The organism is Pseudoalteromonas shioyasakiensis, assembly GCF_001550135.1.
GTDB lineage: Bacteria > Pseudomonadota > Gammaproteobacteria > Enterobacterales > Alteromonadaceae > Pseudoalteromonas > Pseudoalteromonas shioyasakiensis.
This window is the reverse complement of the sequence record NZ_LRUE01000014.1, coordinates 1-57,671: the sequence shown is the minus strand read 5'-3', so window position 1 is coordinate 57,671 and position 57,671 is coordinate 1. Positions and strand designations below refer to the sequence as shown.

General features: G+C 41.5%; 54 protein-coding genes and 1 rRNA gene (1 of these 55 running past the window's edge). 21 read left to right on the top strand and 34 right to left on the bottom strand.

Annotated elements, in window-relative coordinates; translation table 11 throughout:
- Positions 1–1,434 carry the 5' portion of a bifunctional isocitrate dehydrogenase kinase/phosphatase gene (gene aceK, locus PASHI_RS07520; RefSeq protein ID WP_062565138.1) on the bottom strand. Its footprint begins 396 nt before the window's first position, so 1,434 of the gene's 1,830 nt are visible here — the first part of the coding sequence; its start codon is at positions 1,432–1,434; its stop codon lies off the left edge, out of view.
- A 105-nt stretch (positions 1,435–1,539) separates the two neighbouring features.
- Between aceK and PASHI_RS07515 the strand changes: the two genes are divergently transcribed.
- Both PASHI_RS07515 and PASHI_RS07510 read left to right on the top strand, forming a co-directional pair.
- Entirely contained in the window at positions 1,540–2,487 is a 948-nt protein-coding gene (locus PASHI_RS07515) for a LysR family transcriptional regulator (RefSeq protein WP_054561245.1), read from the top strand.
- Positions 2,488–2,598: 111 nt separating this feature from the next.
- On the top strand, positions 2,599–3,042 hold the full coding sequence (locus tag PASHI_RS07510; protein WP_054561244.1) for a hypothetical protein: 444 nt from the start codon (positions 2,599–2,601) through the stop codon (positions 3,040–3,042).
- Here PASHI_RS07510 and icd read toward each other — a convergent pair.
- The 6 genes from icd to PASHI_RS07480 form a co-directional block, all read right to left on the bottom strand.
- The gene (icd, locus tag PASHI_RS07505; protein WP_062565137.1) at positions 3,039–4,313 is read right to left on the bottom strand and encodes an NADP-dependent isocitrate dehydrogenase; all 1,275 of its coding nucleotides are present in this window, start codon (positions 4,311–4,313) and stop codon (positions 3,039–3,041) included. The genes PASHI_RS07510 and icd overlap by 4 nt on opposite strands.
- Positions 4,314–4,405: 92 nt before the next feature.
- Positions 4,406–7,087 (bottom strand): 7TM diverse intracellular signaling domain-containing protein, encoded by a 2,682-nt coding sequence (locus PASHI_RS07500; RefSeq protein ID WP_062565136.1) that lies wholly within the window; start codon positions 7,085–7,087, stop codon positions 4,406–4,408.
- A gap of 37 nt (positions 7,088–7,124) precedes the next feature.
- Positions 7,125–9,389 carry a TonB-dependent receptor gene (locus tag PASHI_RS07495; protein ID WP_244269379.1) on the bottom strand — a complete coding sequence of 755 codons (2,265 nt, stop codon included), beginning with the start codon at positions 9,387–9,389 and terminating at the stop codon, positions 7,125–7,127.
- A 142-nt stretch (positions 9,390–9,531) separates the two neighbouring features.
- Complete coding sequence (locus tag PASHI_RS07490) at positions 9,532–11,763, bottom strand: NAD(P)-binding protein (protein ID WP_062565135.1); 2,232 nt, start codon at positions 11,761–11,763, stop codon at positions 9,532–9,534.
- 2 nt (positions 11,764–11,765) lie between these two features.
- On the bottom strand, positions 11,766–12,713 hold the full coding sequence (locus PASHI_RS07485) for an acetoacetate decarboxylase (protein ID WP_332393174.1): 948 nt from the start codon (positions 12,711–12,713) through the stop codon (positions 11,766–11,768).
- A 46-nt stretch (positions 12,714–12,759) separates the two neighbouring features.
- A complete protein-coding gene (locus tag PASHI_RS07480) occupies positions 12,760–13,335 on the bottom strand; it encodes a dienelactone hydrolase family protein (RefSeq protein ID WP_062565133.1) in 576 nt (191 codons plus the stop codon).
- 362 nt (positions 13,336–13,697) lie between these two features.
- On the opposite strand from PASHI_RS07480, the gene PASHI_RS22070 reads away from it, so the two are divergent.
- Positions 13,698–13,865 carry a hypothetical protein gene (locus PASHI_RS22070; protein ID WP_165381452.1) on the top strand — a complete coding sequence of 56 codons (168 nt, stop codon included), beginning with the start codon at positions 13,698–13,700 and terminating at the stop codon, positions 13,863–13,865.
- 113 nt (positions 13,866–13,978) lie between these two features.
- Entirely contained in the window at positions 13,979–14,842 is an 864-nt protein-coding gene (locus PASHI_RS07470) for a TIGR02285 family protein (protein ID WP_062565131.1), read from the top strand.
- 61 nt (positions 14,843–14,903) lie between these two features.
- Here PASHI_RS07470 and PASHI_RS07465 read toward each other — a convergent pair whose 3' ends face one another.
- The 8 genes from PASHI_RS07465 to rnm all read right to left on the bottom strand — a co-directional run bounded on the left by PASHI_RS07465 (position 14,904) and on the right by rnm (position 20,603).
- Positions 14,904–15,482 (bottom strand): YceI family protein, encoded by a 579-nt coding sequence (locus tag PASHI_RS07465; protein WP_054552925.1) that lies wholly within the window; start codon positions 15,480–15,482, stop codon positions 14,904–14,906.
- A gap of 1 nt (position 15,483) precedes the next feature.
- On the bottom strand, positions 15,484–16,038 hold the full coding sequence (locus PASHI_RS07460; RefSeq protein ID WP_062565130.1) for a cytochrome b: 555 nt from the start codon (positions 16,036–16,038) through the stop codon (positions 15,484–15,486).
- Positions 16,039–16,309: 271 nt separating this feature from the next.
- Entirely contained in the window at positions 16,310–17,161 is an 852-nt protein-coding gene (locus PASHI_RS07455; protein ID WP_062565129.1) for a GNAT family N-acetyltransferase, read from the bottom strand.
- Between the two features lie 167 nt (positions 17,162–17,328).
- Entirely contained in the window at positions 17,329–17,691 is a 363-nt protein-coding gene (locus tag PASHI_RS07450) for a hypothetical protein (protein WP_062565128.1), read from the bottom strand.
- Between the two features lie 134 nt (positions 17,692–17,825).
- A complete protein-coding gene (locus PASHI_RS07445; RefSeq protein ID WP_062565127.1) occupies positions 17,826–18,119 on the bottom strand; it encodes a putative quinol monooxygenase in 294 nt (97 codons plus the stop codon).
- Between the two features lie 169 nt (positions 18,120–18,288).
- On the bottom strand, positions 18,289–19,125 hold the full coding sequence (locus PASHI_RS07440; RefSeq protein ID WP_062565126.1) for a segregation and condensation protein A: 837 nt from the start codon (positions 19,123–19,125) through the stop codon (positions 18,289–18,291).
- A gap of 8 nt (positions 19,126–19,133) precedes the next feature.
- Entirely contained in the window at positions 19,134–19,754 is a 621-nt protein-coding gene (locus PASHI_RS07435) for an L-threonylcarbamoyladenylate synthase (protein ID WP_055021149.1), read from the bottom strand.
- A 9-nt stretch (positions 19,755–19,763) separates the two neighbouring features.
- Entirely contained in the window at positions 19,764–20,603 is an 840-nt protein-coding gene (rnm, locus tag PASHI_RS07430; RefSeq protein WP_062565125.1) for an RNase RNM, read from the bottom strand.
- A gap of 524 nt (positions 20,604–21,127) precedes the next feature.
- Between rnm and PASHI_RS07425 the strand changes: the two genes are divergently transcribed.
- The 6 genes from PASHI_RS07425 to trpA are packed head-to-tail and all read left to right on the top strand — an operon-like array spanning position 21,128 to position 27,688.
- Entirely contained in the window at positions 21,128–22,696 is a 1,569-nt protein-coding gene (locus tag PASHI_RS07425) for an anthranilate synthase component 1 (protein WP_062565124.1), read from the top strand.
- The gene (locus PASHI_RS07420; RefSeq protein ID WP_062565123.1) at positions 22,696–23,301 is read left to right on the top strand and encodes an aminodeoxychorismate/anthranilate synthase component II; all 606 of its coding nucleotides are present in this window, start codon (positions 22,696–22,698) and stop codon (positions 23,299–23,301) included. Before PASHI_RS07425 ends, PASHI_RS07420 begins: the two co-directional genes overlap by 1 nt.
- Positions 23,302–23,310: 9 nt before the next feature.
- On the top strand, positions 23,311–24,330 hold the full coding sequence (gene trpD, locus PASHI_RS07415) for an anthranilate phosphoribosyltransferase (RefSeq protein ID WP_062565122.1): 1,020 nt from the start codon (positions 23,311–23,313) through the stop codon (positions 24,328–24,330).
- Entirely contained in the window at positions 24,323–25,687 is a 1,365-nt protein-coding gene (gene trpCF, locus PASHI_RS07410) for a bifunctional indole-3-glycerol-phosphate synthase TrpC/phosphoribosylanthranilate isomerase TrpF (RefSeq protein ID WP_062565121.1), read from the top strand. The genes trpD and trpCF overlap by 8 nt, the downstream gene beginning before the upstream one ends.
- A 7-nt stretch (positions 25,688–25,694) precedes the next feature.
- Complete coding sequence (gene trpB, locus PASHI_RS07405) at positions 25,695–26,879, top strand: tryptophan synthase subunit beta (protein ID WP_062565365.1); 1,185 nt, start codon at positions 25,695–25,697, stop codon at positions 26,877–26,879.
- Positions 26,876–27,688, top strand: coding sequence for a tryptophan synthase subunit alpha (gene trpA / locus PASHI_RS07400; protein ID WP_062565120.1), 813 nt, complete (start codon positions 26,876–26,878; stop codon positions 27,686–27,688). The genes trpB and trpA overlap by 4 nt, the downstream gene beginning before the upstream one ends.
- Positions 27,689–27,911: 223 nt before the next feature.
- Here the strand turns inward: trpA and PASHI_RS07395 are convergent, their stop codons facing one another.
- Complete coding sequence (locus PASHI_RS07395) at positions 27,912–28,475, bottom strand: type 1 glutamine amidotransferase domain-containing protein (RefSeq protein WP_062565119.1); 564 nt, start codon at positions 28,473–28,475, stop codon at positions 27,912–27,914.
- Between the two features lie 137 nt (positions 28,476–28,612).
- The gene (locus PASHI_RS07390; RefSeq protein ID WP_054561225.1) at positions 28,613–28,882 is read right to left on the bottom strand and encodes an HU family DNA-binding protein; all 270 of its coding nucleotides are present in this window, start codon (positions 28,880–28,882) and stop codon (positions 28,613–28,615) included.
- A 194-nt stretch (positions 28,883–29,076) separates the two neighbouring features.
- Between PASHI_RS07390 and PASHI_RS07385 the strand changes: the two genes are divergently transcribed.
- Together PASHI_RS07385 and PASHI_RS07380 are read left to right on the top strand one after the other, a co-directional pair.
- Entirely contained in the window at positions 29,077–29,664 is a 588-nt protein-coding gene (locus PASHI_RS07385) for an inner membrane-spanning protein YciB (RefSeq protein WP_054561224.1), read from the top strand.
- 58 nt (positions 29,665–29,722) lie between these two features.
- Entirely contained in the window at positions 29,723–30,361 is a 639-nt protein-coding gene (locus PASHI_RS07380) for a CPBP family glutamic-type intramembrane protease (RefSeq protein WP_054552911.1), read from the top strand.
- 60 nt (positions 30,362–30,421) lie between these two features.
- Here PASHI_RS07380 and PASHI_RS07375 read toward each other — a convergent pair whose 3' ends face one another.
- Positions 30,422–31,846 (bottom strand): sodium-dependent transporter, encoded by a 1,425-nt coding sequence (locus tag PASHI_RS07375; protein WP_062565118.1) that lies wholly within the window; start codon positions 31,844–31,846, stop codon positions 30,422–30,424.
- A gap of 176 nt (positions 31,847–32,022) precedes the next feature.
- Between PASHI_RS07375 and PASHI_RS07370 the strand changes: the two genes are divergently transcribed.
- The 5 genes from PASHI_RS07370 to PASHI_RS07350 all read left to right on the top strand — a co-directional run bounded on the left by PASHI_RS07370 (position 32,023) and on the right by PASHI_RS07350 (position 35,136).
- On the top strand, positions 32,023–32,322 hold the full coding sequence (locus tag PASHI_RS07370) for a YciI family protein (RefSeq protein WP_062565117.1): 300 nt from the start codon (positions 32,023–32,025) through the stop codon (positions 32,320–32,322).
- A 151-nt stretch (positions 32,323–32,473) separates the two neighbouring features.
- Positions 32,474–32,725, top strand: coding sequence for a PepSY domain-containing protein (locus PASHI_RS07365; RefSeq protein ID WP_054552908.1), 252 nt, complete (start codon positions 32,474–32,476; stop codon positions 32,723–32,725).
- 2 nt (positions 32,726–32,727) lie between these two features.
- Positions 32,728–33,402: a response regulator transcription factor gene (locus PASHI_RS07360; RefSeq protein WP_054552907.1), complete on the top strand. Its 675-nt coding sequence runs from the start codon at positions 32,728–32,730 to the stop codon at positions 33,400–33,402.
- Entirely contained in the window at positions 33,396–34,733 is a 1,338-nt protein-coding gene (locus tag PASHI_RS07355; RefSeq protein WP_058584761.1) for an ATP-binding protein, read from the top strand. The genes PASHI_RS07360 and PASHI_RS07355 overlap by 7 nt, the downstream gene beginning before the upstream one ends.
- Positions 34,720–35,136: a hypothetical protein gene (locus tag PASHI_RS07350; protein ID WP_062565116.1), complete on the top strand. Its 417-nt coding sequence runs from the start codon at positions 34,720–34,722 to the stop codon at positions 35,134–35,136. The genes PASHI_RS07355 and PASHI_RS07350 overlap by 14 nt, the downstream gene beginning before the upstream one ends.
- 63 nt (positions 35,137–35,199) lie before the next feature.
- Here the strand turns inward: PASHI_RS07350 and PASHI_RS07345 are convergent, their stop codons facing one another.
- The gene (locus tag PASHI_RS07345) at positions 35,200–36,237 is read right to left on the bottom strand and encodes an AI-2E family transporter (RefSeq protein WP_058584824.1); all 1,038 of its coding nucleotides are present in this window, start codon (positions 36,235–36,237) and stop codon (positions 35,200–35,202) included.
- Between the two features lie 152 nt (positions 36,238–36,389).
- On the opposite strand from PASHI_RS07345, the gene PASHI_RS07340 reads away from it, so the two are divergent.
- From PASHI_RS07340 to PASHI_RS07330, 3 genes are all read left to right on the top strand, one after another.
- Positions 36,390–36,980 carry a hypothetical protein gene (locus PASHI_RS07340; protein ID WP_062565115.1) on the top strand — a complete coding sequence of 197 codons (591 nt, stop codon included), beginning with the start codon at positions 36,390–36,392 and terminating at the stop codon, positions 36,978–36,980.
- Positions 36,981–37,043: 63 nt separating this feature from the next.
- Positions 37,044–37,949, top strand: coding sequence for a M14 family metallopeptidase (locus PASHI_RS07335; RefSeq protein WP_062565364.1), 906 nt, complete (start codon positions 37,044–37,046; stop codon positions 37,947–37,949).
- A gap of 185 nt (positions 37,950–38,134) precedes the next feature.
- Positions 38,135–38,551, top strand: a complete 417-nt coding sequence (locus PASHI_RS07330) for a hypothetical protein (RefSeq protein WP_062565114.1) — start codon at positions 38,135–38,137, stop codon at positions 38,549–38,551.
- A 36-nt stretch (positions 38,552–38,587) separates the two neighbouring features.
- Here the strand turns inward: PASHI_RS07330 and ccoG are convergent, their stop codons facing one another.
- From ccoG to PASHI_RS07285, 9 genes are all read right to left on the bottom strand, one after another.
- On the bottom strand, positions 38,588–39,970 hold the full coding sequence (ccoG, locus tag PASHI_RS07325) for a cytochrome c oxidase accessory protein CcoG (protein ID WP_062565113.1): 1,383 nt from the start codon (positions 39,968–39,970) through the stop codon (positions 38,588–38,590).
- Positions 39,971–40,121: 151 nt separating this feature from the next.
- Positions 40,122–41,528 (bottom strand): sigma-54 interaction domain-containing protein, encoded by a 1,407-nt coding sequence (locus tag PASHI_RS07320; RefSeq protein WP_062565112.1) that lies wholly within the window; start codon positions 41,526–41,528, stop codon positions 40,122–40,124.
- A 112-nt stretch (positions 41,529–41,640) separates the two neighbouring features.
- Complete coding sequence (locus PASHI_RS07315) at positions 41,641–42,198, bottom strand: YceB family lipoprotein (protein ID WP_054561215.1); 558 nt, start codon at positions 42,196–42,198, stop codon at positions 41,641–41,643.
- A gap of 54 nt (positions 42,199–42,252) precedes the next feature.
- Positions 42,253–44,934, bottom strand: coding sequence for a DUF349 domain-containing protein (locus tag PASHI_RS07310; RefSeq protein ID WP_062565111.1), 2,682 nt, complete (start codon positions 44,932–44,934; stop codon positions 42,253–42,255).
- Positions 44,924–45,205, bottom strand: a complete 282-nt coding sequence (locus PASHI_RS07305; RefSeq protein ID WP_054561213.1) for a YeaC family protein — start codon at positions 45,203–45,205, stop codon at positions 44,924–44,926. The genes PASHI_RS07310 and PASHI_RS07305 overlap by 11 nt, the downstream gene beginning before the upstream one ends.
- Position 45,206: 1 nt before the next feature.
- A complete protein-coding gene (locus PASHI_RS07300) occupies positions 45,207–45,533 on the bottom strand; it encodes a hypothetical protein (RefSeq protein WP_054553080.1) in 327 nt (108 codons plus the stop codon).
- A gap of 151 nt (positions 45,534–45,684) precedes the next feature.
- Complete coding sequence (locus PASHI_RS07295; protein WP_062565110.1) at positions 45,685–47,187, bottom strand: alanine/glycine:cation symporter family protein; 1,503 nt, start codon at positions 47,185–47,187, stop codon at positions 45,685–45,687.
- Between the two features lie 285 nt (positions 47,188–47,472).
- Positions 47,473–48,600, bottom strand: a complete 1,128-nt coding sequence (locus tag PASHI_RS07290; RefSeq protein WP_054561211.1) for a M14 family metallopeptidase — start codon at positions 48,598–48,600, stop codon at positions 47,473–47,475.
- Between the two features lie 202 nt (positions 48,601–48,802).
- A complete protein-coding gene (locus tag PASHI_RS07285) occupies positions 48,803–50,245 on the bottom strand; it encodes a glyceraldehyde-3-phosphate dehydrogenase (protein ID WP_054561210.1) in 1,443 nt (480 codons plus the stop codon).
- A gap of 174 nt (positions 50,246–50,419) precedes the next feature.
- Here PASHI_RS07285 and PASHI_RS07280 point away from each other — a divergent pair, with 174 nt between their 5' ends.
- Positions 50,420–51,226: a DUF2989 domain-containing protein gene (locus PASHI_RS07280; protein ID WP_058584753.1), complete on the top strand. Its 807-nt coding sequence runs from the start codon at positions 50,420–50,422 to the stop codon at positions 51,224–51,226.
- A gap of 64 nt (positions 51,227–51,290) precedes the next feature.
- Here the strand turns inward: PASHI_RS07280 and ihfA are convergent, their stop codons facing one another.
- The 6 genes from ihfA to rrf form a co-directional block, all read right to left on the bottom strand.
- On the bottom strand, positions 51,291–51,590 hold the full coding sequence (gene ihfA, locus PASHI_RS07275) for an integration host factor subunit alpha (protein WP_002960690.1): 300 nt from the start codon (positions 51,588–51,590) through the stop codon (positions 51,291–51,293).
- Between the two features lie 2 nt (positions 51,591–51,592).
- Positions 51,593–53,980: a phenylalanine--tRNA ligase subunit beta gene (gene pheT / locus PASHI_RS07270; RefSeq protein WP_062565109.1), complete on the bottom strand. Its 2,388-nt coding sequence runs from the start codon at positions 53,978–53,980 to the stop codon at positions 51,593–51,595.
- 15 nt (positions 53,981–53,995) lie between these two features.
- Positions 53,996–54,976 carry a phenylalanine--tRNA ligase subunit alpha gene (gene pheS / locus PASHI_RS07265; protein WP_054552893.1) on the bottom strand — a complete coding sequence of 327 codons (981 nt, stop codon included), beginning with the start codon at positions 54,974–54,976 and terminating at the stop codon, positions 53,996–53,998.
- A 77-nt stretch (positions 54,977–55,053) separates the two neighbouring features.
- Positions 55,054–55,764 (bottom strand): DnaA regulatory inactivator Hda, encoded by a 711-nt coding sequence (gene hda, locus PASHI_RS07260; RefSeq protein WP_171037157.1) that lies wholly within the window; start codon positions 55,762–55,764, stop codon positions 55,054–55,056.
- Complete coding sequence (locus PASHI_RS07255) at positions 55,764–56,819, bottom strand: DUF2066 domain-containing protein (protein WP_062565108.1); 1,056 nt, start codon at positions 56,817–56,819, stop codon at positions 55,764–55,766. The genes hda and PASHI_RS07255 overlap by 1 nt, the downstream gene beginning before the upstream one ends.
- 518 nt (positions 56,820–57,337) lie before the next feature.
- Positions 57,338–57,452 (bottom strand): 5S ribosomal RNA (rrf, locus tag PASHI_RS07250).
- Between the last annotated feature and the right edge of the window lie 219 nt (positions 57,453–57,671).

Sequence of the window (57,671 nt, the reverse complement as noted above, 5' to 3'; positions counted from 1 at the left end):
AATATTAGCCCCCGCAAGCTCTTTTATCGCTTTACCGTAATCAACCATTACTTGCTGCAGTTTTCGCTCATCACAGTCGTTGATGTATAAATTAAGCGGCGTCATTTTTCGCTCTACATAAACATGGCGCAAAATAAGTGCATTCCCCGAGATCACTAAGCTATCGCCAATTTGCTGCTGCATTGTTTGTATAAGCTCATCACTAAATCGGCTTAAATCAAACGCTAAATAACGAAATTCGTGGGTATCAACTAGCCGTCCTACTCGGTCGGCTTGTTTAACAAAGTCGTACTTAGCCATTACTTGTTGTTTGGTGGCCGTTTTTGGCGCACTAAATTTATCCTTTATTACCTTATACACATAATCTGAGCCTGGGGTGGTAAATACCAGCATCACCATGCCCGGCGTACCCGGCGCAAGTGTGTATTTATCGTCAACGGGGCTATTACGGGTGGTATCAACTTTATAACGATAAAACTCGGTTTTCGCGTGTTTGATAAAGCCTATGGCATTAAACAGCTCAAAACGTTGCTTATGAGGCATTAAAACACTGAGGTAATCAACATATCGGGCGGGTTGGTCAGTGTCGACCATAAAATAAGTACGCGCAAAGCCAAACAACAAGCTGAGTTGATCAGCTCCCATCATCACAGCATCAATGTGAAGACCTTTTTCACTGTTTAATAGCGCAATCGCAAATGGCATGTTATCGCCATTTTTAGCAATACAGCGGCCTATGATGTAACACGCCTTATTTCTGAAAAACAATGAATTAGCGTATTCAATATAACCGTCGTTGAGTGCAAGCAGCTCATAAACTTGTGGGCACTGCTGTTTCGCTCCAGCAATCAAGGTGCGCTGTAACATGGCAACATCATTAGTAAAATCAGCGTATTGTGACCGAAACACATGGCGCTTTATCAAGCCACTAATCGCACTTTCAAAGCCATTTTGCAGGGAAATACGGCTTACCAGTGAATCAAAGGGTCTTGGCCCCAGTTGATATCGTGCTTTTAGTACAAACAAGTGCACATTGCGAATTTTTCGTGAGTCCCAAATTGCACCGAAGGTTGAGTTAAAAAACGTATGAGCAATGGGCTGGTTTTCATGGCTTTGCACCATTTCTGCGTATATTTTTTTGGCTAATAACCAAAGCGCTGGGTCGTCTACTTCGCTATAAGCAATAATTTTTACCGCTTGGCTTACCTTTTTGACTTGCCCTTCGTAAACTTGCAATCGCGATTTCATAGCCCCTTGAACTTGATGCCACTGGCGCTGTTCAAAACGACTTTGTGCACCTAGGGTAATATTTAAAAACTCTGCAAACATAGCCTCAAAGCCAGCATACACCGCACGGGCAAGCTTAGTCGCTACGACCTGATTTAACTGTTCGCTGTGTGATTTAACAGCCAAATGTGAACTTTGCTGTGGCATTATTTTTATCGCTTATGCTGATTATTTTAGTCGCCTTGTTTACACACAATAGCAAGCGCGCTTTAATTTAGGTAATTAATAAAGATAATAAATAAGATTGATCAAATGAATATTAGGCACGTCGACCTCAACCTATTGGTGTATTTAAATGTCCTCATTGACGAACAAAGTGTGTCTAAAGCCGCCAATAAACTAGCTTTGACTCAACCTGCAATGAGTAACGCCCTTAAGCGTTTGCGAGATTTGTTTGATGATCCATTATTAGTGAGAGCCGCTGGCACAATGACGCCAACGGCAAAAGCGCTCAGCCTTAAACCTGAAATAGAATCACTGTTAAAAATGGCTGAGGAAATTACTCAGCCAAGTGAGGTATTCGACCCGAGCACCGCGAATATTACGTTTCGGATCATGGCAAACGACTATCTTGAATCAACCCTTATTGCGCCGTTTATCACCCAGCAGCTAGCAAAAAATCCGGGGCTTAATTTTGATATTTTGAGCCCAAGCGATGTTAACCTTCAAGATATGGAAAAAGGCACCATCGACCTTGCCATTAATCGCTTTAACGGCCTGCCCCGCTCATTCCACCAGGCAAGTGTGTGGCGCGACAATTACTGCTGCTTAACACACCCAGACAACTCTTACTTACAACAGCAAAACCTCGAAGGCTACCTTGCACAAGAACACATTTGGGTGAATCGGGCTGGTTGGGGCGTAGAAGCTGCAGTAACAAATAAATCAGGCAGCCAAAAACTCGGCTGGGTCGATGAGGCATTATGGCAACTAGAACAAACCCGCAATATTCGCGTATTCACCCGCCATTACATGGTGGCGAGCCTACTTTGCCAATCACCTCAACTTATTGCCACATTGCCCCGTCGCCAAGCTATGTTATTAGCAAAACACACTGATTTGGTAATAAGTCCAGTGCCATTTCAAATCGTGCCTATTGAAGTAAAAATGTTATGGAGCCCTTTGCTACATCACGCAAACCCGCATCAGTGGCTGCGTAGAGAGCTACTTGCCTTTGCCAGTACCGTGGCTGATCGTTAAAAACAGTATAATATTGATAAAATCAATATCAGTTATTGAAAACAACAATTTCATTAATAATGAGTGAAGGGCTAGAGTGAAGTTAAGCACATAAACAAAGAGAAAATGATTATGGAAACTTCAGCGCAATTCACTCAACAGGACGGCCTTTACATCAATGGTCAATTACACTCATTCATCGAGCAGCAGCTTTGTAAAAAAAGCGATTTAGCCTGCGATGAGATTTACCAAACACTGGCAACAATGGTTGATGAGTTTGGTTGCCAATGCCGTAAAACCAAACATCAAGATGATGATGTTTTACAAGCAGAGACACTGTTAAAAGCGTATAGCACAGTACGTACTCACCCGCACTGTCATGTTGATGCACAAACAACAACCGCAGTGCTAGATGAATACTGCTGCCAAGTACCAGCTATTTTAGTGGTTGCGTTAATGGATACATTAACAGGCATGACAAGCAACGAACCTGGTGCAGAGCACATTTACCAACGTGCAGCACAGTTAACAGGTAAACCATGTGTCTACGCAGTTAAAAGCGCCAATGCCGCTTAATATGGTTCATTATTTGAGTTACTTATTCGCGCGATGATGCTTGTTGCAAAATCACTGCAACTAAGCATCGTCGCATCGGCTACTAGGTTAGCCAAATCAAACGTCATTTCACTTGCGCTAAGCGTCTGCTCTAGGGCTTTTTCTATATTATTCGCCGCTTCGTGCCAGCCCATAAAACGTAGCATCATGACCGCACTTAAAATACTGCTTGTTGGATTTGCACTGTCTTCTCCGGCAATGCGATTAAATGTGCCATGAGTCGGTTCGAAAAAGGCCACTTCATTATTTAAATTTGCTGCAGGCATAATACCTACCCCACCCACCTGCGCTGTAAGCATATCAGCCAAGTAATCACCGTTTTGATTTGTTGTCACCACTACATCGAATTGCTCTGGGGTGAGCAGCGCTTGTTGTAGCATGTTATCGGCAATCACTTCTTTGATGATTAAATCATCTTGATCGTCTCGTTTGATCACTAACCAACGACCATTTTCATGCGCTACAGCGTTAAACTCTTGCTCAGCAAGTGCAAATGCCCAGCGTTTAAACGCGCCATCGGTAAATTTAAGTACATTGCCTTTGTGCACCACAGTCAGTGATTCACTGTGCTCTTTGAGGGCAAAGTTTAGGGCGTAACGCATTAGTCGCTCTGCTGCCTCTTTCGAGCTATTTTTTATGCCAATGCCACATTGGTTATCAAAACGAAGTCGGGTGACCCCCATTTCTTGGCACAGAAAATCAAGCATACGTTCGTTGTCAATACTGCCAGCCTGCCACTCAATGCCCGAGTAAACGTCTTCGGAGCTGTCGCGTATTACTGTGATTTGGGTTTTTTCAGGCTCTTTTAAAGGAGATGGTAAATGCGGATAACTGCGAATGGGCCGCATGTTAACGAATAAATCCATCTCATGACGAAGGGCCACATTTAAAGAGCGAAAACCACCGCCGAGGGGGGTTGTTAGCGGCCCTTTTATGGCAATTTTATACTGTCTAACGGCATGTAGGGTTTCTTGCGGGAACCAGTCGCCATCGTAAAGCGCAGCTGCTTTTTCGCCATTGAACACTTCCATCCAGTGTATTTGTTTATCACCTTGATAAGCCTGTTTCACTGCAGCATCAACAATATCACGCATCACCGGGCTGATATCTTGACCAACACCATCGCCTTCAATGTAAGCAATAACCGGGTTATCAGGAATATGCCATTGACCCTTACTATCGATAGTAATTTGCGCGCCATTCGAGGGTACTGAAATATGTTGATACTGCATCATGCCTTCCCAGCAAGGTGTTTTAATAATATTAATATCAAGAAATAGCTAATTTGTCTGTGCTTACAAAGAAATAGCCGCTATTCAAGCAATCAATGCGTTACCTTGGTTATCTCGTCTTGCATGGCACAAAATAAGGATGCAATAAGTTGCGTATCGAGCGTGACGGTATCTTTTTTAAGCGCAGCATCAACGGCAACCGCCTTAACATAAAGCGTTTCACATTCGAACATGTTCGCAGCGCCCTTAAGCATATGAACATTTCTGCTTAAGCCATCAATGTCCATATGTTTGTATTGCTCGCGCATTTCTCGATACTGTTCTTCAAGACCTTTTATGTAGTCATCTTTAAGCGCCTGAAACTCTTTTTCAGGTAACTTGATATCGGCTAACTCATCGCAATCTAAGTAACTGGCAATTTTATGGCTAAACGCGTTTCTATCAATTGGTTTGGCGATTAAATCATTGAAGCCTTGCTTCATATAACGGGCAATTTCATGCTTCATGGTATTCGCTGTCAGTGCAATGATTGGCGCACTCACTCCCGTTGCTTGCATCATTTTTAATGCTTCTTGACCGTCCATAATCGGCATTTGAATATCCAGTAAAATAAGGTCAAAGCTGTCTTCGAGGGTTGCTTGCACTGCGTCTTTACCATTTTCAACGGTGGTCACTGTTAGTCCCATACGCTCTAATATTCGCGCAATTAAACGTCGGTTGTCTGGATGATCTTCGGCGAGCAATACCCTGCCCTTTAATTTCTCTGGAGCATCAAGCTTACTAAACGGTGAAGTTTCAACGAGCTTCACTTCGCTCATATCATTAAGCCAGCGTGTATTATCTGTAGTATAAATCGACATGGTGAAAATAAACTCACTGCCAGAGCCGACATTACTTTTAACGCTGATATCCCCATCCAATTTCTGCGCAAGGCTCTTTGAAATATTAAGGCCAAGACCCGTGCCACCATATTGCCTAGAAATACTTGAATCCGCTTGATAAAAGGCACTAAACAGGGCTTGTTGCTCTTTGTCTGTCATGCCAATACCGGTGTCTTTTACGCTTATCGACAACTTATCGTTATGACAGCTCACCGTTAAGGTTATACGCCCCACTTGAGTGAACTTAAGGGCGTTGGTTGTTAAGTTTAGTAAGATCTGCCTTAAACGACTCGGATCGGTAATTAGGTAGTCTGGCAATGGGAACTGATAATCAACACTGAACTTTAAGCCCTTATCACGGATTTGCTTGCCAATAACTGACTCAATATTGGCAATCGTGGCAAACAAGTCTGTTTCGACTAAATCTATTTCTAGCTTGTTGGCTTCAATCTTCGACATATCGAGTATATCGTTTATTAATCCAAGGACATGGCGGCTATTTTGCAATATAACGCCAATCCCATGGTTGCGCTCATGAGGCTTAATGTCCCCGAGCATAATGCCATCTGCATAGCCAATAATTGATGTCATTGGGGTGCGAATCTCATGACTGATATTCGCTAAAAAGCGGCTTTTAGCTTCATTCGCATCGCGAAGCTCAGAGGCAAGCTCTTCAAGCTCCAAGGTTCTTAAATGTACTTTTTCTTCTAGATTTTTGTTGAGCTCTACGTTGTCATCGTGAAGCAACCTAAACTTATCGGCCACAGCAAACGCCAGCAACATGGCGTCCATGGCTGTGCCTATCAACCCCAATAAATATAAATTAATGGAGGTAGCTGGCAGCAAGCCTAAATTAGTTAAATTACCCACCATATTTGGTAGCATCATGGCAATGTAAGCCAGCACAAAATAGCGTGCAGGCTTAAAGCCAATGAGCATACAGCGAATACCTATGTATAAGCCTAAACATAAAGCAACACCCGTTACTAACGTTGACCAATAAAAACCAAAGCTTGGCCATAAAATACAAAACGGAATACCCAAAGTGGCGATTACACCCACCGTCAGTGATAATTGCGCCAGTTTCGGAAATGTTTCTTTGAGTTTAAGTAAGTTGTTGTAAAACAGAATATTGGTTAATGGTGTGAGGGCAAAGCCGAGCCAGTGAAGATGGGGATTATAGTAACCAAACAGCTGATCAGAAATATGGAAAAAATGGCTCCAAGCAAACACCCAGGATGCTGTAAATAATGCGTAATACAGGTGTGTAACATCTCGGGAAACCAAGTAAATTAATAAATTATATAAACCAAGTGCAATGCCCACCCCAAAGCACAGCATCATGATCATATTTTCGACGGTTATGTTCTGAAAATAATCTTGATAAGGCGTTAATACCAGCTTTGCGGGAGTATAAAAGTAGTCACTCTCAAAATAAGTGATTAGTGTGTAGCGCTTACCTTTTTCAAGAGATAAGCGATTACCATAGTGAAAAGCAAATTGATTTGGCTCGACCCCGCCAGTTACAAAGTGCTGTATAGGGGCCGTTGGATCTGTTATATCGTAAATGCGGCTTTCTATTTTCGAAACCAGGGTGTTATACGGGTAGAGAACTAAATCTTCGATATCACTTAGATTTTCAATTTCAACAATTAACCAATAGCTACCGCCGACAGAGCTTATTCGAGATTGTGTTTTTTTGCTGGCTCGCCAAGCATCAATCGCAGCCACCGATTGCGGAAACATATTATCATTTGCCGTAAACACTTCACCGACATCATGAAGGTTTTGATCAGCCACGGCGTCGGTGTAGACAAACGTATCTTGTGCATTAGCCGAAACACTTAATAAAACCAAAAACAGCAGAGTGCTTAAATACAGCTTTAACCGCATTCACAAAACCCCTGTAACATCGTGGAGTTGGCAACGACTAGAATTGCATTGAAACATCAAAGCCATAGCGACGCCCTTCCCCTTTAAAGTCTTCAAGCATGCCTAAGAACGAGCTTAAATCGAACTTTAACTGACTGTATTCAGTATCAAATAAATTTTTGCCCCATAAAGTAAATGACCAATTATCAACATCATATTTTAGATGCGCATTAACAATGCTAAAGCCGTCTTGGCGGGCATAAGGGTTCATGTTCTGATCAAAATAAAACTCAGACTGATAATCGTAAATAATATTGGCCGATAACGGATATGACGCCAAGCTGGTATCATATTTTAATCCCGCTGATACATTCCATTTAGAAGTAAATGGTAGTTGGTTATCGGTAATACTATTGCCAAGTGGGTCAACGTATTCTTCAAACTCAGCATGAGGGATATAGCCAACTGAAAGTAGCATGGCTAATTGCTTAGTTGCTTGGTAATTGATTTCAGTTTCAAGACCGTAAATAGTTGAATCAGCGACATTTTCAAGCAGCTGCACAGGAGGCATTTGCGGTGTTTCTGACGCTTGGTTCATAAACACTTGTTGGTCGTTATAGTCATAATAAAACGCCGCCCAATTCATTCTAAGTTGCTTGCCAGGCCAGAACGACTTTAAGCCAACTTCATGGGCATTTAAGCGCTCTTTACCGTAGTTTGCTAAGATTGCTTGTTCTTCAGATGACAAAAAGCCGCCGTTGTAGCCACCACTTTTACTACCATTAGCAAAACGATAATAAAGATTGCTTGCATCTGAATAGCGATAATTAACGGCAAATTGACCAGTAAAGCCATTGTCTGATTGCTCATCGGTAACGCGATAAAATGGTACAAGCACTCCGTCTAAGTCATTCACATCAACCACCGCATTTAACGTGGCGATTGAGTCATACTCAAGTGACTCATAGTCATATCTAAGACCGGCTGTGATCATCCATTTATCTGCGACTGGTACTTCAATTTGGGTAAATACAGCCAAATTTTGCATCTTGATTTCATTATCGTAAATAAAGGTCGCGGTTAAGTTTGTCGGTAAAATACCCCGGAAATCACGCAAAATATCATTTAGATTATCTTGCTCAATCGTCTCATCGGCAAAATAAACACCACTGGTGAGTGTGTAATCAGCAAGTTCGTTTAATATTCTGAATTCTTGGCTGAATAGTTGGGTATCTAACCCTAATACTCCTTCGCACAAACGAGCTGGCGAGCCATCGCAGTTAAAAGCATGGCTTCTTTCTAAATCGTTAAAGCTCGAAAGTGAGGTAAATGTACTTTGCTCGTTTAAATGCCAATTCACTTCGGCGATAAAACCGTAGCCATCAGATTTATGAGGTGAGTCGTTATTGACACTCACAGCAAAGAAGTCATCACTGCCATCATTAAAACCAAAGTTATCAAAACAGCGTGTTGAGCCCGCATCTGCTGGTGAACACAGCTCACCCGTTAAAGGATTCGCGACAATACCAATACTACCAACTGGCTGGGCAATACCATCCCAATCTTCAATATGCGCTTGCAGGTAAAGATCAACGTCATCCCACTCGGACAAAAAAGACACACGGGCATTTTTTTGCTCCATGCCTGCTGTTGGTGAGTCTGCATAAGTATTTTTTGTTGAATATTCGTAGTCTTGATAGTTAACAGCAATACGCACTGCGCTGGAATCTGAGAGTTGCTGGTTCCACATACCATCGACGCTGGTGGCGTTGTTATTGGCAACACCTAATGTTAGCGAGCCATAGCTATCAAACTCAGGGCGATTTGAGCGTATTAGTATTGCACCACCGGTAGAATTACGACCAAACAAGGTACCCTGCGGGCCGCGTAAAATATCGAGTTGTTCAATATCGTACAAGTTAACAATTTGATTATTGGCAGACCCCACCGCAACACCATCAATATACATGGCAACAGGTGAGGTATTCGCCGTATTATAATCAAGTAACCCCACCCCACGGATGCTCACAGCGGGAGGCGTCCCTTCTGCGGCGTTTTGGGTGATTTTAACGTTTGGCGCAAACAAACCAATTTCAGTTGAATCTTTAAAATGCTGAGCTTTTAAAATTTCGCCATTCACTTGGCTTACCGCCACACTCACGTCTTCAATTGCTTGCGGACGCTTTTGTGCATAAACGCTAATAACTTCCATGTCTTTTTCAGTCTCAGCTCCTTGTGCAACAGCGCTTGCCATTACACATGCCGCCAAGCTTGAGCTCGACAACATCATAAACTTTGGATCTTTAAGAAAAGGACGCTTCATTGGCTTTTAGACCTTAAAAGAGGGAAACTTGTTAAATTGTTGTAATTTAGTGGTAAGTATAGACCAAACAATAGATTAAAGTCGCATATAAATCATGAAAATTCATGACTTATACGCATACTTATTTACAACTTTGCTCACACTATCCTTTTTCGAATGCATGCTCTCCGCTGATTTCGTTTGGCCAACCACATATTGCCCGGGCTGTTTGCATACCGGCCATCACAGCAGCCTCAACGCAGCCCGCATTAACCCCTGTTTTTATCCAGTCGCCAGTGATGCGCAAATTGACAAACTGACTACCATCTGTAGCCAAACGGTATTTACTCGAATCAACCACAGATAGGACATAGCGCTCACTGGGATCGACATTTACGCGCCAATATTGCTGCTCTAGTACAGGTAAAATGCTATGCGGATCACTGTAAAAAACCTGCCAATCAAACTTGTTATCAGTATAGGCTTCAGGCCAAAGTGGCCGCATATCTGAGCTAAACAAATTATGCATATTCAATTTTACTTCGGCTTTCATTTGCTCTGGGAATTGATGTGCACTGGCAGGTGGGTAGTTTTCGCAGCTAAACGCACTGCAAAAATAGGCAACATTAACTGGTGAGTTGTCACTTGGCCAATCTTCTTTATCGAGCAAGTTGCCCATTGCAGCCCAAGTATCAAACGGCTCTACAAAGCCACTTAAAATAGGCCCTTCATGAGCAGCATTAGTTTGCGTAAAGCCAAGTTGTGGGTCGGTTTTATTCAACCATACTTGGCAAGCCTGAGTCGCCACACTTTGCACTTTTGTTGCTTGTTGAGAAAGCGCGTAATCTACAGCTAAAAGTTCAGAGGCAACGTGTTCAAGAGAGGCAACCGAGACCCCTAAAATCAGTGTATCAAAATCAATACCATGGCGAAGCGTCACTGTTGGCAATGAGGTACTAAAGTGTTCTTGATACACCTCTTGCCAATTACTCCAAAATGACTCTAAATTGATTTGATATTCTTGCAATAAGTGCGCTTGTTCTGGGCTGATTTGCTCATACAGGGGTTCACTTGGCCAGCATGGCAGCTGTTTTACATCAATGAGCGGTTGATAATCTTGGCCAACTAAACTGACCTGTTGGCAAAGCTGAATCTCACTTACCTGCGGCTCACCTTGGTCAGTTTGCCCAGGAGATAAGTTAGTTAACTGATGGAAAAACTTAAACTTAACGCCGCGCTGCTTTAAAAGTTCATAAATTGGTCCGAAAATGACATCGCCCATGCCTGCTTGCATTTTCCACATCACGCCGCCTTTATAGCAAAGCCCTATACGTAACATAGCAAGGGCGGCAACGCCTGCTTCAACATTGGGTTTACTAAAGTCACCTTTAGGGTAAGCAAACACCAAATCATAAAAGCCGCGCACTGGCGCTGAATCAACGCTGTAAGTTTTGTTAGCACCATTTTTTTCGAGCCACTGACGAAAATCGTAGCAATTAATGACACCAAAACCGTCGCGATATACTTTGTCTTTAATCAGTCCTGTGAGCATTGCAATCGCAAGATCGGCACAAATATAAAGTCTGCGCAGCTCTGGGTTGTCTTCGAGTAAATCAATAACTTGGTCTTTAAACCAACGTTTTAACTTTCTGACGATATACCAAATAACCAGTCGATCGGCCTGTTTATCTGTATGGGTGGCCTGCTTTTCGGTGAACTGCAGCAAATGAGTTATCAATGTTCGTGGGTTCGAGGCAATTTCAGTTGCACCTGCTTCAATATCATCAATAAACTGCTTTGCGCCATTTAAATGGGTATCAATGTCTGCTTTGATTTCTTGATACATGTGTTTGAGTAACGATTGATCCCGTGATTTTTTAGTCACTAAAATGGTTTTAGCATCTTGCTGCTGACAAACATGCTCAATGCCTTCGGTCCATTTTTTTAGCCATGCTAATGTCATGGTGACAAAGTCCCACACTGTTATATCTAGACTGCCATCAGCGGGGTTCCCTTCAACGGTAGGAAAATCTATCGGCCAAGTTTGCCATTCGTTATCAATAAACTCTTGTAAAGCAATAAAACTGTGTGGTTTAAATGCCTGCTGCCAAGTTGCCAATGAACAACTAGCTGGTCGATTGAGTGAGTTATACACCCCTTCTAAGGTGCGAAAGCTATTCACGTAGGCGCCAAACCAAACATGTAAACCATGCTCTTCGATTCGCTGTCCAAAATGGGCGTTTCGGCCACTCGCCCCTTTACCGCCAAGTCGCCAACCCTGTTGATAAACGGTAATTTCGCGCTGGCTTTGCCAATTAGCTTGCTCGGTTAAATACACTGCCGCAGTCATCGCTGCAACACCGCCACCGACAATGGTGATTTTTTCTTTTTCCATGGTTACCCCTGTGCTGGTAACAGTTGTGTTGCGCCAAGCTGGTCAAAGTCCATATTGACGTAAAAAGGTAAATGAACCGTTTGTTTGCCAAGTGCGATACCAAACATGTCATTTAGAGGAAAGCTCGCAAGAGCTTTTACATCCAAACTAAAATCATTGTGTAAAAGTTTTAATTGGTGAATTTTTTTGATTAACGATGGTGAGTGAACCACGCTTTGATAAACGGCTTTATCTCCTTGGCCATCGGGAAATTGTTTAAACAAAATCTGATCCATCTGCGGATGAATAAACCCGTCTAACAATTGTTTAAGAAGCGATAAATCAATGCCTTTAATTTGCGCATCAAACAAATCGGTAACGTGTTTAGAAAAATGCGATAAGTTATCGAGTAAGTTTTCCTTGGTACTTGCCTGTGTTTGCTCAATGGTTAATAGCTCATGCATCGCTAATTTAGAGTCAGGGTTAAACACATCAAAACATTCTAAAGAAATACTAAAGGCGCCCGCATCACTCACAGTCGCAGGCATTTGATATTCACAGAGGTATTTATTGTAGCCCCAGGCTTCTCGGCCATTAATCAAAGCATAAATGTTATTGACGCTAATAAATGCCGGATACCAATATAAATGACTAATATCTCCATCGAGCATTTTTGCTACTGGGAGCCAAATAATAATATCGGTTTCTTGCATCCAGCCATGCTCTGAAAACGGTGGCGTTAAGGAAGAAATTTTTTCGATATCAGTGAAGGTAAGTAAACACGTGCTTCCTAACACATTAAACGAGGTTGATTCGGTTGCTAGTAGGTTTAAAGTTGCATCAACATACTGCTGCATTTTTTGCTCACAGCCAGACACAAAAAATCCGTACATTTGCGCGTTGATCATTCGACAAGGTGGTTTAGCAACAGGGTTAGATAAAAAGTGGCTGTAATTTGTTTGGTCCATCATAGTCATTACTTATATTGTTGTTTAGTAATGACTATAGACCAGTTTTTTAATCGTTGGGGACAAGTTCTGAGTTACAACACTCTTTTAGTAGCTGTTCGGTAAATTGCTGATAACCGAGCTGATTAAAATTCTCAGATAGCGGGTTCATAAACCCATGACCATAGTCGGCTATTTCACAGCTCACCTTGGCTTTACTTTTTAATGTTGCAATCACAGGCTTAATATCAAAATGCTCTTCACTGTGAGGAAAAATAAATCGACAAGGAACGTTAGCCTCAAGCTCAAGATGATGTCTAACTTGGGATGGATAAAAGGCAATGATTTTTTTAATGAAAGAATTTTTTAACTCTGCTTGAGCTCGCCAAACAGCGGCTGCGCCTGCACTAAATGCAATAATCGTGGTTGGCTGACGAATAGTAGCCATTTTTAAATGCACTAGCTCAAAATAACTGTCATGGCCGCATTGAGTCATAAAATGTTGATATTGAAACTGCTCATTTATGGGGAGCTGAATTTCCCCCATGTAAGGGTCACAAAGACTCACTTTACCGCGAAGCTGCTGAGCAAGCAGCGATAAATGCGCTGTTTTACCGAATATATCTGATACCAAAAGGTAATTCATAAGCATACTTCTTATTGTTATTTTGTGCCTAATCACAATACGCCTGTTTCTGTTAAACATCCAGAGATTATTTTTGATGTTTAAAAAATAAACCTTGCGCTTAGTTAATTCTTACAGTAATCTACTTGTCTGGTTTTTAGAAACTACGCGGTTAACCCCTTACCTTGATCCAGTAATTCCCGCATATTCGTATAAATACTTGCAACTTGTTTGCTAAATGACATTTTGATGAATTTTCAAATCATCACCAAACTGTCACAAACTTAGTCAACACTGTTAGCAAGACAACAAATGTCGGTCTGTATTTTTAAATGCCTTTTAAAGCTCTACAGACACTGACAAAAGAAAGAGTGAGTTTTATTATGTCATATAAATACAACGGATCTTTGATCCAGATCGCACATCCAGTGCAATCAATCTCGGTAAATAAACAGCGTGTAATTTTTAGTGACACGCAGGGCTTAAAAAATGCCATCTTCCAAAAGGCCAGTGATGCACGCCAATTTGTGAAGTGGTTAAAAGCCAACTAAACCCTACCGATAAACGCCAGCCAACAAGCTGGCGTTTTAGTTTTTACCACCAGCCTGCATATAGCTAAATTCCTGCTACACTTATATTTTTAGCCCATAAATAGGTAGTAAAAATGCGTTGTGTGTGGTCTATTTTACTATTACTTTTTTGCCTGCCCGTTGTTGCAACCAAGCAACCGAAGACCATTGAGTGGATCATGGTCGATTTTGCCCCCTACTACATCATGAATGACAAGTACGAAGGCACAGGTCGTGATGAAAGTGTGATCAAATTACTAGAAAAAGCACTCCCTGAAGTGTCATTTAAACGCACTTTATTGCCGGCTAGTCGTGCCGTACATGAACTATCAAACCCGCACAACAATTACTGTATGCTGTCGTTGTATCAAAACGAGCACCGTAAGCAGCATATTCAGTTTACAAAACACTCATCAACAGTGGGCTTATCACCCTCCATTGCCATACGTAAAGAGTTAGCCGCAAAACTTGAGTTAGACGTCACAAAACCAGTGTCCTTAAAATCGTTATTAGACGATAAACACTTGGCATTAGGGGTATCAATGAGCCGCTCTTTTGGCGCTGATATAGATAGCGTGATTAACGAAAGCCATGATTCAAATATCATCTCACGCCCCGGCAGAGACACCCTCGCAAGCTTGACTTATATGCTACAAAAAAAGCGTATTGATATATTACTTGGCTACCCAAGCGAGCATTACTATTTGGCGCATTCTATGGGCTTTGAAGATGAATTGACCCAACTGTCACTCACTGAAGCACCTGCATTAAGTGTTGGTTACATAGGTTGTACAAACAACGAACAAGGTAAAGAAACAGCAAAATTATTAGATGAAGCCCTTGAAAAAATAGCGCATACAGATGCTTTTCATGACGTTTTAGTACGCTGGCTACCCGATAATTTGCAACCAATTTTAGAAAAGAGATTAAAAGATAGAAACGAAAGTGCCGCTCATTGAGCGGCACTTTTATATTGACCAATCCGAGAATAAAGCGAATTGGTGGTCGTATGAATGGTGCTTACTTACGCACACCTTCAATAAATAAGCCAATATCAACATGCGTTGACGCAGGGCCAAGGTTGTAGTCAATACCATAGTCAGCTAGTTTTAGGCTTGTTTCACCTTCAAAACCAACACGGTAACCACCCCATGGATCTTTACCTTCACCAATTTTATCAATTTCAAAAGTAATGGTTTTAGTCACACCATTTAAGGTAAATTCACCAGTAACATCTGCTTCATCACCGTCTTCATCAAACTTGATTGAGGTACTTTTAAATGTTGCAGTTGGGTATTTATCAACATTTAAGAAGTCTTTACCGCGTAAGTGCTTGTCACGCTCAGCATGGTTTGAGTCGATGCTTTTAGTATCAATCGTTACATTGATTTTAGATGCATTAGGCGCTTTATCGTCATAGCTAAAATCACCTGAGAAAGTATTAAAACGACCATGTAACCAGCTGTAACCTAAGTGCTTAATTTTAAATGTAACAAATGCGTGGGCACCGTCTGTATCAATAACGTAGTCAGCTGCATTTGCGTTTGCTGTTGAGAAAAGTGCAGCACTTAGTGCTGTGCCTAATAGTAATTTTTTCATATTAATCATCCTTCAATGGTTTGATCATTCTAATTAAGGTTTTATCTTTATCGATAAAATGATGTTTTAGTGCCCCTAAAGCATGTAAAACAACCACAGCTATTAGCCCATACGCGGCATAAAAGTGAATTTTACCTGCAATATCTTCTTGGTTCGCGACCGACTCGGGTAATGCCGGTACAGCAAATAAATTAAATACTTCAATTGCACGGCCATCAGCCGTAGAGATTAAATAGCCTGATGTCACAATGACGATTAAAGCTAAATAAATTAGTTTATGGACTGAGTGTGCAACTCGATTCATTGCTTTTGGACTACCTGCAACAGGCTCAGGTTGGGTGCCTAATAAGCGCCAACCAAATCGAAACAGCAATAATGCCGCTAAGGTAATGCCCACGCTTTTATGTAAGTCCAAAGAGCCTTTGTACCAAGCGTCGTAATAGGTTAGCTCAACCATATACACGCCTAAGCCAAACAAACCAAACACCCCAAGTGCCATTAACCAATGCAATAAGATGGCAACCCAGCCATAACTTGACTTTGAATTCTTTAACATGCTCATTTCCCATGAGAATCGTGAAACTAAATATAGATTAACCGATGGGTTATATAATGAAAATAGCGTAAAACGAACAGCTTCTGTGCGTATATGCACACCCAGGGAAAGGAGAAAGTTGTAAGGGGAAAGGGGAAAGAGAAAAAGGTGCTAGGTGCTAGGTGCAAGGTGCTAGCAATATTATGAATACTCGTTGATAAAAGCGTTTAATTTTTAACGTGATAAATTTTTAGTTTTACTCACAACCGTTTAATCACTCAACCCAATAAACTCAGCCGATTTCAAAAGAAGTCACGCCAAAAATACGGTTTAATGGCAAGCTAGGACATTCGTCGGTATACATCCTGGCGGTTTCGAACGACACTTGCATGTTGTACTTCTGTGCTAGAACAACAGCAGCTTGATTAATTTCTGGCGTATCAAGGAAAATAGCTTCAGATGCACTCACTTTAGATTTAAAAGCAAGGAACAAAGATTCGGCCAATTCTGGTGAGTCGGCAAATAAAGGGCCAATTTTAAAGCCGTTCTGGCATTTGCGAATTACCCCGTATCCTGCCAATTCCCCATTGTGCATTACGCCCAAAGCGTCGCATTGGGGTTGGCTTAACCAGGCTTTGGTAAAGTTTGCTCTATTTACTGGGAAAAAAGCCTGTTCGTATGCGTCAATAATTTCGAATGGCACAGTAGCAAGATCAACAATATCTGAATTTTGCTGTGAATTACCACCACCGACTCCTGCAAAACGAATATTGCGATAAGCCAGGTTAAAACCAGACTTTTTATAGTTTTCTTGCTGTTCCACCACACCATCAAGGCCGATATTCAACCCTTCAAGGCGCTTTAACGCGGCATTCCAAATTTGTATTCCGTAACCTTTGCCACGGTAATCAGGTTTAACAATGTAGAAGCCGATAAAGCCAAATGCATCGTGATAATTAATGGCAGAAATTGTAGCAATAGGCTCATCGCCAAGAAAACCAACAAGAAATCCTTCAGGATCAGCAGCAAAATAACACTCTGCATCATTAAGGCCTGGATTCCAGCCTTCTGCTGCAGCCCAATCAATCATGAGTTCAACTTCCTTCTTGGTCATGGTTTTGATTGTAATGTGTTTACTTTGCATCTGATTTCCTTAAAAATTTGAATATAGGTGAAACTTAAAGATACTTGTAAATGATGCTACTTAGAGCATGCCTATTTTTACAAGTGCATACCTAAATATAGACGGCTAATTAATTGGAGCACACTAAAGTTAGCCGCTATAAGAACGTATAAAAGATGCTATTACAATTATATTTTACTTGCTGTTATTTCAATCTTATACACTTCAACACCCTCAGTCCCAACCTCAATCGTTGCAGGTTCATTAAGGTTTACCATTAACTTAGGTTCTTGAAATTTATTGTAAGAGCCATTTTCAAATTTATAGAGTGCTGATGTTAGTGTCACAGTTTGGTCGTCCAATGTAGGGGTTACATCAAATTTAAGAATATCATCTGCAGTCACTGTTTGAGTTTTGTCTTCTTCAGTTTTAACAACGTGCGTTTTTACAAGTTGATTATTCAAATAAAGGTTAAGGTCTAATTGCAAATTTTCTGCAGCTGAGGCTCCAAATGCAACGAGAGATAACAGTACCATTCCTAACTTTTTCATTATATTTTCCTTAATAGTAGGCTTACCCCAAAATGGGGAAAGCCAACTTATCAGGTACTGAGACTTGGTGCAATTTTTTAACATTCTGTAAGTTAAGTGTTTTTATTCCATATGAAGCAAACTTTCGTTACGAGCTACTTCTTGACTGGTGATGACTCAAAGATCTCGTAATGTCGCTCAACACAAGTTGTTACTTTACCCCATAAAGAGTTTTTAACTCTTTGCTGATGATATTCAAATGCCGATTTATCTATAAACTCTTCGTATACATCAAAGCGAAGTGGGTTTTCTGTATGTTCAGTAACACTGAAAGTAATGCAACCTGCCTCTTCTAGGGTAAGACGCCTATGAGTCACCAACTCAGATTTAACGTTCTCTAAGTCAGACTCAGGAACTAAAATAAACCCTTTCAACGTTACTTTTGACATAAATATCCTTTTAGAACGAGTCGGAACATAACGACAAGAACTGGGTAGTCGCAAATTGCAGGCGCCCTGATATATTTATCAGGCCCTCAACTAGTAATGACCCAGTTTTAATAATTGATCTACTGCCTTTAAAACTTACCGCTTAAAGCTTAAAACTATTAACTTTCAGCTATTCGCCTTCTTCCACCAAACCAACATAAATCTGGCTATTGGCATCTACCTGAAAGCAGCTGATCAGGTTTTCTTTCACCAGCTCTAACATCGCGATAAAGCTTACTACAACACCACTTCTGCCCTCTTCTACCGTAAAAAGAGTACTAAAAGGCAACTGTGATTGCGCTTCTGAGAGTTTATCTAAAATTAAGCTCATGCGCTCACGGGTCGATAAGGCTTCTGCGGTAATATGATGGTGTTCAAATGTTTTGGCTCGGGCCATAACGTCGCTTAGGGCAACTAACAGGTCTTTCATGTCAACGTCAGGTAACAGTACCTCACGCTCACTCAATTCTGGCACCAGTGCTTCGGCTACAAATATATCGCGGCCTTCGCGAGGGATCTCATCAAGATTTTCTGCGGCTTTTTTAAATTGTTCGTATTCTTGTAAACGTCTTACAAGCTCAGCTCGTGGGTCTTCTTCCTCTTCAAGCTCTTCATGTTTTGGTAGCAATAATCTTGATTTAATTTGTGCTAATAACGCTGCCATGACAAGGTATTCACCAGCCAGTTCAAGCTGAAACTCACTCATCATTTCAACATAACTAACGTATTGCTCTGTAATACTAAAAATAGAGAGTTCTAGTACATCGAGTTTATGTTTTTTGATTAAATACAGAAGTAAATCGAGAGGACCTTCAAAGGTTTCTAAAATGATCTCTAACGCATCGGGTGGAATATATAAGTCTTCAGGTTTATCGACCACCGCTTTGCCATGCAAAAAAGCCAGTGGCAGCTTTTGCTGTACTGGCTCTTGTAAATTATCTGGCGCGTCAAGCTCTGGGCTAGTCAATGAAGTCTCTACTCAAATGGTTTAGTATCACCACAACCGACACGTAAGATTTCGATATCATCATCCGACAAGTCAATTACTGTGGTTGCCTGTTCAGGAAGATAACCACCATGAATAATTAAATCAACTTGCTTTTCAATGCGATCGCGAATTTCATCAGGATCAGCCTCGGTATATTGCTCACCCGGTAAAATTAAAGAGCACGACATTAACGGCTCACCTAATTCAGCCAATAAAGCACAGGTGATTGGGTGTTCGATAACACGAATACCAATGGTTTTTTTCTTTTCGTTTAATAAACGCTTTGGTACTTCTTTAGTGCCTTTAAAGATGAACGTATAAGGCCCAGGGGTGTTATTTTTAATTAATCTGAATAACTGATTATCAACACGAGCATAAGTAGATAGCTCTGATAAGTCACGACAGACCAAAGTAAAGTTATGGTGTTTTTCAATACCACGAATACGTTCGATGCGCTCTTTTGCTTGCTTATTACCAATGTTACAGCCAAGTGCATAACCCGAATCGGTTGGGTATACGATAACACCGCCCTGCTTGATAATATCAACCGCTTGGCTGATTAAGCGTGGTTGCGGATTATCTGGATGAATATGAAAAAACTGACTCATTACACGCTCCTATTGCCCTTCCCATGCTTGCCAAACCCCTTGGCAATCTTTTGGTAAGTATAAATTTTTACCTAACTCCAACCAACTGGTCGGAAAATGAAAATCTGACCCTTGTGATGCAAGTAAGCCATATTCACGACTCAGTTCACCTAAAAACTGGCGCTCACTGGGTGCTTGCTGTGGTTGTGCAACTTCCATCGCATCGCCACCTGCGTCTTTAAATTCAATAATTAACTTACGTAGCCATTTGTTAGACATTTGATAACGCCCAGGATGAGCAAGAACGGCAACCCCACCGGCTTGGTGAATGGCAGCAATTGCGGTTTGCATATCACACCAACTACTTGGTACATAGCCTGTTTTTCCTCGCCCTAAGTACTTTTTAAATACTCCAGGAAAGTTTTTAGCAACACCACGCTCAATCAGTGCACGGGCAAAATGCGCGCGTGTGATCTGGGCGTTTTCAGCAAATGTTTTTGCTTGGTCGTAAATGCCTTCAAAACCATTTTTCGCAAGGCGACGACCTATCTCTAAAGCGCGCTCTTCACGCTTGGCTTGTTGCGCCTGTAATAATGACAAAAGTGCGTCATTTTCATCATCAACATTTAAGCCAACAATATGAATTTCAAAGCTTTCCCATTTTGTCGATACTTCAACACCAGCAATTAGTTTAAGCGGTAAATTATCATCTGCAATAACTTGGCGTGCTGGTTTTATTGCACTTAACGTGTCGTGATCGGTAATTGCAAACACATCTATGTTTTTCTCAACCGCGCGGTGTAACAATTGCTCGACTGATAGCTGACCATCTGAGTATGTGGTATGGCTATGTAAATCGTATTTTATCAAAGGGAAAGACTGCTTTACGTAAGTTCTTGAATCAATGATGTGAGTATAACAAAAATTTAGTGTCAGGGCGTGATTATCTTTTTAGGTTAGACATATATACCCACATAATTGGGCAATTACGAGAGGTAAATGCCCAACACGTATTAATATGTAAATTAATGCTTGACAGTATCGGCTTAGGTACGCTTTACTGTATGCACTTTCAGACACGTTAAATAAGTAATAACAATGAACAAAACAATTCAAATCACAATTTGGTGGTGGCACTCGTAACTAGCGGGTGACGAATTGTCGTGTCTAACGATTTCAAAACCCGCTCATGTAGCGGGTTTTTTTATATCTAAATTTTAAGGCTTTATAATGAATTACATAGCAACTCTTACACATCATTGGTGGTGGCGCCTGGCTTAGCGGGACGGTAAGGGTCTATCTAATTTATAGGCATCTTTATACGAACCCCGCCAAGCATAGCTTCGCGGGGTTTTGTTTTTTAAAGAGTTTTTGGGAATGAGGGAGAATGAGGTTTGATTTTTAGTCATATAACAACGACACCGGGTGAAGTAACCAGTATCACTCAAGTGCGCGACTACATCAGTAGCCCACTTGCGTTATACAGTTTACTCGATAAGCCTAATTCACTGCTGTTAGAGTCTGCTGAAATTGATTCTAAAGACAGTGTAAAAAGTCTAATTTTGGTTGACTCAGCGCTACGTATTGTTTGCCAAGGCAAACAGGTCACACTCACTGCACAGTCAAATAACGGCAAACAATTACTGCCTTATTTACAAACTCATGTGCAAAACTGCTCTGCTGAGCTTGTAGAAGACACATTAACGTTAACCTACAACGAAGTAGCAAGCGACATTGATGAAGCCAGTAAATTAGTAGCAGATAACGCTTTTAGTGCGCTACGTAGCTGTATTAATAGTATTAAAAGCACCACAGATAACCCATTTTCTGTGTTCTTAGGCGGTGTATTTGCCTACGATATGGTTGCTAATTTCGAAACTCTTTCTGATGTGCCTGACGGCGAAAACAGCTGCCCTGATTATGTTTTCTACCTAGCCGAAACGTTAGTTGTCATCGACCATCAAGCAAAAACAACCGAACTAATTGGCAATGTATTTAACGGCCCTGAAGTTCATGCTAATTGCTTTGAGGTTGGTCAACAGTTAGAGCGTTTAAATGCCGTATGTGACAATGCACAAAGCTACCAAGGGCAAAAGCAAACAGGCTCAAACCCAATTTCTGTTGATGTTAGCGACGAGCAATACTGCGAACACGTCATCAAGTTAAAAAACAACATCGTTGATGGTGATATTTTCCAAGTTGTTCCGTCACGTACTTTTTCTCTCGCCTGCCCAGACTCACTTCATGCTTACAGCCAATTAAAACTACAAAACCCAAGCCCATATATGTTTTACATGCGCGATGAAGAATTTGTGTTATTCGGCGCATCACCCGAGTCAGCCCTCAAATATTGCGCAGAGAGTAAACAAGTTGAGGTATACCCAATTGCTGGTACTCGCCCTCGTGGCAAGTTTGCTAACGGGCAAATTAATCCAGACCTAGACAGCCGCATTGAGCTTGAACTTCGTAACGACCAAAAAGAACGTGCCGAGCACCTGATGTTAGTTGATTTAGCGCGAAATGATGTAGCCCGTATTAGCGTACCAGGCACACGTCATGCAAAAGAATTATTAAAAGTAGACCGCTACTCACAAGTAATGCATTTAGTTTCACGTGTGGTGGGTACTTTAAAACCTGAACTCGATGCGCTGCATGCTTACCAAGCTTGTATGAACATGGGCACCTTAGTGGGTGCACCTAAAGTACGCGCTGCTGAGTTAGTTCGTCAAACCGAACAAAAACGCCGCGGCAGCTATGGAGGTGCAGTGGGTTATTTAACGGGCGATGGCGCCATGGATAGCTGTATTGTTATTCGCTCTGCGTTTGTTAAAAACGGCACGGCCTACGTACAAGCAGGTGCAGGTGTGGTGTTTGATTCAGACCCACAATCAGAAGCCAATGAAACCCGCGCTAAAGCACAAGCTGTGATCACTGCGATTCAATCGACTTACGAGGCACAATAATGACGACAACATCAGCCTATAAAATCTACTTTTTAGATAACTTTGATTCATTTAGTTATAACTTAGTCGATGAACTTTCTATGTTAGGGTGCCAGTTAGTGGTATACCGTAATAACATCAGTGCACAAAGCATCTTTGACAAAATGTGCCAAGAGACAGTACCCGTGTTATTAGTGCTTTCACCAGGCCCTGGCGCGCCATCTGATGCGGGTTGTTTAATGGAACTCATTGAACTATGTAAAGGCCGCTTCCCTATGCTGGGTATCTGTTTAGGACAGCAAGCTCTAACACAAAGCTACGGCGGGGTTATTGGTCATGCCGGCGAAACTGTGCATGGCAAGTCATCAATTATTACGTTGACTGAGCACCCTGTATTTGCGGGTATGGGCGATAAAATGCCGGTTGCTCGTTATCATTCATTAATGGCAACTAAAGTCCCTGATGATGTTGAAGTAATTGCTTGTTATGAAAATATTCCAATGGCAATTTACCATCAACAAGATAATGCCCTTGGCTATCAGTTTCATCCTGAGTCAATTTTAACGCCAAATGGCGCATTGCTATTACAGCAAAGCATTGAATTTTTAACAGCACGCGTGCAGTAGAGGAATAACATGGAAGCAACAACTCAAACCCAGTTAAACCAATTATTAGCAAAGCAAGATTTATCATTTTCGCAAGCAACTGAATTGTTTGACGCCATCATGAATGGCAAGCTTAATGATATTGAATTAACTGCCGCACTTATCGCCCTAAAACTAAAAGGCGAAACAAGTGATGAAATCGCCGGTGCTGCAGCATCAATGCGCGCCAATGCAGTGCCATTTCAAACCAACAAAACCTTGCTTGCCGATAGCTGTGGTACCGGTGGCGATGGATCAAACACAATCAATATTAGTACCACGGCTGCTATTGTTGCCGCCGCTGCGGGCATCAACATGGTCAAACATGGTAATCGCAGTGTGTCGAGTAATTCGGGCTCTGCGGATTTACTAAAGGCCTTGGGTATCAATATTGATGTGAGCCCTGAGCAAGCTGCCCATTGTTTAGAAAATACCGGCTTTACATTTTTATTTGCCCCGCATTATCACAGTGGTGTACGCCATGCGATGGGTGTGCGTACGGCCCTTAAAAGCCGCACAATTTTTAATATTTTAGGGCCACTGGCCAACCCTGCTGCCCCTGAGGTGCAATTGCTTGGTGTTTATGACCCATCGCTGTGTTTACCAATGGCCGAAACCTTAAAAACCCTTGGCACAAAACGCGCTATGGTGGTTCACGGTGCAGGCACTGACGAAATTGCCTTACACGGGACAACCAAAGTGGTTGAACTTAATAACGGTGAACTGAGCGAATACACGCTAACAGCGAGCGATTTTGGTCTTGCAAACTATTCACTTGAACAACTAGCAGGCCAAGGCCCAGAATATAACGCAAAAGCAAGCTTAGCGATTTTACAAGGTCAAGGTGAAATGGCGCATAACGCAGCCATTATAGCCAACGTTGCCGCTCTTCTTTATTTAACCGATAAAGCAAGTGATTTAAAAGCAGCCGCAGATCAAGTAAGCGAATTTTTAGCATCAGGCAAAGCGATGGACACATTGAACGCAATTATTGAGGTAAGTCATGGCTAACGTGTTAGACAAAATTGTTGCCGACAAACGTATTGAATTAGAACAAAGAAAAGCACAGCGCCCGCTTGGGTCATTCATTAGCGAGGTTGTGCCAACCAAGCGAGACTTTGAAGGCGCATTAGCAGCAACCGGTACGCAGTTTATTTTAGAATGTAAAAAGGCCTCACCGTCAAAAGGACTTATTCGCGAACCATTCAATTTAGAGGAAATTACATCGGTTTATAAAAAGTACGCAACCTGTATGAGCGTACTAACGGATGAAAAATATTTCCAAGGCAGCTATGAGTACCTTGAGTATGTGCGCAGCCAAGTTGAACAGCCGCTTATTTGTAAAGACTTCTTTATTGATGAGTACCAAGTTTATTTAGCACGCTTATCTGGTGGTGATGCCATTTTATTAATGCTCTCTGTCCTTGATGACGAGCAATATTTAGCGCTTCATAAGGTGGCTGATTCTTTAAATATGTCGGTGCTCACTGAAGTTAGCAATGAGCAAGAAGTGAGCCGTGCTCTTGCACTTAATGCCAGCCTTATCGGTATTAATAACCGCGACCTTCGTGATTTAAGTACTGACCTTGCAACAACAGAGCGTTTACGTCAGCTTATCCCAAATGACAAAGTGGTGATTTCAGAGTCGGGCATTTATACCCATAAAGATGTAAAACGCCTTGCGCCATTGTGTGATGGCTTTTTAATTGGCAGCTCACTGATGGCTGAGCGAGACTTAGAAGCCGCATGTCGTAAAGTGATTTTAGGTGAGAACAAAGTGTGCGGTTTAACCCGTTCACAAGATGCGATGGCAGCCTACGCCAGTGGTGCTGTGTATGGTGGCTTAATTTTTTATCCTAAGTCACCGCGCTATGTCGATATCGACTGTGCCAAGCAAGTTACGCAAAGTGCCCCACTCGCGTATGTGGGTGTGTTTATCAATGCACCGCTTGAACAAGTGGTCGATTATGCACAAAGCTTAAAATTAGCGGCCGTGCAATTACATGGCGATGAGAATAGCGAGTATATTCAAAGTCTCAGAAAGCAATTACCGCTTGGCTGTGAAATTTGGAAAGCCCAAGCAGTTAAAGGCGAATTACCTAAACCGCTTGAAGGGGTTGATCGCCATTTATACGACACTTACAGCAAGAGCCAAAAAGGCGGCACAGGTGAAGCATTTGATTGGTCAGTGCTAGAGACGGCAACCGTGCCGTTTATGTTAGCCGGGGGTTTAAACCCAGAGAATATCCATGCAGCGCTTTATCGCGGTGCTAACGGCCTTGACCTAAATTCTGGCGTTGAAGCGTCAGCGGGTAAAAAGTGCCAAACAAAATTACAAAATGCGTTTTCGCATATCAGAAATTATTGAGGTTAGAATGCAAAATCCAGCTTATTTCGGTGAATTCGGTGGTATGTTTGTACCACAGCTGCTTGTGCCAGCTCTCAAGCAACTAGAAGCAGAGTTTAATAAATCACAAAACGATCCAGCTTTTCAGGCTGAGTTTGAAAAACTATTAAATGAATACGCAGGTCGCCCTACACCATTAACACTGACACGTAACTTAGTTAAAAACCCTAAGGTAAAACTGTATTTAAAGCGTGAAGATTTACTGCACGGTGGTGCGCACAAAACCAATCAAGTACTTGGTCAAGCACTCCTTACCAAACGCATGGGTAAAAAAGAAGTCATTGCAGAAACAGGTGCCGGCCAACACGGTGTTGCAACGGCCCTTGCCTGTGCCCTACTTGGCTTAAAATGCCGCGTTTACATGGGTGCAAAAGACGTAGAACGTCAGCAACCAAATGTATTTCGTATGAAACTAATGGGCGCAGAGGTTATTCCTGTCACAGCGGGCTCTGGTACTTTAAAAGACGCAGTAAACGAAGCACTGCGTGACTGGTCAGCAAATTATAAAGATGCTCACTATTTACTAGGCACTGCAGCAGGCCCTCACCCATTCCCAACCATGGTGCGTGAGTTCCAAAAAATGATTGGTGAAGAAGCAAAACAACAAGTGCTTAAAGCTGAAGGTCGCTTACCGGATGCGGTGCTGGCTTGTGTAGGTGGTGGTTCTAACGCCATTGGTATGTTCACAGACTTTATTGATGAGCCAAGCGTAAAACTAATTGGTGTAGAGCCTGCTGGTAAAGGCTTAGATACCCACCAGCATGGTGCCACCTTATGTAAAGGCACCAAAGGCATTTTACACGGGACCTATACCTACATTATGCAAGATGATGATGGTCAAATTGAAGAGTCTTACTCAGTGTCAGCAGGTCTTGATTACCCAGCTGTTGGCCCACAGCATGCTCATTTGCATGAAACTGGCCGTGCTGAGTACGTAGGTATTACCGATACTGAAGCACTTGAAGCATTCCAACTACTGGCTAAAAACGAAGGGATCATTCCAGCACTTGAATCAAGCCATGCCCTTGCATATGCCCTTAAATATGCCGAGCAACAAACCGAAGACACCATTTTAGTGGTTAACCTAAGCGGCCGAGGCGATAAAGATTTGGCTCACGTACACAGTGTTTTATCAGAAGGAGGCGCACTATGAGCCAGACTAACCGTTACGGACAACTGTTCGCCACATTAAATGAAACAAACCAAGGTGCTTTTGTACCCTTCGTTACGATTGGCGATCCTAATAAAGCACTGAGTGTAGAAATAATCAAAAGCTTAATTGATGGCGGCGCTGATGCCCTTGAGCTAGGTATTCCATTTTCTGATCCGATTGCTGATGGCCCAGTGATCCAAGCTGCTAACATTCGTGCACTTGATGAAAACATTAATACCCAAGATTGCTTTGATATCATTAAACAAGTGCGCCAGTACAATGCCGATATTCCAATTGGCCTATTATTGTATTCAAACCTAGTCTTTAAGCGTGGCCTTGAAAAGTTCTATCAAGATGCTAAAGAAGCAGGTGTTGATTCAATTTTAGTGGCTGACGTACCGCTGCATGAATCAAAGCTATTTCGCCAAACAGCAATGAAAAATGGCATCGACCCAATTTTTATTGCTACACCGAATGCAGATGATGACACTCTTCGAGAATGTGCGTCATATGGCCGTGGTTATACATACCTTCTTTCACGCGCAGGTGTAACAGGCACAGAAACCAAGGCACAAATGCCAGCAGATTCATTAGTCAAAAAACTAAAAGATTACCATGCTGCACCGGCATTATTAGGCTTTGGTGTATCAACACCAGAAGATGTTAAATCAGCACTTGAGTCAGGAGCCGCTGGTGCGATTTCAGGCTCAGCTGTTGTTAAAATTATCGAGGCAAACCTTGATGACCAAGCAGCGATGCTAACTGGTTTAAAAGAATTTGTAGCCAGTATGAAAGCAGCTACAAAGTAAGTTTGTTTTATTACTTCAAAAAGGGCCATAAAGGCCCTTTTTTGTGCTTAACAATTAATGATGGCGGTGAATGCCCTCAATACCAATTCGCTTAATTAAGCGGGCTTTTTGAGGCAAGAAAACCTGTTCGGTAACAAGGCAAAAATTTTGTAGTTTAGTTGTTCTAAATAAAAAATTTTTAACGCCGTTAACGTAAGGTTTAATCCCTCAAAATGAGTGCGTATTAGTGCGAGTTGGTATCTATCTCTTCTATGAATTTTCGATTAAAGGCCTCTAAGTCGGCTGGGCTTCGGCTTGTGACTATACCCTCATCAACACATACTTCTTGATCAACCCAATTAGCTCCTGCATTGATCAAATCTGTTTTGATACTTGGGTATGAGGTTACTTTGCGCTCCCGTAGTTTGTTAATTTCGGCTAATAGCCATGGACCGTGGCAAATCGCAGCGATAGGTTTATTTTTACCGGCACTGAAAAAACCATCAACAAAGGCTTTTGCTTCGCTATCTTGACGTAACGTATCTGGGTTGAATAAGCCACCAGGCAGAAGTAACGCGTCATACTCTGCAGAGTCAGCTTCACTGACTACACGGTCAACACTGACTCGCTCACCCCATTGGTTTTCATCCCATGCTGTGATATCACCACGCTCAAGTGACACAACTTCGACAAGTGCACCAGCTTCTAATAATGCGCTTCGTGGTGACAATAGCTCGCTTTGCTCAAAACCATTGGTTGCAAGAATGGCAATCTTTTTACCATTCAGTTGGCTATTTAAATTTGACATGTTATCTCCTTATTTAGGTAAACCTAAACAATTAATAGCAGACAACATGCCAAACTTAATAGGTTGAAAATATTGAATAAATTTCCAGGTGTTCTATTTATGCTCTGTAAATACTACACCCGCTTTGCAAATCCTGCTTATAAACCGTCTTTGAGTGCTTTAGCAGGTTTAAAAACTGGCTTGTTAGCGCCTTCTATTTCAATTTCTTCACCGGTTTGTGGGTTGCGTCCTTTGCGTGCTGGGTAATAACTTAGAGCAAACGTACCAAAGCCATTAATTTGCACTTGGTCGCCCTCAGAAAGAGACTTTTCGATAGCATTTAACATGCTGGTTAATGCAGCTTGTGTGTCTTTTTTTGTTAATTCACTGTGGGCAGCCATTTGCGATACTAACGCGGCTTTATTCATAAAAAGTGCTCCAAAATACGCCGCTTAATCATCTGAGGTTAAGCGGAAAAAGATAAGGTAAAACAACCTAAACGCAGGTTTAGGCCAGATTGGCCCGGGAGGCTAAGCTTTCAGGGCTGTTAAGTCAACCTTGTATCTTGCGTGATAACTTGATACAACCCAGTATCTTTTTAAATTAGAGCATTTATAAATTTATGCATGCGATTATTGAATACATCCCGCTGATTTTATTTTTTGCGGTTTTCAAGTTAGTTGATATTTATTGGGCAACAGCCTTGCTGATGCTAACCACCTTAATTCAAGTTGCTTACTGTTATTTTAAAGATGGTAAAGTGCCAACCCGTCACTGGGTGTTTTTTGCTATAGCGGTGGTGTTAGGTACCCTCACCTTAGTGTTCCACGATGAGCAGTTTGTTAAATGGAAAGCCACCATTGTGTATGCCATTTTCAGTGTTACTTTGTTAGTAAGCCGCTATGTACTTGGCAAAAACTTAGTGAAAAAAGCACTTAGCTCGATTTTAGAAAATGCCTCTGAAAGTAAACAAGAAATCAATGTACCTGAAGCCCTTTGGAATAAGCTTAACCTATTTTGGGTTGCCGTGACTGCAGGTATCTCGGCGCTGAATATCTACATTGCCTATAACTTCTCGCTCGATTTTTGGGTTAACTTTAAAGTGTTTGGCTTAATGGGCATTACCTTTGTTTGCGTGTTAGCAACGATCATCACCCTGTTCAAATACTTACCTGAAGATGACGAAGAGAAAGATCCAAAGCAATCTTAATGTCATAAATCTGTCGTCTTAGCTTGTTAGCGTAAACAAAAAACACGCTGAGACGACATTGAACGCTAACCAATACCGCTGGCTTGAATTTACCCTCATATTTGTTTCTTTGCCGCTATTAGGCTTCTTTCTTCGTGCCTACCTCGCTAACTGGCTTATTCCTGCCCTTATTATTTTAATGGCCGTGTGCGGCATGTTGCTTTTATCTGATCCCCATTTTAAACGCTTTCGTTTAACAAGCCTTGGGCAATTTAGTGCGGTAAAACGTCGCTTATTTAGTTTCTTCTTTTTAGGGGCGCTATTCTCTGGAATGTTTTACGGCATCATGAATCAAGAAAATTGGTTTTCACTGCCTCGAAACTCATTTAACGATTGGCTAATGTTGTTATTGCTCTACCCCATTTTATCGGTGATGCCGCAAGAACTTATTTTTAGAACCTATTTTTTCCATCGTTATAAACGCATTATGCCAAGTAAAACAGTGCGTATTATTGTCAGCGCATCAGTGTTTGCGTTGGCTCACATTGTCTATGCGAATGTATTGGCCGTATTGTTGGCATTTTTAGGTGGGCTGCTTTTTTCTTACACCTATGCGCAAAGCCGCTCGACCTTCGTGTGCGTGATTGAACACAGCTTATGGGGACTGTGGATGTTTACCCTTGGCTTGGGTGATGTGCTCGATGCCGGGGCCTTTTAAAATAAAAAGGTAGGTATAAAAAAGCCGCGCAAAATGCGCGGCCAAGTATTGAGCTGGTTTTTAAAATCCGAAAATACTAAATGCGAAGAACTTAGTCGCCACCGTATTTACAAAGATTAGTAATAAAATGGCAGGGATAAACGTTGATAGCGAGAAGTTCACATACTTCTCTGTAAAGCTACCAACATAGCCTTCACAGCCTTGGCTTAGCTCTGCCGATAAGTTTGCTTTTTTCCAACGATACATAACGAATAAACACACCATTAAACCATTTAGCGGTAAAATTGTGTCGTAAAACACATCATAAACAATATCAAATAAGCTCTTATCTGCACCGCCATAGCTAACAAACTTTGTAAGCGAGTCAACCATACCAAATGACATGGTACACAGCACAGTCAATACACCTGTAGATAAAGTTAAGATAGCCAGTGCTTTTTTACGGCTGATACCTTTGCGGTCACTTAATGTTGCTGTTGGCACCTCTACAATTGATACAAGTGACGTAATTGCAGCAAAAAAGACAAGTAAGAAGAATACAAACGCAACAATTGATGCACCCACGTAGCCAATATCAGCTTGTAACGCTAATAAAATTTTTGGTAGGTATACAAAAATCATCGATACTGACGAGTCAGATAAAGTACTTGGGTCAGTATCTGGGTTAAAACTGAAAATAGCTGGAAGCACCATTAGACCAGCAATAAATGCCACCATCGAATCAGTAACTGCAACCATTTTTGCACTACCAACAATGTCATCTTTCTTAGAAATATACGATGCATAGGTCATTAAAATACCCATACCTAACGACAACGAGAAAAACGCTTGAGCTAATGCACCATTTAATACGCTGGCATCCATTTTTGAAAAATCAGGCACAACATAGTACTTAACACCGGCCATTGCGTTATCAAGTGTTAGTACGTATACAACCAATGCGGTGAGTAGTACAAATAAAGCTGGCATCATAAACTTAGCCGCTTTTTCAATACCTTCTTTAACACCGCCCACTAAAATCAAGTTAACGATGATGGCAACCACGGCCATATAACCAAACACGGTGTAGCTATTGATAAAAGAGCCAAAATTATCTGGCTGTGCCAAAGCATCTAGATTACCAAAAGCGGTTTGCGATAAATAACCGAAAATCCATACTGTGATCACCATATAAAAAACAGCAATCATAAATGGCGTCAATACGGCTAAAAAGCCAGCAAAGTTCCATTTTGGATCGTTGCCCGCTAAAAATTTGTATGAACCAAGTGGATCTTTTTGTGCTTTACGACCCATGGCCATTTCAGCCATCATCACTGGCAAACAGATGAAAATGACAAACAATGCATAGACTAAAAGGAAAGCACCACCGCCGTTTTTTGTAGCTGAAACAGGAAAACCCACTAAGTTTCCGATACCTACAGCAGAACCGGCTGCCGCTAAAATAAAACCGAGGCGGGAGCTAAAATGCTCGCGTTTTTCGCTCATTTAAAAACCTTATTATTATTTTCTCAACCCAGCGACTCTACCAGTGTTACACCGCGTATTTCAAGCTTTATAAGTTAAAGTTATATGGGTTTGTGTAAAGATTATTACGCGAATAATCTCTCGTCTATTGCTAAGAATATGCTACTATTTTTTAAAAATAACATTGAGAACACACCATGCTGTATATGATTTATTCAACTGATGTTGAAAATAGTTTAGAAGCTCGCAAATCTGCACGCCCTGCTCACTTAGCACGCCTTCAAGAGTTAGACGATCAAAACCGTTTATTTACGGCAGGCCCATTACCAGCAATAGATAGTGAAGATCCGGCTGAAGCAGGTTTTACTGGTTCATTAGTGGTTGCTGAATTTGAGTCATTAGAAGCAGCACGCGAATGGGCTGCAAACGATCCGTATATTGCGGCGGGTGTTTACGACAACTCAGTCGTAAAACCATTTAAAAAAGTATTTGGTTAACCTCTGAACTTAACTGAATCAATAATTCAGTGTTTGTTCACGGCTTATTAACTAAGATTTGGCTATTGAATTACAGAATTTAACGTAATTACTTGAATTTTAGTTAATTGGTTAATTAAACTAAATGGGTCTGGTTTAGGAGTTCCCCGTCATGCGCATATTATTAGCCTTCAGTTTTAGTCTTTTATTTGCATTATCAAGCTTTCATGCTGATGCCAATAAGAAACAAGCCCAAGAGGTGACTAAAAAGCAGGCTGTGACGATCGCCAAAAAATCTGAAGACGGCCGAACCCTAAAAATCACAGAGCAAGATAAAGTATTTACCGTAAGAATTTTAAAAACGAACGGCCACGTGGTTGATGTCCATGTGAACAAAAAGACTGGCGAAGTGAAAAAGGATTAAGAATGCGAATTTTAGTTATTGAAGATGATTTACACTTAGCAGATAACCTTCGTAATGCCCTAGAAAAAGAGCGTTACAGCGTTGACCTTTGTCACGATGGTGAAGCTGGTTTATTCCATATTACCGAATACCCGCTAGATATGGCGGTAGTCGATTTAGGCTTACCAAAAGTAGATGGTATTGAATTAATTACCAAAGCACGTGCGCAAGGTATTACTATTCCTATTTTGATTTTAACGGCACGTGACCGTTGGCAAGATAAAGTAGAAGGCTTAGATGCAGGTGCAGATGACTACCTAACTAAACCTTTCCACGTTGAAGAGCTAATTGCCCGCTGCAATGCACTTATCCGCCGCAGTGCAGGTAAAGCAAACCCAGAAATGACAGCTGGCCCTATTAAAATTCATACTCGCTCACAGCAAGTATGGGTTAACGATAAAGAACTTAGCTTAACGGCATACGAATACAAAGTTTTAGAATACCTAATGGTTAACCCACAAAAGGTAATTTCTAAATCTGAACTAACAGAGCACATTTACGACCAAGACTTCGACCTTGATTCAAACGTAATCGAAGTATTCGTGTTGCGTTTACGTAAGAAGCTTGACCCTGATGGTACCCTTAACCCAGTTGAAACATTACGCGGCCGTGGTTATAGGCTAAAAAGTCAGTGGTAGCATCGCAAATACCGCTTAAAGTAAGGCAAGGATTTATCCTTGTCTTTGTTTTATTAGTCGCCCTACCAATTCTGTTTTTCTCAATTGGTAAGGCTTACTACGCCTCTTTGGTCGAAGCGACCGAAAAAACCCTCGAAGCTCACTTATATTCATTAATCTCTGAAGTTGATTTCACTGAACGCGGCATCGTTATGCCAAGTACTATCTTAACGCCAGAGCTAAACCGATTAAACTCAGACACCTATGCGATGGTTTATCGCGGTGACTTGCCGGTTTGGTACTCTGAGTCGGCGACCAATATCAACTTTATTCCTGATAACTTTGAAGCCCCCGCAGGCTCTGCGGATTTTCGCCGTGTTGAATACAACAATACTGTTTACTGGCAATTAACGCTTACTGTTATTTTAGAAAACATTGACCAATCAGAGCATGCACGTTTTATTCTATTAAAGCGTAATGATGCCCTACTGAGGCTGATGGATGGCTTTAAGCAAACACTCGTAAATTGGATGTATGTGATGGGTGTGGCCATTGCAGCGCTAATGGCGATTGGTTTTGTTTGGAGCGCAAGGCCACTGCAACGACTCGATAAAGAAATTAAAGCCATTGAGTCGGGTGATAACCAACAAATTAAAGGTCTTTACCCGGTTGAACTACAAACCATTAAAGCCGATTTAAACTTATTGCTTGAATCGCAGCAGCGCCAAAAAGAACGTTATCGCGCGTCATTAAGCGACCTTGCTCATGCATTAAAAACACCTTTGGCAGTGCTTAAATCTAGCCCATTGGCCAATGATGCGGATGCACAAGAGCAGCTAGACCGTATTAATGTGATGATCGAACACCAGTTAAAGCGCGCTGCAACAGGTGCGTCTGACACCTGGAAGAAACAAACTCATATCAAGCCTGTTATTGATTCAATCTTAAGCGCGATGAGCAAGGTTTATCGCGACAAAGATATTATATTTACCTCAGAGGTTAGTGAAAAAGACTATTTCTTAGGTGATAAAACAGATTTGATGGAACTACTTGGTAATTTAATCGATAATGCCTGTAAAGCTTGCCGTTCACAGGTCGATATAAAGGTTAAGCAGAACAAAAAGTTAACGCTCAGTATAAGTGATGATGGCCCAGGTGTACCTGAGCACAAGCGTGAATCATTACTAACTCGCGGTACCAGACTCGATACCTACGAAAGCGGCCATGGTGTCGGCATGGCTATCGTGTCGGATTTAGTCAACTCGTATAATGGCACATTAACCATTAAAGACGCAGAGAAACTAGCCGGTGCTGAGTTTATATTAGAGTTTAATTACCATGATAAAAAATAAAACATCAATACTCGTAAAAGGCAGCTTTTTAGCTTTAATTGCAAGTGCATCGCATGCTCAAGCAGAGCAAACCTGTGAGCTTGCAAGCAACAATACCGATGACACAAAACGCTATATTCAATGTCTTGATCAAGTTATCGCTGATATTCAGCGTGACCAAAAGATGTGGATTAATAAGCTCACTATGGATCTTGAGAAAATTAAAGAAGATACCGGTAACAGCCAATTGCTACCGATTTTTAATCGCAGCATCAAGAACCAAGAGCGTTATTTAGAAGACAGCTGTCGTTGGCGTTATTTACAAAAAATGCCAAATGGTACGAAAGCCGCTATTGCCTACAAGCAATGTGAAATTGAGATCCTAAAAAACCATGTGCAGGTTTTACAGCGACCTCTAAAGTAATAATACCAATCCGCAATAACACTTAATCATTTTGAAAGATAAAAAGGCGCTTAAGCGCCTTTTTTAATCTTCAAGTTTTAGCTCTTCGCCATTGCCAAGCAAGGTAGCAAGCCATCGCCCTTCTTGACTAGTCTCTAAGGCTATTTTAACTATCATGGTCAATGGAACTGATAACAGCATACCCACGGTCCCCATCAGCCAGCCCCAGAAAATCAAGGATAAAAACACCACTAGCGTCGATAAACCCAGCCCTTTACCCATAAAACGCGGCTCGACGATATTACCCATCACCGTGTTTATAACTAAATAGCCACCAGCAATAAATCCTGCAACCAGTGGGCCTTGAGTGATCAAAGCGAGTAACACTGGAGGCACAGCGGCAATGATAGAGCCAATATTAGGAATGTAGTTAAGCATAAAGGCCACTACAGCCCAAAGTATAAAATAATCAACATCAAGAGCCCAAAGCATAAAGCCTGCAAGCATACCTGTGCCTAAGCTAACCAGCGTTTTAATAGCCAGATAAGAGTTAATTGAATCTAAAAAGCGATCAACCTGCTGCATTTTCATTTCAGGATCGTCCAGTGCTAAATGCACTTTTTTACTCAGCATAGGTCCTTCAAACAACATGAACACCACGGTTAGGATGATCAAAAACAGGTTCGCCATCACGCCACCGAGGCCTGTGAGCATGTTGGTTGCAACATCAATCATTTTGCCCGGATCGAATAAAGAGATGATCTGCTCTTTATCAATCAGAATGTTATAACTCGCTGCGACATTAACCACCCAGACAAACTCTTCTTTTAGTTGTGCTTTATACTCAGGCAGCTTTTCAGAGAAATCGGTCATCGATTGCCCTACCAACCCGGCAAGGCTTATCCCTACACCAACAATCATCAACATCACAAACACAACGGCAATTCCTTTAGGGATACCGTATTTAGCAAAGAAACGAATTAAGGGATTACAAATAATGGCAATAAAGGCTGCCAACACAAATGGGATAACAATCACACTTGCAGCTTTAATACCCGCTAAAACAACGACTAAAGCAGCAAATATCACTAAACTTTTATTTACACCAGTCAGGCTCGACAAAATAAAATCCTTGTTAGTTTTTTTATCAGTGTAAGTGAAATACGCCGCAAAAGAAATCACAAAGCAGCTGGCACAATTAATGCTCGTTATACGTGCATAATTTGAACAATTTATGATACATATAAGTAAGCGTGCTTTAAAAGGAGCTTTATATGGCACATTTATCCGAACAAGAACTCTCTTTTTTCAACCGTTTATTCGAGGCTGAACGGACTGATAGCGATCCAACCGATACAAAAATGTCTGTTAGGCTTAATTTGCCTGATAAATTAAACGGCTTACTTACCAATGCCAAACTGACACTACTTGCTGAAGTAGGAATTTACCAGTTGTGGTTTCCGCTTGAATTTACCAAGGACAAGAATGGCCAGCTTATCCCTGTACTTAGCGCACCAGAAGTAATAGATACCAAAGGTATCGAACGCAGCTGGCGTACGCCTGATCTCGAAATACACACAGAGCAATTTCAAATATTGTCTTTATCAAGCACAGGCGTGTTACTCAAGCCAAAGCGTCAATCACCCGATCTTAATAAAGAGATACTGTTGGCATTTAATTTACCTAGTGAAGAACACGTTATACTTAGCGTAAAGCCAATACGAACGACCAGCAAAGGAATTGCCGGAAAAATAGTGAAAGTGTGTCAGGGTGAAGATGCACTGCGTAAATACTTATTTGAGACCCATAAGCACCATCATGCAAAGCTGTACGAGCAAGGTAACTTTACTACTGAGCTTATCTAGTTGCAGCAGCTTAACAGCTTAGATAAGCTTGGCGTTTTGCAGCAAGTCACAACAAGGTATTTTATGAGTTACCCTATTGGAACCCCAGGTAAGCCGTGGAACGAAGAAGATAAGAAAGCATGGTTTGAATTACAGTCAGTAAAGCGTAGCTATTTAGATGATGTTGTATCGCAACTAGACTCTTTAGCAAGCGATTTCAGTATTGAGCAATATGGCGCATTAAGTTACGACAGCGACAAATACCCACTTTACATTTTAAAGAGCAAGCAGTGGCAAGCTGATAAACCTGTTGTGCTGGTTACCGGTGGTGTTCATGGTTACGAAACAAGTGGTGTGCATGGTGCTTTAGCGTTCGCTAAGAGAAGTGCCAAAGACTACTTTGCTGATTTTAATATTTTAGTGGCTCCGTGTATCAGCCCATGGGGTTATGAAACGATTAACCGCTGGAATCCAAATGCCACTGATCCAAATCGCTCTTTCTATGCAGATAGCCCAGCTGAAGAGTCTGCAGCAATCATGCAGTATTTAGCCGACAACGCTATTGCACCTTATGTGCATATTGACCTACACGAAACTACAGACACTGATAATAGTGAGTTTCGCCCTGCGCTTGCAGCACGTGATGCAACGACCCACGATAACTGGAACATCCCGGATGGCTTTTACCTTGTTGCTGATAGTGAGCGCCCGCATGATGCATTTCAAACAGCGATTATAAAATCAGTTGAAAAAGTAACCCACATCGCACCAAGTGATGAGAATAACCAGTTGATTGGTGTGCCACAAACTCAATTTGGTGTAATTAATTACCAAGCGAAAAAACTGGGGTTATGTATGGGCTTAACCGATGCAGAATATGTCACAACAACAGAGGTTTACCCTGATAGCCCACAGGCCAATGACGCAATTTGTATTGATGCACAAGTAGCCTCAATTACCGGTGCTTTGAACTATATTGTTAACAAATAGTTAGTTATATTTTAAATCTGGGGTGAATGATTTATCCACCCCAAACCTAAATAACTAGATAAAATTTACACATATACAAATTTAATGAAAAAGTTATGTTTTTTGAAATTTGTATACTAAATAACTAGACACATACATAGAATTGTATAAAATTCGCGCTCTTTTTAATTCAAAAGGGAAGCAAATTGGAATTTAAGAATCACTATGGCAGTGTCAGTATCATCACCGATGGTCCAATTATTATTGGGCAATTTTCTGGTAATATTAACGCACGTTTGGTCAATGACTTTGCAGTCGATTTAAAAAAGCATATTACTGCTTTAGCTGGAAAGCCGTGGGCGTATATTAGTCATTCTACCCAATTACTTGCTACCACCCCTGATGCAGAACGTGGTTTTACCCAATTATTTCGTGCCCTGCAAGGCACTAACTGTATAGCCACCGCTTATATGTTTAGCTCGTCTATTGTGCTTAATCAGATGAAACGCATCATTGCACAAGCGCAATCACCGATTCAAATAATGGACTGCTTATTTGATGATTTAGACAGCGCTAAGGCTTATGTGCTGAAGCAGCTCGAATTTGCAGAAATGGCTTGTTAAAAACAAGCCATTTTCGTTTCTAGACCCGTGATTGGGTTAATCTCGGTAAAACTTAGATTCTTTAGTTATTGCTATATCAGCATCTTCTAATGCTTGAATGTGAAAACTGATAGGCGTTACTTTTGATTTCAGCTCGTAGCCATCTGCAACCACAGTGACAGGCACACGCTTCATCTGACCTGCCTCAACAGTTATCGTTTCAGGCACTTGTAAGCTTGCTTCTTCAATACCACTGATGCCGATTGAATAGCTCAAGCTATGCTGTGTTTTGTTGATAATTGATAAGGTATATGGGTTTTCTACTAATCCTTCAAAATTTACACGGTACAGGGCATTACGGTCACGAATGACAGAAGCCTCAATAGGTGTACGCATTGCCATCCACACAACCATGCCAACGACAAACAGCGCTGTTAAACCACCATAGCCAAGCAGTTTTAACCTAAATGGATTGGTCGTTTTGCCTTCCATTTGTTTTTCAGAGGCGTACTTGATAAGGCCTTTTTGATAGTTGAATTTTTCCATAGTGCTATCGCACGCATCAATACATAAGCCACAGTTTATGCATTCATACTGCAAGCCATTACGAATATCGATACCCGCCGGACATACTTCAACACATAGGTTACAGTCTACGCAGTCACCTAAGCCTAACTCTTTAGGATCGGCTTTACGTTTACGCGCACCACGAGACTCCCCTCGCGCTTGATCGTAGGTAACAACTAACGTGTCTTTATCAAACATCACTGATTGAAAACGTGAATAAGGGCATGCCACAGTACACATTTTTTCACGTAAGAATCCCGCATTGCCATAGGTACAAAATGCAAACAGGAATACCCAAAAACTGACGATCCCAGACATTTCTAAGGTAAATAAGCTCATGTATAAAGACTTAGCGGGAATGAAATAAGCCATAAATGACATAGATGTAAGCAAAGAGATCACCAGCCAAGCTGCATGCTTAGTGATTTTCTTTTGCCATTTACTCACTGACCAATCAGCTTTATCAAGTTTAATACGCTGATTACGGTTACCTTCCACTTTATGTTCGACCCAAGTAAACATCAGCATCCAAATTGTTTGTGGGCAAGTGTAACCACACCAGACACGACCTAACCAGTTAGTGACGAAAAACAAAGCAAACGCCCCTGTCATAAATAACATGGCTAAGATCATAAAATCTTGTGGTAATAGCGTTAAGCCAAATAAAGTAAATTTTTGGCTGGCTACGTCGAGTAATACAGCTTGACGGCCATCATAGGGGATCCACGGAATGGCGATGAACGTCAGCATTAGCACCCAGCCTAAGTAACGGCGGATACGTTGGAAATACCCCTTTTGCTCACGAATATAAATTGGCCCTTCTTGGTTGTAGGGCTTGATGATTAAGTCTTGCTCTTTAATATCAAATTTCATTTTGCTACTTACTTTTGTGTCGGTAATAGCCTGACAGAGCAACAATCAGGCCAACACAAATTCAAAATAAGTCATTGATATTAAATAATTAAATTTATATTTGAACGTTCAAAAGCACGATATATCGCGAATACTCGCGATATATCACGAATTAGCGCTTTATTGACAGCTTTTTCATCTTTGATCTAAGGGTACTTTCTGGCAGGCCCAGCAAGGTTGCGGCACCATTTTCACCTGATATTTGCCCGTTACAGCGTTTTAGCACCTCACAAATATGCTGCTTTTGTACAGCATCAAGAGAAACCACCTGCTCATTTGATTGCTCGTTACTCAAAGGTGCAGACAGCTGTAATACAGCTTGCTTAGACAGAATAGCTTCACGTTCTAGGATATTTTGTAGCTCACGAATATTACCAGGCCAATCATAATTAGCTAACTTAGTGAGTGTTGCTTTGCTTAGCCCTTTTAACTGTTTACCTAAGCGCTTGTTTAACTGCGTAATAATATTTGCTGCAAGTAGTGGAATATCTTCCTTGCGTTCACGAAGCGCAGGCACACGAATAGGAAAGACATTTAGGCGATAATACAAGTCCATTCGAAAGCTACCCTGCTCAACCATTTGCCACAAGTTACGGTTTGTTGCAGCTAACACTCGGATATCAACTTTTAAAGTTTGACTGCCCCCAACGCGCTCAAACTCTTGCTCTTGTAGGACACGCAGTAATTTACTTTGCGCCTCTAATGGCAGCTCTGCCACTTCATCTAAAAATAAAGTGCCTTTATCAGCCAGTTCAAAACGCCCTTTTCTGCGTTCATTAGCGCCAGTAAACGCCCCTTTCTCATGACCAAATAACTCAGACTCAATTAAGTTGGCGGAAAACGCCGCGCAGTTTACTTTTATGAAAGGTTGCTCAGCACGATTGCTCAAGCGGTGAAGGTTTCGAGCCACCAGCTCTTTACCCGTGCCGTTTTCACCTAAAATCAAAACCGTACTATTGGTTTGGCTTACCAAGGTAATTTGCTCGAGCATACTTTGAAATGAATGACTTTGCCCAACTAAGCCAGAGTCTTGCCAATCTTCGTTTAACTCTGAAATAAGGTAAGCATTTTCAGCTTGTAGCTGCTCAGATAAGTGCTGAACTTGTGCTAAGGCATCACGTAACGCCACTTCTGTTTGCTGTTGTTTGGATACATCGCGAAAAATCGCGACTGCCCCAATCAAGGCACCATTTTTATAAACTGGCGTTGAAGTATACTCAACAGCAAAATAGCTTCCATCTTTACGCCAGAATACTTCATCGTTTACATGACGGTGCTTGCCATCGAACATAGTGCAATATATTTGGCATTCATCCGCCGGGTATGGTGAGCCATCTTTACGAGTATGATGATGATATTGATGTATTTTTTTACCAAGGAGTTCGTCTGCTTTCCAGCCCGTCATGCGCTCCGCAGCAGGGTTTACAAAAACTGCATTACCCGATAAATCGAAGCCATAAATACCTTCACCTACGGCATTTAGCAGTAATGTGGGGTCGTTTAAAAATTCCTTGATCATAGCCATCACTCAATTCGCGAAATATCACGAAGCAATTATGACAAGGTTGAACATGCTTAACAAGCAATTACAAAAAAAGCGGCTAGAAGCCGCTTTAATATATCGAATAGTTTTATAGTGTTGGCACTAATATAATTTCACCCTGAGATACTTTCATATCTAATGGCAATTTACTCAATAGTGCGACTTTAGGGTCATTCATATTTAGCTTGTAGACAGGGTTAACCGCTAAAAAGCCGTTAATTACTTGCATTGCTTGGTCATCTAATAAGTTTAAGCTGCCCTTGAAACCCGCGGTGTCGATTGTTGTATCAACCAGTTTTACATTACGTAAAAAGACCGCTTTTTTCTCGCTGTCATAAAATGGGCTGCCTTCAATTTGTAGTTTTAAGCGTACTGGATACTTAAGTGCAAACGCTTTGATAACAGCGCTAGAATCGGCCCCTAAAACCACCACATCACGCTTATCTGGGCCAACATTGACACTTAGGTCGTTTACCGCAAAATCAACTGGTAAGCCCATCAGCTTAATCTGTTCACTTAGTTTTGGTAATTGATTAGCAAGGGCTGCTTCAATTTCAGAATTGGTAAACGAGTAAACAGACATCCCTTGATCTGTACTTTTACATGCCCCTAAAAATAAACAGGTAAGTAGTAATAAAATTCTCATTGTTTTCCTCAAAAACACACGGAAAAAAACCGCTTAAAAAAGCGGTTTTATTCGTTAAATTGCAAATATTGCTTTAAGCCTTGCTAGTGTGTCAGCTGAAACTGAACCCTCACTGACTGCAAGTAATTGCTTTAAGTAATAATAAACATCTGCGTGCTCGCCACGGTGTTTATCATCTAACATCGCAACTTGCTCTGTCATACGTAACTGACTATCAGCCGATTCAACGCCCGCTAGAATTTCGATACGAGTTAACAGCTGCGCAGCGTTTAGATTAGTTATTAATGAAGCTTGGAACTGCGAAGGCAGTTCACTGCCGCTCTCAAGAGCAGCAAATAAAGCCGTTAACTTAGACTGCTCTGCTTGTTTGCTGATTTGCGCTGTTTTTGCGCTAATCGCTGTCTCTAACTGAGTCACGCGTGCCGATAATGCTTTTGAGTACTCAAGCTCTGCAAGCTTCACTGTTAAATCTTTAAGCTGTGCAAGGTGCACCACGGTCTCAAGTGCAGACTCAAGCTCACTTAATTGCTCTGCGGCAACTTCGTCATTTTGTTGCTGAACTTGCTTTTGCTGTTCAAACTCGGCACTGCGCTTAGCAAAGGTGTCGTCATTAACTCGTCTGAATTGCTGCCATAAAGTGTTTTCAGCTTTCATTCCAGCAAAGCCAATAGTCTGCCATGTTTGTTGAAGTGCTTTTAGCTCCTGGCACGCAGCAGCTAAATCATCGCTTTGCGATAACTGTGTTGCTTGCTCAACAAGTGCAGCTTTTTGCTCAGCATTTGCTTTATGAAATGCAGCAAGTTGACCTTGAACTTGTGATTGCGCAGCTTTAAATTGCGTTTGTAGTTCACGGTATGTTTTAGGATCTACATTGCCTGCAGAGCGCCACGCTTTAGCGGTACGGTTAAACTTGCTTTCAAACTGCTTCCAATCAAACTCATCAGAAGAGGTATCAAGCTCTGTTAACTGCTGCATTTGCGAGATTATTTCAACGCGCTGTGCTTTAGCTTGCTCACGTTGTTGCTCCTGCTCTGCAAAATACTCACGACACGGCGCAAACAGTAATTCAATTTGTTGATCGAATAACTCGCCTTGCTGCTTTTCTGCATCAGTATCTAAACGCCCTAACTCATTCCAACGACGACGTAACTGTTTAACTTGCTCTGCGCGTTGTTTAGGGTCTGTGCACTCGGTTGCAACAAGTTCATTTACTTCAACAAGTAATGCATCACGCTTTGGCGCTGATGCGTATTTTTGCCAATCTTTTGCTTCTGCTAACTGTGTTTCTAAATCAGCTTTCAAGCTATTTAATGGCTGCTTGTAATAGTCTGTAAGTGTTGCGTATAGCTCTTCAAAACCTTTAAACACACCAAAGGCAACATTAAAGCGACCTTGGTCAATTAAGCGTTTTACATCGCGAGCTTTACGCTTCGCTGTTTGTTGATTTTTCTCAAACTTATTCGTTAGCGGTGCCATCGCTTGCTGCCAGCTGTTTACTACTTCAGCTAAATTGGCTTTAAAGCGACCCTGTAAACGACTAGGAATACTTGCCAGCTTTTTGCGTGCTAATTTTTGCTGTTGCTCAAACTGCTGTTTTAGCCCGTCAAACTCGCTTTCGTCTTCGGTTGTCGCAACTGAGTTTAATTGATCAAATGCCTCTTTAAACTCAGCAATAGCACTAACCAGTTGCGGTAACTGTTCGACTTGGTTAAATAAATTTGTTAAGTGCAGTTTTACATCACTAACATGTTTGTTCTCAGATAAGTTCGCCTCTGCTAACGCATCTTTTGCCTCTGCAACTTTTGCCTCGAGCCAATCTTGCTGAATTTGCTCTGGCGTTTCTAAGCCTAATTGCAATGCATTTTCAATTTCTTCGCCAATTGCTTCAAGGCTTGCAAGTGCTAATACCTGACGTTGTTGCTCAGCTAACGCTTGCTGCGCTGCTTCATGCTCTTTACTTAAAACTGCAATATGAGATTCAAGCTTTTGCGTAATCGCTGAATATTTTTTATCTAGCGTGCTTACTTGCTCATCGCTCAGCCATTTTAGTTCGATAGCTTGCCAATGCTGTAATAACTCAGCATGTTGCATCGACACTAACTGAAAGTCATTTTTATCACGAAGCGCATTAAGCTTTGCTAATACTACACGTGTATCAGCTTCTACTTTGGCAGGCATTTCTATCGCTAAGCGTTCATTGTCAAGATGAGTCGCCAGTTGTGTGTGTGCCTCACCTTTTGCATGCTTTAATAGTGATTTAGCAAGTTGATGATTAATCACAAGCTCAACAAGTTGCAATTGCAGCTCTTCACGGCCTTCTTTAAAAGCTTTATCAATTAAGCTTGGGTTTGCTAAACGCTTTAATAACTTAACACGAACTTGAAGTTCTTTTTCTGCAAAGGCGAGTTTCTCAAGAGTTTTGACTGGTGCATAACGCTCAATAAACTCATTTTTGATATTTGCATCTAGCTGGCTATCGGTATTTAAAACCGCTTGGTTAATATGCTGTTCTGCAACGTCTTTAAGTGCTTGGTCTTGCTTGTATGCTTGCCACCATAAAACAATATCGTTCACTTTGTTTAATGCTTTTTTGCGGATCTCAGCTGAGCTGTCTTCAAGGGCAATGCTATTTAAGATGCTAAGGTCACGCTCTGTATCAAGACGTTCTACCGCAGCTAAACGCACTTGGTTTTTAGGGTGCTTCCACTTTGGAGTAAACAGGTGTTTAAAGATCATTTTCACTAAACCTAGCTATTTCATTTTCTGATGCGAATTCTTTTTGCAATTGAGCTTTGCTCTTTTGCACCATTTCACCATTTGCGCCAATGGTAAACTGCTCATTGCTTTGCGAAACTTTAGCTTGATAAAGCATCACGAGTTGAACGGTTTGTTGTTTTTGCTCTTCTGATAATGGAGTGCCGTCAGGCCACTTACCCGTTGAGGCACCATACTGAAGACGTTCAAATACTTCTGGGGTGATATTTTTAACGATGTGATCAATATTCATGTTACTTTTTCTTTTTTAAAACAACTAAATAGATGCGGCTTACAAGATACCACACAAAACCTACTGCCATTGCCGATGTATAGGCATACCACTCAAGAGACTTTGCTTCGGGGTGCATAAAGTAATAACAGAAAAAGCCCCCTAAAAATAAAATCAGTGCGAGGAAAGACTGATTCATAAACTTTTGTTGTCTACGAATGCGCGTTTCTTTTTGCATTTGCTGCAATTGCTCATTGCTTAGATCGGTGACTTGGCATTCACAATGCGGGCATTGCTTATGTTTGTCAGATATTGATTTTGCACACTGCGGGCAACTAATAATCGCCATATCTTTCTCCATACTACGCATAAAAAAGGCGCCTTTAGGCGCCCTTTATTGTACTTGTTTTATGAGTCGATGTCTTATTTGAATTTCATTCATTTGTGAAGATTCGAAAACCTGCACAACTAAATTCACTACAAAAACTCAAAAACCTGATTTATTGTTTCTGTTTCGCCTTTTCAGCTAGACGCTTTTCCCAGAAAGTCGCATTTTTAATGCCTAATTTAACTGGATCAAAAGTGATTTCGCCACCGGCTTTCTTTTGATCTTCGTAATCACGTAAGCAGTTAAGGGCAGGTTTTGCGACAAAGAAAATAGCCAAAATACCGACAATGTTAATCCAGGCCATTAAGCCTACGCCAATATCACCAATATTCCAGATATAACCAGAGCTGTTTACCATGCCGTAAGCAACCATAAACATGATGACTAGCTTAACAATAACCAGTGGAATGTTGCCTTTGAAATAACGGTTTAAGTAAGCAACGTTCGTTTCAGCAATATAGTAATAAGCAAGAATTGTGGTAAATGCGAAGAAGAATAAAGCAATACCAACGAATGCTTCACCGAAGCCACCAAATACGCTAAATAATGCCATTTGTGTGAAAGCAGCAGAGCCTACTTCTGTTGCCGCATCAACGTTTTGCACAATGAATTGACCTGCAGGTAACTCACCCACAATGTTGTATTGTTTAGTGATTAGAATCATTAACGCCGTTGCTGTACAAACAAAAATGGTATCAACATAAACAGAAAATGCTTGCACTAAGCCTTGTTGAGCTGGGTGATCAACTTCAGCAGCTGATGCTGCATGTGGACCCGTACCTTGGCCTGCTTCGTTTGAGTAAATACCACGTTTCACACCCCAACCAATAGCAGCACCAAAGCCTGCTTGCGCGGTGAATGCATCAGATAAGATCATTGAGAAGATACCTGGCACTTTATCTAGGTTTAAGAACACCACGATTAAAGCTAACACGATGTAACCTAGTGCCATAAATGGCACCACGATTTGTGTGAAGTTTGCGATACGTTTAATGCCACCAAAGATGATAAATGCAAGTACAATTAAGATGATTGCAAGCGCAACAAGCTTAAAGCTACCTACTTCACCAAAGCTGGTGCTAACCAATGTGCCTTCACCAAAAACTTGTGTGAATGCATTACCTACTGCATTCGCTTGAACGCCCGGAAGGAACACACCACAAGCAATAATCGCCGATACTGCAAATAATACTGCTAACCACTTTTGCTGTAAGCAGCGGTCGAAGTAGTATGCTGGACCACCGCGATATTGACCATCTTCTTCTGATTTATAAATCTGACCAAGAGTTGACTCGGCATACGCAGTACTTGCGCCAAGGAACGCAACTATCCACATCCAAAAAATCGCCCCTGGACCACCAAAGCCGATTGCTGCAGCAACCCCGGCAATATTACCGACACCTACACGGCCTGATAACGATACAGCAAGTGCTTGGAACGAAGAAATACCCGTATCTGAATTATTAGAGCTAAGCAATAATTTACACATTTCTTTAAAATGTCTTACTTGTGCGAATCGGGTTAAAACGGAATAAAACAGACCTGCACCTAGACATAAATAAATGAGTGCACTACTCCAAATTATGTCATTAACGGCGCTTACTAAAGCTTCCATGGATATCCTCTATGATTATATTTTTTATTGTTAGTTACGATACTCAGCGTGAGCTTGTGAGAATGCGCGACACGATGACTGTGAGAAATAAAAATGAGATTTTGTTACTTCACAGCTGAACATATTGAATATTAACTTAAACCCACCAAGTTTGTTAACAGTTAATTTTCAATATGCTAAATGTACCTACCTCGTTAACATTTGATGCATCCTGCTCTACACCGTCATTTTTCAGTCAATAGATACAATTACGGGCATCAGTTTTGCTGATGCCCGTAAGGTTCGTTATCTTAATTTATCAACCACGTTAACAATAGCCGCTAACGTATCTTGACCAAATTGATACGAGCGACGATCTGACCAGCCGTAATCTGGATCTGGTAAATCATCGTTATCTTTAAATGGCATCTCTACCGTGTAAGCTAATGCATTAAATTCATGCGCGACAGCAGAAGAACCGACAGTTAAGTTAGCCTGGCCCGGCTCATCTTTTGGATAACCATGTTCGTCTTGGAACTCAGGCGTCACAGTTAAAAGCGCAGCTTTAAAGCTATCTTCTAACTCTTTTAAGCGATCATCGTAGCCTGGGATACCTTCACTACCCGCAACAAAGTTATAAGGAATTGCCTCGTCACCATGAATATCTAAGTGCATATCAAGGCCCGTTTCACGCATTTTGTTAAGCACTAAGAAAACTTCAGGGCTATTTTCCATGCTCGGTGTTTGCCATTCACGGTTCAAGTTAACGCCTTTAGCGTTAGTACGTAGGTGACCACGCACACTGCCATCTGGGTTCATATTTGGCACGATGTAGAATACCGCTTTAGATAATAGTGCCGCTGCATGTGGGTCTTCATCATCAAGTAATTTATGAAGTAAACCTTCAACGTACCACTCAGCCATAGTTTCGCCTGGGTGCTGGCGCGCCGTGATCCAGATTTTTTTCTTCTCACTGCTAGGAATACCCACTCGTAAAACACTCATGTCACGACCATCAAGGGTTTCGCCTAATGTTTCTAATTCACAAGCATGCTGGCTTTGTGCCCATGCTAGTAAATCTAAGTGGCGGTCATAGCTGTATGGCGCAAAGTAAGCAAAGTACATGCTGCTACACTCAGGCTCTACTTCAAATGATAGTGTGCCGTTTGCGTACTCAGATGGTACACGGAACCAAGTTTGACGGTCGTATGATGCAACCGCATGATAACCTTCCCAGCCATCAGGGTATGCTGAGTTCTCTAGGTTATTAATGTGTAATTTATGGTTTTGAAACGCAGTTGTTTCAAGACGAAAGTGAAACCACTGGAAAAAATCAGACTGATTGTCTTTATTAATTTCTAATTGAATATTCAGTGGATCAACGGCTTCAATAACCTTGATATTACCACTGTCAAAATTGCTGGTGATTTTCATTCTATAAACCTATTGGTTAAAAATAATTCTTAGCTATTCGCTTGTTAGTTAAGAATTAAGTCAACGCTCTGTAGTTAGAACGTTTTGTTAGTAATATGGTGTAGACCCTTAACAGCCTATCACATGCTGAAAATTTGCAAAAACTTTCACGACTAAAAAAGCCAGCATAATGCTGGCTTCTAGATTCTTTATAACTTAGGTATTAGCGAGGTAAGCTTGGGAAAGTTACTTCAGCCATATCACGCATACAGCGTACTACCTGACAGCTATAACCAAACTCATTATCGTACCAAACGTAAAGTACAACGCGGTTGTCATCTACGATTGTCGCTTGTGAATCAACAACACCTGCGTAACGGCTACCTACTAAGTCAGTCGATACGATTTCAGTAGACGCTGTGTAATCGATTTGATCACGAAGGTCTGAATGAAGTGCTGTTTCACGTAAGAACGCATTTAGTTCTTCAACAGTTGTACCTTTTTCAAGATTTAAGTTCAAGATAGCCATTGATACGTTTGGCGTAGGAACACGGATAGCGTTACCAGTTAGTTTACCTTCAAGCTCAGGTAAAGCTTTAGAAACCGCTTTTGCAGCACCTGTTGAAGTGATAACCATGTTAAGTGCAGCAGCACGGCCACGACGCTCAGCTTTGTGGTAGTTATCAATTAAGTTTTGGTCATTTGTGTACGAGTGAACTGTTTCAACGTGACCGTTTTTGATACCAAACTTATCGTTAAGTGCTTTTAACGTAGGGGTAATAGCATTGGTAGTACAGCTTGCTGCACAGACAATCTTATCTTCAGATTTGATATCTTGGTTGTTTACACCGTATACGATGTTTTTGATGTTGCCTTTAGCTGGTGCAGTTAATAATACTTTTGCTGCGCCTTTTGCTTCTAAGTGCTGGCCAAGGCCTGCTTCGTCTTTCCAGATACCTGTGTTATCAACAACAAGTGCGTTCTCGATGCCGTAAGCTGTGTAATCAACTTCGCTAGGAGAGTTAGCATAGATAACTTGAATGTAGCTACCGTTAGCTTTAATTGCATTGCGCTCTTTATCAATTGTGATTGAGCCATTGAATGGACCGTGGATAGAGTCACGGCGAAGTAAGCTTGCACGCTTTTCTAAGTCGCCGTCTTTACCGCCACGTACAACGATTGCACGTAAACGAAGGTCTGCATAAGGACCTGACTTTTCGATTAATAGACGAGCTAATAAACGACCGATACGACCGAAACCGTATAACACAACATCACGTGGCTCTTTGCGCTCTGAGTTTGCGATTTCTGCTAGTTCGTCAGTTAAGTATTCTTCAACTGAGCGACCTTTCGCAGCATCGTTAAACAAATAACCATACGCTAGTTTACCAATATCGATACGTGCTGAGTTTAAGTCCATTTTGCTAATTGCTTCTAAGAAAGGGAAGCTTTCACGTAAACGTAGTTTTGTACCTTCAAACTGAGCAACTGTTTTGTGTGCTTTGATGATATCGATTGTACTGGCATTAACGAGAGGACGGCCATATACAGCGATTTCGATACCACGATTACGGTAAAGTCTACCAATAATAGGTTGCATACTTTCTGCGTAATCTTGACGTTCTTGCCAGCTGCTTGTGTATTCTAACTCGTGAGATGAGGTCATTTTTTTTACCTAATTAAACAATTTTGAACGGATAGCCTTAAAAAATGTGTTGTGATTTGAGAGCAACACATCTCAGGCAGGGGTATTCTAATTTAAACTCGAACGATTCTCCACTGTTACAGAACAAATCATTGCGCTAGAATAAAGTAGTACAAATTAAGTAGAGGTTAAGGAATGTTATTAAGAGCAAGCGTGTTGCTTGGTTTATTGGCATTAGCAGGCTGTGAAGATCCGCTTACACTAGCGAAAGTGTGCGACGAAACACCTGGCTTCTGCAGTGATTTAAATAAAGATAGTCACTGTAAAGAGCAACGTGCCGAGGTCATCATTCAACGTTATGTTGAATATAAGTCACCAACAGATGAAAACAAATACCAATTATTAAAGGATTTTGAGAAATACGATCAATGTGTGTCGCTTGCCGCCAAGATTGAGCATATAAAACTAAAAGAAAAAACCACGTCTCGTGTTGAGGGTCATTTAACAAGTATCAAAGAAATGACACGAATTTTTCAAGATACCAAAAATACTGACCACCCAGGCTTGTTGTATTACCATTGGTCGCGTAATAACGACCAATCTGCGTTAACTAAATTACTCGCCCTGGAAGAAAAGCAAGATAAACGGGTGACTGAAGATGCCGAAATGCAGTTTTTCTTAGCAAGCTACTACGTGAAGTTTGATGATGAAAAAACCATTGATTTGCTTTACAAAACGCTAGAGTTAAATAAAGCAGGTGAAACACCCAATCCTGAGATCTACCCTACTCTTGTGAGCTTATTCTACAAACACGAAAAGTATAAGCATGCCTACACCTTTGCACGTGTAGCACAATTATCAGGGTATGAAGATGTCGATATTTTACCTATTGAGCATCAACTCGCTGCCGCAGGCAAAAGCCTAGACAGCTTAGATGATTTAGCACAAAAAACCTACGACAGTATCCAAGAAGGAAGCTTCGTATCACCACGCGGGTTTTGATAATTCCAACTCGCTAATGTGCAGTGCTCAGACAAATAAAAAAGGCAGCTAACGCTGCCTTTTCTTATTTAGCTTTGCTTGTGCCAACTTCTACACGAGTTTTTAGCTTTTGACCTGGTCTAAAAGTCACAACTCTGCGCGCCGAAATAGGAATATCTTCACCTGTTTTCGGATTGCGGCCTGGACGTTCTTTCTTATCTCGAAGATCAAAGTTACCAAATCCAGAGAGCTTAACCTGCTCGCCTTTTTCTAGCGCTGAGCGGATTTCTTCAAAAAACGCTTCAACTAAATCTTTGGCATCTTTTTTATTGATCCCGAGTTTTTCAAATAGGTGTTCAGCTATGTCGGCTTTAGTAAGCGCCATATCTAGTCCCTCAACGATGCGTTAAATTGTTCGGCCAGTGCGGCCACCACATTATCAACTACTTGATTGATATCTTTCTCTTCGAGCGTTCTATCAACCGCTTGCAGTGTTAGAGCAATCGCCAAACTCTTATAATTTGGCTCAATACCTTTGCCCTTATACACATCGAATAAGTTTAGGTCAACCAATTGATTTCCGCCAACTTTTTCTATGACATTTAAAATATCACCAGATTTTACGTGATCTTCCACTAAAATCGCGATATCACGGCGGTTTGACGGGAATTTCGACACTGCCACTGCTTCTGGTAATTTTCTTTTTTCTAGTGCAGACATTTCGATTTCAAACACAAATGCTGTGTTGTTGATATCTAGTGACTTTTGCACCTGTGGGTGCACTGCACCAAAGAAACCTACTTTTTTACCATCAACATAAATAACGGCTGATTGGCCTGGATGTAAGCCATCAGACTGCTCTGCTTTTATCTCAAAACGTGATGAATCGTTACTAATTGCTAAAAGTGCTTCAACATCACCTTTTAAGTCATAGAAATCAACGCTACGCTTTTCTTGAACCCAATGTTCACCGTGTGCAAGACCTGAGATTACACCACCAATGACAGCAACTTGGTTTACACCGTTTTCAGCATTTTCGTCACGTAAGAATTTTAAGCCGTGCTCAAATAAACGTACACGTGGTTGCTGACGGTTTTGATTATAAACTAGAGACGCTAATAGACCCGGCATCAAGCTCACGCGCATTGCCGACATTTCAACCGAAATTGGGTGTGGCAATACAAGCGCATCACTTTGCGGGTGTAAAATTGCTTGTGCTTTTGGATCAACGAAGCTGTACGTAATTGCTTCTTGGTAACCACGAGTAACAAGCGTATTGCGGAATTTAGTTACCGCAACATGTGACTCGTCATGGTTAGTCATTTTTAATTTAGCAGTTGGTGCAACGTTAGGAATGCTGTTATAGCCGTAAACACGCGCAACTTCTTCAATTAAATCTTCTTCAATACGAATATCAAAGCGATAGCTAGGTACGTCAGCACTCCATACACCATCAACAATTTTCACGTCTAAACCTAAACGCGTTAGGATGTCAGTTACTTTTGCATCATCAATGTGGTGGCCAATTACACGGTCTAAACGCTCACGACGTAAACGCACTTCTGTTACTTTTGGTAACTTGTCAGTTGCGACTGCTTCAACAACTGGGCCTGCATCACCGCCAACAATCTCAAGAAGTAATGCTGTCGCACGTTCCATTGCATCTTTTTGCAGTGCAAAATCGACACCACGCTCGTAACGGTGTGACGCATCAGTGTGTAAACCGTAGCTACGTGCTTGACCAGCAATAGCGACAGGATTAAAGAACGCACTTTCTAATAAAATATCTGATGTTGCTTCAGTTACACCTGATTTTTCACCACCAAAAATACCTGCAATAGCAAGCGCTTTGTTGTGATCAGCAATAACAAGCGTAGACTCGTTTAGTTTAGCTGTGTTGCCATCTAACAGAACTAACTCTTCACCCGCGTTTGCGCTACGTACTTTAATACCACCTTCAATCGCATTTAAATCAAATGCGTGCATTGGGTGACCTAGCTCTAATAACACGTAGTTTGTTACATCAACAACAGGGTCAATTGAGCGAATACCACTGCGACGAAGCTTCTCTACCATCCAAAGAGGTGTTTCTGCATCAAGGTTGATACCTTTAATTACACGACCTAAATAACGAGGACACGCTTCATCATTCACAAGCTCAATCGATACTTTGTCATCAATCGTTGCAGCAACTGGTGCGATTTCAAGTGTGTTTACATCAACACTGTTAAGTACGCCTACTTCACGCGCTAAACCTTTAATACCTAGGCAATCACCGCGGTTAGGTGTTAAGTCAACATCAATAATGTTGTCGTCTAGGCTTAAGTACTCACGTAAATCAGTACCGATTGGTGCATCACTTGGTAATTCCATGATGCCATCACCTTCCTCGCTGATACCTAACTCAACGAATGCGCACAGCATACCGTGTGAAGGTTGACCACGAAGTTTGGCTTTTTTAATTTTGAAGTCGCCAGGTAATACAGCGCCAACTGTCGCAACAGCTACTTTCAAACCTTGACGACAGTTAGGTGCACCACACACGATATCAAGTAGCTCATCACCACCTACGTTTACTTTAGTTACACGTAATTTATCAGCATCAGGGTGTTGACCACACTCAACCACTTCACCAACAACAACGCCTGTGAACTCTGCTGCTGCAGGCTCAACACCGTCAACTTCAAGACCAGCCATTGATAACTGTTCCGAAAGAGCCTGTGTGTCGATTGCTGGGTTAACCCACTCTCTTAACCACTTTTCACTAAATTTCATTTTATATCTTCACTCTTAACGGAACTGGTTTAGGAATTTTAAATCGTTTTCGAAAAATGCACGTAAGTCGTTTACGCCGTAACGCAGCATAGTCAAGCGCTCTACACCCATACCGAATGCGAAGCCCGTGTATTTTTCTGGATCAATACCCACTGATTTAAGAACGTTAGGGTGAACCATGCCACAGCCTAATACCTCTAACCACTTGCCGTTTTTACCCATAACATCAACCTCAGCTGATGGTTCAGTAAATGGGAAGTAAGAAGGACGGAAACGGATTTCCATATCTTCTTCAAAGAAGTTACGTAAGAAGTCGTGCAGAATACCTTTTAACTCAGTGAAGCTTACATCTGTATCAACCATTAAGCCTTCCACTTGGTGGAACATTGGCGTGTGTGTTTGGTCATAATCGTTACGATAAACACGACCTGGTGAAATGATACGTAGTGGTGGCTGCTCAGTTTCCATAGTACGGATTTGTACGCCACTAGTTTGTGTACGTAACACAAGCTTAGGGTTGAAATAGAAAGTATCGTGATCAGCTCGCGCTGGGTGGTGCTCAGGAATATTTAGCGCATCGAAGTTATGAAAATCATCTTCAACTTCAGGACCTGATTTAACCGCAAAACCTAACTCACCAAAAAAGCTTTCAATACGTTCAATAGTACGAGTTACTGGGTGTAAGCCACCTGTTGGCATAACACGACCCGGTAAAGTTACGTCGATCGTTTCTGCAGCTAGTTTCTCTTCAAGAGCCTTACTTGCTAGTAACTCACGCTTTTCGTTAATGGCTGTTTGTACTTCTTGTTTTGCTTGGTTAATCACTTGACCCGCTTCTTTACGCTCTTCAGGGGCAATCTTGCCTAGCGTTTTAAGTAAGCTGGTGATTTCACCTTTTTTACCAAGGTAATTAACCCTGATATCTTCTAGTTGCGCGATTTCATTCGCACTGGCAACTGCCTCAAGTGCTTGCGCTAAAATATTTTCTAAGTTCATTGAGTACCTGGTCTTTCACAGAAGGATTTTTGTAATAGCTAATGATAACTGAAAGCAAGGACTAGATTCTAGCCCTACTAAAGCTTTAACGTTGATTTTATAAAAGGAATTGTTAATTTTCTTTGTGCAGCCATTGAGGCATGGTCAAGTTTGTCTAAAACGTCTAATAATGCACGCATATCACGGCTTAATCGCGTTAATAAAAAGCGCGCACATTCATCAGTTAGTTCAAGGCCGCGCATATGAGCACGGCGTACGAGGGCTTCCGCTTTATCATCATCGCTCATAGAGCGAATTTGTAATGTTGTGCCCCACTTCAAACGCGATACTAAATCAGGAAGATTGATATGCAGCATGTCAGGTAATAAATCAGCTGTAACCACAAGGTATTTGCCCGGCTCATTAAAGCGATTAAAAAAGTTAAATAATCCTTTCTCCCATGCATCGTTGCCTGCCACTAAGTGCACGTCATCGATACATAACACATCAAGATTTTCCAGACCTTCAAGCACAACAGGACCATAATCAATCACTTCACGCATTGAAAGTAACATGGTTGATAAACCGCGCTCTTGGGCATGAATACAGGTCGCGTACAATAGGTGGGATTTACCAGAATCACCTAAACCGCATAAGTAGGTATATTGAAATTTATTACTGAGCTTTGTGAACGCATCTTTAAGGTGACTCACTTCAAGAGAGTTTTCGCCACCAAAATAAGAAGTAAATGTTTCATCATCAGGCAAAGTAACTGGCAATGCCATTTGCATTGGTTCTTGCACTTCGATTAAAGCCCCTGCCACTGATATTCAAGCTCATCTTTATTGACCACTTGATAAAAATCACGCGGGTCCTGATACGCTTTAAAGGCACTATCAAGTTCTAACGCTTTTCTAAAATCATTCATGCTGCCAGTGTGATTAACTATAAATTGTACGGTATCAGGCGTACGTACAGATATCACAGCGCGAGTAACAACACTTAAGCTCTCTAAACGGCGTTTAGCAAATTCAATATCAACAAAGTTATTGATACCTTTAAGATAGAAGGTTGCTGTCGCAAGTTGGCCAATCATTGTTGGATCAATGGCATATTCTGCTGCTAAACCACCTGCTAAACTGTCAATCATATCTGCAACAATTTGCTGCTTATCACCCATCAAACGATTGGTATCAAATAATTCTGCATTAGTGAAACGCCAATCTAGGATCCAGGTTTCTGAATCAGCTTGTTGGTACATTCTTGCAGTAATACTGCGCTCTGCACTATAACGACTCGATGCACGCTCTACGGGTTCTGAGAAATTACCCCACACTTCTGGGATACCAACAATAGCGCGGTCTTGTAAATCAAGTAATGGCACAACCACAGGTAAACCACGGCGACCAGCTTTGTCGTATATAAGCTGTTCAAGCTGCGGATAAGACTCTTGAGTAACCAATTCACGGCGCCAGTTATCTTCAATGCCTAACCAGATAGCCACTAAAGGACGACGCGTGCCCCACAATGGCAAGCCAAGATCTTTGATTAATGCATTAATCTTATTTGCCTCAAACTTAACAACCAGATTTAAACTTCCATCTGCTTTTTCGTCATATTCGAATTTGAGCATGTAATCTGAAATGTCACGCGTGCGCTGTTTAGCAACAGGGTTTTGATCTGCGCTTGTATCACCACTCACTTTCACCAGCACATTTAGCAGTGCTTCACGGCTTGCTGCCAAACGAGCATCACGTGATTTGTCTGCAACTTTAAGAGTATCTTGATATAAATTAGTCACCTCAACAGCGAAAGTTGAAGCACTCGAAAATAATAATAATAAACAAATAAGTAATCTAGACACAGGCCATTAGTTCTTGCTTTTAAACTGATTTGATCCTAAATCAAAGCCATAAACAAAGCAAAGTTAATTTAATGAACGGTAGCTGAGCGAGTTCGTGAGTTACGAGCTAGCGAGAGTAAAGTTAGCGAGTTAGCAAGGGGAAAGTTAGCAAGAGTAAAGTTTGCAAGTCTGGCGTAGGTTGGGTAGAACGAAGCGAAACCCAACACATCACAGAGCTATCAGCTTTAAGCCGTCAGCTATCAGCCGCGCGGTGTGGGTGTTTGTTGCTGCGTCTTCCTATGCAATTAGGCTCTAGGCTCTAGGCTCTAGGCAAAGTGTCCTTGTAGGAATGGCTTTAGCCGTGAATGTGTTTGTTATGGTCTAGATTCGGCACTGAAGTGCCTCCTACGGGGGTTGTTGCTGAGGGAGTCTCTGTACAGGACAACCCCACATTTCAACTGACGTCTGACGGCTGAAAGCTGACAGCTTCAAACACAAAAAAGCCCGACTCTTTCGAATCGGGCTTTCTCTTATTTGGAGCCTGGCGATGACCTACTTTCACATAGCAGCTGCTACACTATCATCGGCGCTGTTTCGTTTCACTACTGAGTTCGGCATGGGGTCAGGTGGGTCCAAAACGCTATTGTCACCAAGCAAAAGGCGTGGAAAGGATTCTCGACAAAGCGCGTAGCGCTTACGAGTCCTTTGCGCAAGGTGAACTGATTTCGCGTTAAGCGTTGCGGTTCACCCTACATAAATCTGGAAATCTGATACTTTCTTACAGCTTAAAGCTTATGGCTTACAGCTTCGTAAAATCTACTTTAGTAACTTAACTTCTGTCGTTACGCTGTCATAAAACGCGTTTGGCGTTGT

What these genes read in the sequence shown, in the direction of transcription:
- pheT (WP_062565109.1), bottom strand. Translation starts at nt 53,980, where the DNA reads ATGAAATTTAGTGAAAAGTGGTTAAGAGAGTGGGTTAACCCAGCAATC.
- PASHI_RS07390 (WP_054561225.1), bottom strand. Translation starts at nt 28,882, where the DNA reads ATGAATAAAGCCGCGTTAGTATCGCAAATGGCTGCCCACAGTGAATTA.
- PASHI_RS07340 (WP_062565115.1), top strand. Translation starts at nt 36,390, where the DNA reads ATGGCACATTTATCCGAACAAGAACTCTCTTTTTTCAACCGTTTATTC.
- ihfA (WP_002960690.1), bottom strand. Translation starts at nt 51,590, where the DNA reads ATGGCGCTTACTAAAGCCGACATAGCTGAACACCTATTTGAAAAACTC.
- PASHI_RS07420 (WP_062565123.1), top strand. Translation starts at nt 22,696, where the DNA reads ATGACGACAACATCAGCCTATAAAATCTACTTTTTAGATAACTTTGAT.
- PASHI_RS07300 (WP_054553080.1), bottom strand. Translation starts at nt 45,533, where the DNA reads ATGGCGATTATTAGTTGCCCGCAGTGTGCAAAATCAATATCTGACAAA.
- PASHI_RS07445 (WP_062565127.1), bottom strand. Translation starts at nt 18,119, where the DNA reads ATGTCAAAAGTAACGTTGAAAGGGTTTATTTTAGTTCCTGAGTCTGAC.
- trpA (WP_062565120.1), top strand. Translation starts at nt 26,876, where the DNA reads ATGAGCCAGACTAACCGTTACGGACAACTGTTCGCCACATTAAATGAA.
- PASHI_RS07510 (WP_054561244.1), top strand. Translation starts at nt 2,599, where the DNA reads ATGGAAACTTCAGCGCAATTCACTCAACAGGACGGCCTTTACATCAAT.
- trpD (WP_062565122.1), top strand. Translation starts at nt 23,311, where the DNA reads ATGGAAGCAACAACTCAAACCCAGTTAAACCAATTATTAGCAAAGCAA.
- pheS (WP_054552893.1), bottom strand. Translation starts at nt 54,976, where the DNA reads ATGAACTTAGAAAATATTTTAGCGCAAGCACTTGAGGCAGTTGCCAGT.
- PASHI_RS07305 (WP_054561213.1), bottom strand. Translation starts at nt 45,205, where the DNA reads ATGAATATTGATCACATCGTTAAAAATATCACCCCAGAAGTATTTGAA.
- PASHI_RS07295 (WP_062565110.1), bottom strand. Translation starts at nt 47,187, where the DNA reads ATGGAAGCTTTAGTAAGCGCCGTTAATGACATAATTTGGAGTAGTGCA.
- PASHI_RS07310 (WP_062565111.1), bottom strand. Translation starts at nt 44,934, where the DNA reads ATGATCTTTAAACACCTGTTTACTCCAAAGTGGAAGCACCCTAAAAAC.
- PASHI_RS07435 (WP_055021149.1), bottom strand. Translation starts at nt 19,754, where the DNA reads ATGAGTCAGTTTTTTCATATTCATCCAGATAATCCGCAACCACGCTTA.
- PASHI_RS07465 (WP_054552925.1), bottom strand. Translation starts at nt 15,482, where the DNA reads ATGAAAAAATTACTATTAGGCACAGCACTAAGTGCTGCACTTTTCTCA.
- PASHI_RS07285 (WP_054561210.1), bottom strand. Translation starts at nt 50,245, where the DNA reads ATGACCTCATCTCACGAGTTAGAATACACAAGCAGCTGGCAAGAACGT.
- PASHI_RS07490 (WP_062565135.1), bottom strand. Translation starts at nt 11,763, where the DNA reads ATGGAAAAAGAAAAAATCACCATTGTCGGTGGCGGTGTTGCAGCGATG.
- PASHI_RS07335 (WP_062565364.1), top strand. Translation starts at nt 37,044, where the DNA reads ATGAGTTACCCTATTGGAACCCCAGGTAAGCCGTGGAACGAAGAAGAT.
- PASHI_RS07315 (WP_054561215.1), bottom strand. Translation starts at nt 42,198, where the DNA reads ATGAGAATTTTATTACTACTTACCTGTTTATTTTTAGGGGCATGTAAA.
- PASHI_RS07370 (WP_062565117.1), top strand. Translation starts at nt 32,023, where the DNA reads ATGCTGTATATGATTTATTCAACTGATGTTGAAAATAGTTTAGAAGCT.
- PASHI_RS07375 (WP_062565118.1), bottom strand. Translation starts at nt 31,846, where the DNA reads ATGAGCGAAAAACGCGAGCATTTTAGCTCCCGCCTCGGTTTTATTTTA.
- PASHI_RS07515 (WP_054561245.1), top strand. Translation starts at nt 1,540, where the DNA reads ATGAATATTAGGCACGTCGACCTCAACCTATTGGTGTATTTAAATGTC.
- PASHI_RS22070 (WP_165381452.1), top strand. Translation starts at nt 13,698, where the DNA reads ATGTCATATAAATACAACGGATCTTTGATCCAGATCGCACATCCAGTG.
- ccoG (WP_062565113.1), bottom strand. Translation starts at nt 39,970, where the DNA reads ATGAAATTTGATATTAAAGAGCAAGACTTAATCATCAAGCCCTACAAC.
- PASHI_RS07350 (WP_062565116.1), top strand. Translation starts at nt 34,720, where the DNA reads ATGATAAAAAATAAAACATCAATACTCGTAAAAGGCAGCTTTTTAGCT.
- PASHI_RS07450 (WP_062565128.1), bottom strand. Translation starts at nt 17,691, where the DNA reads ATGAAAAAGTTAGGAATGGTACTGTTATCTCTCGTTGCATTTGGAGCC.
- PASHI_RS07500 (WP_062565136.1), bottom strand. Translation starts at nt 7,087, where the DNA reads ATGCGGTTAAAGCTGTATTTAAGCACTCTGCTGTTTTTGGTTTTATTA.
- PASHI_RS07480 (WP_062565133.1), bottom strand. Translation starts at nt 13,335, where the DNA reads ATGAATTACCTTTTGGTATCAGATATATTCGGTAAAACAGCGCATTTA.
- PASHI_RS07280 (WP_058584753.1), top strand. Translation starts at nt 50,420, where the DNA reads ATGTTATTAAGAGCAAGCGTGTTGCTTGGTTTATTGGCATTAGCAGGC.
- PASHI_RS07290 (WP_054561211.1), bottom strand. Translation starts at nt 48,600, where the DNA reads ATGAAAATCACCAGCAATTTTGACAGTGGTAATATCAAGGTTATTGAA.
- PASHI_RS07320 (WP_062565112.1), bottom strand. Translation starts at nt 41,528, where the DNA reads ATGATCAAGGAATTTTTAAACGACCCCACATTACTGCTAAATGCCGTA.
- PASHI_RS07360 (WP_054552907.1), top strand. Translation starts at nt 32,728, where the DNA reads ATGCGAATTTTAGTTATTGAAGATGATTTACACTTAGCAGATAACCTT.
- PASHI_RS07395 (WP_062565119.1), bottom strand. Translation starts at nt 28,475, where the DNA reads ATGTCAAATTTAAATAGCCAACTGAATGGTAAAAAGATTGCCATTCTT.
- PASHI_RS07385 (WP_054561224.1), top strand. Translation starts at nt 29,077, where the DNA reads ATGCATGCGATTATTGAATACATCCCGCTGATTTTATTTTTTGCGGTT.
- PASHI_RS07470 (WP_062565131.1), top strand. Translation starts at nt 13,979, where the DNA reads ATGCGTTGTGTGTGGTCTATTTTACTATTACTTTTTTGCCTGCCCGTT.
- PASHI_RS07365 (WP_054552908.1), top strand. Translation starts at nt 32,474, where the DNA reads ATGCGCATATTATTAGCCTTCAGTTTTAGTCTTTTATTTGCATTATCA.
- PASHI_RS07455 (WP_062565129.1), bottom strand. Translation starts at nt 17,161, where the DNA reads ATGCAAAGTAAACACATTACAATCAAAACCATGACCAAGAAGGAAGTT.
- trpCF (WP_062565121.1), top strand. Translation starts at nt 24,323, where the DNA reads ATGGCTAACGTGTTAGACAAAATTGTTGCCGACAAACGTATTGAATTA.
- icd (WP_062565137.1), bottom strand. Translation starts at nt 4,313, where the DNA reads ATGCAGTATCAACATATTTCAGTACCCTCGAATGGCGCGCAAATTACT.
- trpB (WP_062565365.1), top strand. Translation starts at nt 25,695, where the DNA reads ATGCAAAATCCAGCTTATTTCGGTGAATTCGGTGGTATGTTTGTACCA.
- PASHI_RS07460 (WP_062565130.1), bottom strand. Translation starts at nt 16,038, where the DNA reads ATGTTAAAGAATTCAAAGTCAAGTTATGGCTGGGTTGCCATCTTATTG.
- PASHI_RS07495 (WP_244269379.1), bottom strand. Translation starts at nt 9,389, where the DNA reads ATGAAGCGTCCTTTTCTTAAAGATCCAAAGTTTATGATGTTGTCGAGC.
- PASHI_RS07485 (WP_332393174.1), bottom strand. Translation starts at nt 12,713, where the DNA reads ATGATGGACCAAACAAATTACAGCCACTTTTTATCTAACCCTGTTGCT.